The organism is Amycolatopsis anabasis (genome assembly GCF_009765355.1).
GTDB classification, from domain to species: Bacteria; Actinomycetota; Actinomycetes; order Mycobacteriales; family Pseudonocardiaceae; genus Amycolatopsis; species Amycolatopsis anabasis.
In genome coordinates this window covers 1-55,851 of record NZ_VTHK01000013.1, presented here as the reverse complement: position 1 = coordinate 55,851, position 55,851 = coordinate 1, and the positions used below count along the sequence as shown (strand labels likewise).

The 55,851-nt window shown below is 71.4% G+C and carries 59 protein-coding genes; 45 read left to right on the top strand and 14 right to left on the bottom strand.

All coding sequences use genetic code 11. The features are described 5' to 3' along the window. Nucleotides 1-67 precede the first annotated feature (67 nt). Nucleotides 68-1,132, bottom strand: a complete 1,065-nt coding sequence (locus tag FXO23_RS18665; protein ID WP_158886577.1) for a UDP-N-acetylmuramate dehydrogenase — start codon at nt 1,130-1,132, stop codon at nt 68-70. A 25-nt stretch (nt 1,133-1,157) separates the two neighbouring features. On the opposite strand from FXO23_RS18665, the gene FXO23_RS18660 reads away from it, so the two are divergent. Together FXO23_RS18660 and FXO23_RS18655 are read left to right on the top strand one after the other, a co-directional pair. Continuing rightward, a complete protein-coding gene (locus FXO23_RS18660) occupies nt 1,158-1,652 on the top strand; it encodes a DUF2505 domain-containing protein (protein ID WP_158886575.1) in 495 nt (164 codons plus the stop codon). Then, nucleotides 1,637-2,431, top strand: a complete 795-nt coding sequence (locus tag FXO23_RS18655) for a class I SAM-dependent methyltransferase (protein ID WP_158886573.1) — start codon at nt 1,637-1,639, stop codon at nt 2,429-2,431. Before FXO23_RS18660 ends, FXO23_RS18655 begins: the two co-directional genes overlap by 16 nt. Before the next feature lie 113 nt (nt 2,432-2,544). On the opposite strand, the gene FXO23_RS18650 is transcribed toward FXO23_RS18655, so the two are convergent. Beyond that, a complete protein-coding gene (locus tag FXO23_RS18650) occupies nt 2,545-3,276 on the bottom strand; it encodes an SDR family oxidoreductase (RefSeq protein WP_158886571.1) in 732 nt (243 codons plus the stop codon). 91 nt (nt 3,277-3,367) lie between these two features. On the opposite strand from FXO23_RS18650, the gene FXO23_RS18645 reads away from it, so the two are divergent. From FXO23_RS18645 to FXO23_RS18560, 18 genes are all read left to right on the top strand, one after another. Further along, nucleotides 3,368-4,531: a L,D-transpeptidase gene (locus FXO23_RS18645; protein WP_158886569.1), complete on the top strand. Its 1,164-nt coding sequence runs from the start codon at nt 3,368-3,370 to the stop codon at nt 4,529-4,531. Between the two features lie 19 nt (nt 4,532-4,550). After that, the gene (locus FXO23_RS18640) at nt 4,551-5,378 is read left to right on the top strand and encodes an alpha/beta fold hydrolase (protein WP_158886567.1); all 828 of its coding nucleotides are present in this window, start codon (nt 4,551-4,553) and stop codon (nt 5,376-5,378) included. A gap of 15 nt (nt 5,379-5,393) precedes the next feature. Continuing rightward, nucleotides 5,394-6,692: a D-inositol-3-phosphate glycosyltransferase gene (gene mshA, locus FXO23_RS18635; RefSeq protein ID WP_179956808.1), complete on the top strand. Its 1,299-nt coding sequence runs from the start codon at nt 5,394-5,396 to the stop codon at nt 6,690-6,692. Continuing rightward, entirely contained in the window at nt 6,689-7,204 is a 516-nt protein-coding gene (locus FXO23_RS18630) for a type III secretion system chaperone family protein (protein WP_158886565.1), read from the top strand. Before mshA ends, FXO23_RS18630 begins: the two co-directional genes overlap by 4 nt. 60 nt (nt 7,205-7,264) lie before the next feature. Further along, a complete protein-coding gene (locus FXO23_RS18625) occupies nt 7,265-8,119 on the top strand; it encodes a DUF4349 domain-containing protein (RefSeq protein ID WP_158886563.1) in 855 nt (284 codons plus the stop codon). A 662-nt stretch (nt 8,120-8,781) separates the two neighbouring features. Further along, nucleotides 8,782-9,531, top strand: a complete 750-nt coding sequence (locus FXO23_RS18620; protein WP_158886561.1) for a phosphoglyceromutase — start codon at nt 8,782-8,784, stop codon at nt 9,529-9,531. A gap of 267 nt (nt 9,532-9,798) precedes the next feature. Next, nucleotides 9,799-11,028 carry a sensor histidine kinase gene (locus FXO23_RS18615; protein ID WP_179956807.1) on the top strand — a complete coding sequence of 410 codons (1,230 nt, stop codon included), beginning with the start codon at nt 9,799-9,801 and terminating at the stop codon, nt 11,026-11,028. Next, nucleotides 11,025-11,714, top strand: a complete 690-nt coding sequence (locus FXO23_RS18610; RefSeq protein WP_158886559.1) for a response regulator transcription factor — start codon at nt 11,025-11,027, stop codon at nt 11,712-11,714. The genes FXO23_RS18615 and FXO23_RS18610 overlap by 4 nt, the downstream gene beginning before the upstream one ends. Before the next feature lie 47 nt (nt 11,715-11,761). Beyond that, entirely contained in the window at nt 11,762-12,796 is a 1,035-nt protein-coding gene (locus tag FXO23_RS18605) for a Ppx/GppA family phosphatase (protein WP_158886557.1), read from the top strand. Between the two features lie 38 nt (nt 12,797-12,834). Continuing rightward, on the top strand, nt 12,835-14,448 hold the full coding sequence (locus tag FXO23_RS18600) for a hypothetical protein (protein WP_246257515.1): 1,614 nt from the start codon (nt 12,835-12,837) through the stop codon (nt 14,446-14,448). A gap of 12 nt (nt 14,449-14,460) precedes the next feature. Beyond that, nucleotides 14,461-15,258, top strand: a complete 798-nt coding sequence (locus FXO23_RS18595; protein ID WP_158886553.1) for a sugar phosphate isomerase/epimerase family protein — start codon at nt 14,461-14,463, stop codon at nt 15,256-15,258. A gap of 80 nt (nt 15,259-15,338) precedes the next feature. Continuing rightward, entirely contained in the window at nt 15,339-16,265 is a 927-nt protein-coding gene (locus tag FXO23_RS18590) for a proline dehydrogenase family protein (protein WP_158886551.1), read from the top strand. After that, nucleotides 16,262-17,083 (top strand): thioesterase family protein, encoded by an 822-nt coding sequence (locus FXO23_RS18585; RefSeq protein ID WP_158886549.1) that lies wholly within the window; start codon nt 16,262-16,264, stop codon nt 17,081-17,083. Before FXO23_RS18590 ends, FXO23_RS18585 begins: the two co-directional genes overlap by 4 nt. A gap of 31 nt (nt 17,084-17,114) precedes the next feature. Further along, complete coding sequence (gene proC / locus FXO23_RS18580; protein WP_158886547.1) at nt 17,115-17,927, top strand: pyrroline-5-carboxylate reductase; 813 nt, start codon at nt 17,115-17,117, stop codon at nt 17,925-17,927. Between the two features lie 255 nt (nt 17,928-18,182). After that, nucleotides 18,183-18,398, top strand: a complete 216-nt coding sequence (locus tag FXO23_RS18575) for a helix-turn-helix domain-containing protein (protein WP_158886545.1) — start codon at nt 18,183-18,185, stop codon at nt 18,396-18,398. Between the two features lie 121 nt (nt 18,399-18,519). Beyond that, the gene (locus FXO23_RS18570) at nt 18,520-18,621 is read left to right on the top strand and encodes a 30S ribosomal protein bS22 (RefSeq protein ID WP_017986394.1); all 102 of its coding nucleotides are present in this window, start codon (nt 18,520-18,522) and stop codon (nt 18,619-18,621) included. A 261-nt stretch (nt 18,622-18,882) separates the two neighbouring features. Further along, complete coding sequence (locus tag FXO23_RS18565) at nt 18,883-19,935, top strand: NAD-dependent epimerase/dehydratase family protein (protein WP_158886543.1); 1,053 nt, start codon at nt 18,883-18,885, stop codon at nt 19,933-19,935. Beyond that, nucleotides 19,932-20,999 (top strand): lysophospholipid acyltransferase family protein, encoded by a 1,068-nt coding sequence (locus tag FXO23_RS18560; protein ID WP_158886541.1) that lies wholly within the window; start codon nt 19,932-19,934, stop codon nt 20,997-20,999. Before FXO23_RS18565 ends, FXO23_RS18560 begins: the two co-directional genes overlap by 4 nt. 27 nt (nt 21,000-21,026) lie before the next feature. On the opposite strand, the gene FXO23_RS18555 is transcribed toward FXO23_RS18560, so the two are convergent. The 3 genes from FXO23_RS18555 to FXO23_RS18545 all read right to left on the bottom strand — a co-directional run bounded on the left by FXO23_RS18555 (nt 21,027) and on the right by FXO23_RS18545 (nt 24,004). Further along, complete coding sequence (locus FXO23_RS18555; protein ID WP_425484875.1) at nt 21,027-21,980, bottom strand: HAD family hydrolase; 954 nt, start codon at nt 21,978-21,980, stop codon at nt 21,027-21,029. 62 nt (nt 21,981-22,042) lie between these two features. Further along, nucleotides 22,043-23,149: a DUF5667 domain-containing protein gene (locus FXO23_RS18550; protein ID WP_246257561.1), complete on the bottom strand. Its 1,107-nt coding sequence runs from the start codon at nt 23,147-23,149 to the stop codon at nt 22,043-22,045. Between the two features lie 144 nt (nt 23,150-23,293). Next, nucleotides 23,294-24,004, bottom strand: a complete 711-nt coding sequence (locus FXO23_RS18545) for a sigma-70 family RNA polymerase sigma factor (protein WP_158886538.1) — start codon at nt 24,002-24,004, stop codon at nt 23,294-23,296. A gap of 322 nt (nt 24,005-24,326) precedes the next feature. On the opposite strand from FXO23_RS18545, the gene FXO23_RS18540 reads away from it, so the two are divergent. The 3 genes from FXO23_RS18540 to FXO23_RS18530 are packed head-to-tail and all read left to right on the top strand — an operon-like array spanning nt 24,327 to nt 27,695. Next, entirely contained in the window at nt 24,327-25,862 is a 1,536-nt protein-coding gene (locus FXO23_RS18540; RefSeq protein ID WP_158886536.1) for a long-chain-fatty-acid--CoA ligase, read from the top strand. A gap of 5 nt (nt 25,863-25,867) precedes the next feature. Further along, complete coding sequence (locus FXO23_RS18535; RefSeq protein WP_158886534.1) at nt 25,868-26,113, top strand: glutaredoxin family protein; 246 nt, start codon at nt 25,868-25,870, stop codon at nt 26,111-26,113. 46 nt (nt 26,114-26,159) lie between these two features. Then, nucleotides 26,160-27,695, top strand: a complete 1,536-nt coding sequence (locus FXO23_RS18530) for a molybdopterin-dependent oxidoreductase (RefSeq protein WP_246257512.1) — start codon at nt 26,160-26,162, stop codon at nt 27,693-27,695. A gap of 4 nt (nt 27,696-27,699) precedes the next feature. On the opposite strand, the gene FXO23_RS18525 is transcribed toward FXO23_RS18530, so the two are convergent. After that, on the bottom strand, nt 27,700-28,257 hold the full coding sequence (locus tag FXO23_RS18525; RefSeq protein WP_246257566.1) for a hypothetical protein: 558 nt from the start codon (nt 28,255-28,257) through the stop codon (nt 27,700-27,702). Between FXO23_RS18525 and FXO23_RS18520 the strand changes: the two genes are divergently transcribed. The 16 genes from FXO23_RS18520 to FXO23_RS18445 all read left to right on the top strand — a co-directional run bounded on the left by FXO23_RS18520 (nt 28,151) and on the right by FXO23_RS18445 (nt 44,053). Continuing rightward, entirely contained in the window at nt 28,151-28,759 is a 609-nt protein-coding gene (locus tag FXO23_RS18520; RefSeq protein ID WP_246257556.1) for a fasciclin domain-containing protein, read from the top strand. The two genes, FXO23_RS18525 and FXO23_RS18520, sit on opposite strands and share 107 nt — an antisense overlap. A gap of 392 nt (nt 28,760-29,151) precedes the next feature. After that, the gene (locus tag FXO23_RS18515) at nt 29,152-29,931 is read left to right on the top strand and encodes a redox-sensing transcriptional repressor Rex (RefSeq protein WP_158886782.1); all 780 of its coding nucleotides are present in this window, start codon (nt 29,152-29,154) and stop codon (nt 29,929-29,931) included. Continuing rightward, nucleotides 29,931-31,280, top strand: coding sequence for a glutamyl-tRNA reductase (locus FXO23_RS18510; RefSeq protein ID WP_158886528.1), 1,350 nt, complete (start codon nt 29,931-29,933; stop codon nt 31,278-31,280). Before FXO23_RS18515 ends, FXO23_RS18510 begins: the two co-directional genes overlap by 1 nt. Next, entirely contained in the window at nt 31,277-32,242 is a 966-nt protein-coding gene (hemC, locus tag FXO23_RS18505) for a hydroxymethylbilane synthase (RefSeq protein ID WP_179956806.1), read from the top strand. Before FXO23_RS18510 ends, hemC begins: the two co-directional genes overlap by 4 nt. A 75-nt stretch (nt 32,243-32,317) precedes the next feature. Then, nucleotides 32,318-33,850: a bifunctional uroporphyrinogen-III C-methyltransferase/uroporphyrinogen-III synthase gene (locus tag FXO23_RS18500; RefSeq protein WP_158886526.1), complete on the top strand. Its 1,533-nt coding sequence runs from the start codon at nt 32,318-32,320 to the stop codon at nt 33,848-33,850. Nucleotides 33,851-33,981: 131 nt separating this feature from the next. Next, nucleotides 33,982-34,953, top strand: coding sequence for a porphobilinogen synthase (hemB, locus tag FXO23_RS18495; protein ID WP_158886524.1), 972 nt, complete (start codon nt 33,982-33,984; stop codon nt 34,951-34,953). A gap of 10 nt (nt 34,954-34,963) precedes the next feature. After that, a complete protein-coding gene (locus FXO23_RS18490) occupies nt 34,964-35,488 on the top strand; it encodes a hypothetical protein (RefSeq protein WP_158886522.1) in 525 nt (174 codons plus the stop codon). Further along, nucleotides 35,485-35,940: a hypothetical protein gene (locus tag FXO23_RS18485; protein WP_246257509.1), complete on the top strand. Its 456-nt coding sequence runs from the start codon at nt 35,485-35,487 to the stop codon at nt 35,938-35,940. Before FXO23_RS18490 ends, FXO23_RS18485 begins: the two co-directional genes overlap by 4 nt. A 13-nt stretch (nt 35,941-35,953) precedes the next feature. Continuing rightward, on the top strand, nt 35,954-36,346 hold the full coding sequence (locus FXO23_RS18480) for a hypothetical protein (RefSeq protein WP_158886520.1): 393 nt from the start codon (nt 35,954-35,956) through the stop codon (nt 36,344-36,346). A 48-nt stretch (nt 36,347-36,394) separates the two neighbouring features. Then, nucleotides 36,395-37,702, top strand: a complete 1,308-nt coding sequence (gene hemL, locus FXO23_RS18475; protein WP_158886518.1) for a glutamate-1-semialdehyde 2,1-aminomutase — start codon at nt 36,395-36,397, stop codon at nt 37,700-37,702. Then, nucleotides 37,699-38,325 (top strand): histidine phosphatase family protein, encoded by a 627-nt coding sequence (locus tag FXO23_RS18470; RefSeq protein ID WP_158886516.1) that lies wholly within the window; start codon nt 37,699-37,701, stop codon nt 38,323-38,325. Before hemL ends, FXO23_RS18470 begins: the two co-directional genes overlap by 4 nt. A 116-nt stretch (nt 38,326-38,441) precedes the next feature. Further along, on the top strand, nt 38,442-39,008 hold the full coding sequence (locus tag FXO23_RS18465) for a TlpA family protein disulfide reductase (protein ID WP_158886514.1): 567 nt from the start codon (nt 38,442-38,444) through the stop codon (nt 39,006-39,008). Between the two features lie 102 nt (nt 39,009-39,110). Continuing rightward, nucleotides 39,111-39,884 carry a cytochrome c biogenesis CcdA family protein gene (locus FXO23_RS18460; RefSeq protein ID WP_158886512.1) on the top strand — a complete coding sequence of 258 codons (774 nt, stop codon included), beginning with the start codon at nt 39,111-39,113 and terminating at the stop codon, nt 39,882-39,884. Then, nucleotides 39,881-41,497 (top strand): cytochrome c biogenesis protein ResB, encoded by a 1,617-nt coding sequence (gene resB / locus FXO23_RS18455; protein ID WP_425484874.1) that lies wholly within the window; start codon nt 39,881-39,883, stop codon nt 41,495-41,497. Before FXO23_RS18460 ends, resB begins: the two co-directional genes overlap by 4 nt. Before the next feature lies 1 nt (nt 41,498). Beyond that, nucleotides 41,499-42,482 carry a c-type cytochrome biogenesis protein CcsB gene (gene ccsB / locus FXO23_RS18450; RefSeq protein ID WP_158886510.1) on the top strand — a complete coding sequence of 328 codons (984 nt, stop codon included), beginning with the start codon at nt 41,499-41,501 and terminating at the stop codon, nt 42,480-42,482. Nucleotides 42,483-42,574: 92 nt separating this feature from the next. Then, nucleotides 42,575-44,053 carry a MinD/ParA family ATP-binding protein gene (locus tag FXO23_RS18445; RefSeq protein ID WP_246257506.1) on the top strand — a complete coding sequence of 493 codons (1,479 nt, stop codon included), beginning with the start codon at nt 42,575-42,577 and terminating at the stop codon, nt 44,051-44,053. Between the two features lie 9 nt (nt 44,054-44,062). Here the strand turns inward: FXO23_RS18445 and FXO23_RS18440 are convergent, their stop codons facing one another. Beyond that, nucleotides 44,063-44,248 carry a hypothetical protein gene (locus FXO23_RS18440; protein WP_158886508.1) on the bottom strand — a complete coding sequence of 62 codons (186 nt, stop codon included), beginning with the start codon at nt 44,246-44,248 and terminating at the stop codon, nt 44,063-44,065. Between the two features lie 106 nt (nt 44,249-44,354). Further along, a complete protein-coding gene (locus FXO23_RS18435) occupies nt 44,355-44,567 on the bottom strand; it encodes a BldC family transcriptional regulator (RefSeq protein WP_158886506.1) in 213 nt (70 codons plus the stop codon). A 202-nt stretch (nt 44,568-44,769) separates the two neighbouring features. Here FXO23_RS18435 and FXO23_RS18430 point away from each other — a divergent pair, with 202 nt between their 5' ends. The 3 genes from FXO23_RS18430 (at nt 44,770) to cds1 (ending at nt 46,748) form a co-directional block, all read left to right on the top strand. Next, nucleotides 44,770-45,252, top strand: a complete 483-nt coding sequence (locus FXO23_RS18430) for an Lrp/AsnC family transcriptional regulator (protein ID WP_158886504.1) — start codon at nt 44,770-44,772, stop codon at nt 45,250-45,252. A gap of 102 nt (nt 45,253-45,354) precedes the next feature. Next, entirely contained in the window at nt 45,355-45,666 is a 312-nt protein-coding gene (locus FXO23_RS18425; RefSeq protein WP_158886502.1) for a DUF4229 domain-containing protein, read from the top strand. Beyond that, nucleotides 45,663-46,748, top strand: a complete 1,086-nt coding sequence (gene cds1, locus FXO23_RS18420; protein WP_158886500.1) for an L-cysteine desulfhydrase Cds1 — start codon at nt 45,663-45,665, stop codon at nt 46,746-46,748. The genes FXO23_RS18425 and cds1 overlap by 4 nt, the downstream gene beginning before the upstream one ends. On the opposite strand, the gene FXO23_RS18415 is transcribed toward cds1, so the two are convergent. The 4 genes from FXO23_RS18415 to FXO23_RS18400 all read right to left on the bottom strand — a co-directional run bounded on the left by FXO23_RS18415 (nt 46,745) and on the right by FXO23_RS18400 (nt 50,414). Continuing rightward, nucleotides 46,745-47,617 carry a 1,4-dihydroxy-2-naphthoate polyprenyltransferase gene (locus FXO23_RS18415; protein WP_158886498.1) on the bottom strand — a complete coding sequence of 291 codons (873 nt, stop codon included), beginning with the start codon at nt 47,615-47,617 and terminating at the stop codon, nt 46,745-46,747. The two genes, cds1 and FXO23_RS18415, sit on opposite strands and share 4 nt — an antisense overlap. A gap of 118 nt (nt 47,618-47,735) precedes the next feature. After that, nucleotides 47,736-48,203, bottom strand: a complete 468-nt coding sequence (locus FXO23_RS18410) for a hypothetical protein (protein ID WP_158886496.1) — start codon at nt 48,201-48,203, stop codon at nt 47,736-47,738. A 125-nt stretch (nt 48,204-48,328) separates the two neighbouring features. Beyond that, entirely contained in the window at nt 48,329-49,483 is a 1,155-nt protein-coding gene (gene menE, locus FXO23_RS18405; RefSeq protein WP_158886494.1) for an o-succinylbenzoate--CoA ligase, read from the bottom strand. A gap of 7 nt (nt 49,484-49,490) precedes the next feature. After that, the gene (locus tag FXO23_RS18400) at nt 49,491-50,414 is read right to left on the bottom strand and encodes a 1,4-dihydroxy-2-naphthoyl-CoA synthase (RefSeq protein WP_158886492.1); all 924 of its coding nucleotides are present in this window, start codon (nt 50,412-50,414) and stop codon (nt 49,491-49,493) included. 69 nt (nt 50,415-50,483) lie between these two features. Here FXO23_RS18400 and menD point away from each other — a divergent pair, with 69 nt between their 5' ends. Then, entirely contained in the window at nt 50,484-52,157 is a 1,674-nt protein-coding gene (gene menD, locus FXO23_RS18395) for a 2-succinyl-5-enolpyruvyl-6-hydroxy-3-cyclohexene-1-carboxylic-acid synthase (RefSeq protein ID WP_158886490.1), read from the top strand. A 196-nt stretch (nt 52,158-52,353) separates the two neighbouring features. Here menD and FXO23_RS18390 read toward each other — a convergent pair whose 3' ends face one another. Continuing rightward, nucleotides 52,354-53,109 (bottom strand): LamB/YcsF family protein, encoded by a 756-nt coding sequence (locus FXO23_RS18390; protein ID WP_158886777.1) that lies wholly within the window; start codon nt 53,107-53,109, stop codon nt 52,354-52,356. A 112-nt stretch (nt 53,110-53,221) separates the two neighbouring features. Between FXO23_RS18390 and FXO23_RS18385 the strand changes: the two genes are divergently transcribed. Beyond that, nucleotides 53,222-54,745, top strand: coding sequence for a M1 family metallopeptidase (locus tag FXO23_RS18385; RefSeq protein ID WP_158886488.1), 1,524 nt, complete (start codon nt 53,222-53,224; stop codon nt 54,743-54,745). Nucleotides 54,746-54,822: 77 nt separating this feature from the next. After that, nucleotides 54,823-55,260 carry a DUF3592 domain-containing protein gene (locus FXO23_RS18380; protein WP_158886486.1) on the top strand — a complete coding sequence of 146 codons (438 nt, stop codon included), beginning with the start codon at nt 54,823-54,825 and terminating at the stop codon, nt 55,258-55,260. 203 nt (nt 55,261-55,463) lie between these two features. Here the strand turns inward: FXO23_RS18380 and FXO23_RS18375 are convergent, their stop codons facing one another. Beyond that, entirely contained in the window at nt 55,464-55,781 is a 318-nt protein-coding gene (locus tag FXO23_RS18375) for a zinc-ribbon domain-containing protein (RefSeq protein ID WP_158886484.1), read from the bottom strand. Between the last annotated feature and the right edge of the window lie 70 nt (nt 55,782-55,851).

The window sequence follows — 55,851 nt, the reverse complement described above, 5'->3', positions numbered from 1 at the left end:
CACGTCCCTCGCCGGGTGGGGCGGGCTCGGCCACCGGAACTCGGTAGGCCGAAATGGCGGACGGTGGTCACAGGGAGCAGTTGATCAGCAGCGGTTCCGGGTGCAGGGTCACGCCGAAGCGGGTGCGGACGCCGTCGCGGACTTCGCGGGCCAGGGCGAGCAGGTCCTCGGCAGCCGCGCCGCCGCGGTTGGTGAGCGCCAGCGTGTGCTTGTGCGACAAGGAAACCCGCCCACCGGGGCCCGGGTAGCCCTTGCCGAAACCGGCCCGTTCGATCAGCCAGGCCGCGGACAGCTTCACGCCCCGGGCGTCCGGGAACTGGGGCACCGCCACGTCGTCCCCGACCACCTCGGCGATCCGCGCCAGCACCCCGGCCAACTCGGCCTCGGGCACGATCGGGTTGGTGAAGAACGAGCCCGCGCTCCACGTGTCGTGGTCGGCCGGATCGAGCACCATTCCCTTGCCGCGGCGCAGTTTCAGCACCGCCTCGCGGGCGTCGGCGGCGGGCACCCGGGCGCCGATCTCGACGCCGAGGGTGCGCGCGAGTTCGGCGTAGCGGATCGGGGACGACAGGCCGTCTTCGAACAGGACCAGCCGGACGCCGAGCACCACGCCCGCGTCGGTGCCCTTGAGCACGCTCGTGCGGTAGCCGAAACCCAGCTCGTCGCGGGTCATCGTGCGCACCTCGCGGGCGCGGCGGTCGTAGCAGGTGATCGAGTGCAGCAGCTGTTCGACCTCGCAGCCGTAGGCGCCCACGTTCTGGATCGGGGTCGCGCCCACCGAACCGGGGATGCCGGACAGGCACTCGATCCCACCGAGCCCCTCGGCGATCGTCTCGGCGACGAAGTCGTCCCAGTTCTGCCCGGCGGCGACCTCGACCACGCCGCCCGCGCCGCGTTCCCAGCCGGTGGTGGCGATCCGCACCACCGTGCCGTCGAAACCCGCGTCGCCGACCACCAGGTTCGAGCCCCCGGCGAGCAGGAGCAGCGGCTCGCCCGCCTCGTCCGCCGCCCGGACCGCGGCGACCAGCTCGTCGGCGGTCTCGGCCACCGCGAACCGCCGGGCCGGGCCGCCGAGCCGCAGCGTGGTGTGGCTGGCGAGGGTCACCTGGGCTGGAGTTTCGGCAGTGCTCACGACCTTGAACGGTACTGTCCCGGTCATGGCATCCCGTATCGAGCACCGCGCCGAGTTCACCCACGGCGTCGACGAGGTGCTGGCCGCGCAGTCCGACGAGCCCGTGCTGCTGGCCCGGCTGGCGCAGCTGGGCGGCCAGCACGCCAGCCTGGACGAACACTCCCGCACCGGCGACGGCGTGCGGTTCAAGCTCACCCAGGGCATCGGCGCCGACCGGCTGCCCTCGGCGGTACGGGCACTGCACAAGGGCGATCTGATCGTGCACCGCGAGCAGACCTGGACCCGCGCGGGCGAGGGCTGGACCGGCGCCGCGAAGGCCCATGTGGACGGCGTTCCCGGCGAGGTCACCGCCCGCACCGAGCTGACCGCGAGCCCGAACGGCGCCGTGCTGCGCACCAGCGGTGAGGCCAAGGTCCGCATCCCGCTGATCGGCGGGAAGCTGGAGAGCGTGATCGCCGAGCAGGTCACCAAGCTGCTCGAGCGCGAAGCCGAATTCACCGCGAAGTGGCTGGCCGGGTAACCCCGGTCGGCGCACCCACTCGAGGAACCACCAATCCCAACCGCCTCCGGCGGATCGACCGCTGGCTGACCCGCGCGCCCGAGGTCGCGGCCGTGCTGCGGCGTGCGGCGGACCCGCTGGTGGTCGACCTCGGGTACGGCGCGTCCCCGGTGACCACGATCGAACTCGCCCGCCGCCTGCGCGCGGTCGAGCCGGGGGTCCGCGTGCTCGGGCTGGAACTGGATCCCGAGCGGGTGGCCGCCGCGCTGCCCGCGGCCGAGCCCCCGTGGCTGGAGTTCGCCCGGGGCGGGTTCGAACTGGCCGGGGCGCGGCCGGTGCTGGTGCGCGCGTTCAACGTGCTGCGCCAGTACAACGAGGACGGGGTGCCGATCGCGTGGAAGACCATGCTGGACGCGATCGTGCCGGGTGGGCTGCTGGTGGAGGGCACCTGCGACGAGATCGGCCGCCGCTGCTCGTGGATCACGCTCGACCAGGACGGCCCGCGCACGCTCACCCTGTCCTGCCGGCTGGAAAACCTGGACCGGCCGTCCACTGTGGCCGAACGGCTGCCGAAGGCGCTCATCCACCACAACGTGCCCGGTGAGCGGATCCACGATCTTCTGTCCACTATGGACTCATGCTGGCTGGCCGCCGCGCCGCACCGGTCCTTCGGCGTCCGGGCGCGGTGGGTGGAAACCGTCCGGCTGCTGCGCGAGCGGGGCTGGCCGGTGCGCGACCGCCCGGCGCGCTGGCGGCTCGGCGAGCTGACCGTCGACTACGCCGCCGTCGCGCCCGACTGAGGAGGTGCCAATGCGGCCTTGGGAACCTTCAACGCCCCGAAAGCCGCATTGGGTACCTCCAGTGCCCCGAAAGCCACATTGGGGGAACCCGGGCGGGTTACTCGGGGAGGGGGTTATTCGCGGTGTGCGCGGCTGCCGTTGTACTGGGCGCGGGGCTTGAGGACGATCTGGTCCAGGTTCACGTGCGAGGGCCGGGTCACCGCGAACGCGATCACCTCGGCGACGTCCTCGGCGGTCAGCGGGGTCAGGCCGCGGTACACGTTCGCCGCGCGTTCGGTGTCGCCGTCGAACCGGTTCGCCGAGAACTCCGTCTCCACCATGCCCGGCACGATCTCGGTGATCCGCACCGGATCGCCCAGGTGTTCCGAGCGCAACGTCCGGTGCAGCGCGGACTGCGCGTGCTTCGCCGAGGTGTAGCCCGAGCCGCCGTCGTAGACCTCGTAGCCCGCGACCGACGTGACGCTCACCACGTGCCCGTCGCCGGATTCGATGAGCTTCGGCAGCAGCGCCTTGGTCATCCGGAGGGTGCCCAGGACGTTGACTTCCCACATCCAGCGCCAGTGGTCCTCGTCGGCGTCGACGACCCGCTCGAGGCCGCGGGCACCCCCCGCGTTGTTGACCAGGACATGGCATTGTGGGATCTGCTGGACAAACGCGGCAACCGAGGAGGGGTCCGTGACGTCCAGTACGTGTGCGGTCCCGGAGACCTCGTCGGCCAGCTTCTCCAGGCGGTCGAGGCGCCGGGCGCCGAGCACCACGTGCAGGCCGGCCTTGGCGAGTGCCCGCGCGGTCGCTTCGCCGATTCCGGCGCTGGCACCGGTGATCACAGCGGTTCGCTTGCTCATGGCTCAATGCTGCCAGTAGGGGAGTGGGAGGTAACGTCGGACCGCTGACCAGCGGGCCCGGCGCTGCCTGGGTGACAACGGGAGGTTGACGGTGATCGAACGGCGCACGGTGTTCAAGGTCGCGCTCGCGACCGGCGCGTCGGTACTGGTCGCCGCCTGCTCGAGCGACGGCGGCGGTGGCAACGGGGAGCCGGGCAAGCCCGCGCCGGAGCAGCCCAAGGCGAAGATCGCCGCGGAACCGGCGGTGAACGCCAAGGACGTGCCGGTGCTGCAGCCGGTCACCGTGCGGGTCGCCGAGGGCACGCTCACCGACGTCAAGGTCACCAACCCCGAGGGCGAAGCGGTGCCGGGTGACTTCAACCCCGAGCGCACGATGTGGACCAGCAACAAACCGCTCGGCTACGGCAAAACCTACACATATGCGGCCAAAGCGTCCGGATCGGACAACAAGGAAGCGTTGCTGAACGGCACTTTCAGCACGCTCAAGCCCGCCAAGGAGATCCGCGCCACGCTGAACCCGGCCGACAACGCCGAAGTCGGTGTCGCGATGCCGATCAGCGTGAAGTTCGCCGCGGACGTGACGGACAAGGCCGCCGCGCAGAAGGCCCTGGAGGTCAAGACCTCGAAGAACGTCGAGGGCGCGTGGGCGTGGCTTTCGCCGCGCCAGGCCGACTGGCGGCCGAAGGAGTTCTGGCCCGCCAACACCGAGGTCAACGTCACCGCGAAGTTGTACGGCGTGCCCCTGGGCGGGGGCGCCTACGGCAAGGCCGACGTCACCACGAAGTTCAAGATCGGCCGCAACCAGGTGGTCAAGATCAACACCCCGGACCACGTGATGAAGGTCTACCGGGACGGCAAGGAAGTCGCCAGCTACCCGTCCAGCAACGGCAAGGACGGCGACCCGAACCTGAACACCCCGAACGGCACCGTGATCGTGATGTCCAAGGAGCCGGTCGGCGACTTCTCGAACCCGCGGTACGGCTACACGAACGTGAAGAAGAAGTGGGCCGTCCGGATCTCCAACCACGGTGAGTTCATCCACGAGAACGAGGAGAACCACGGCAACATCGGGAAGGCGAACACCTCCCACGGCTGCGTCAACCTGTTCGAGGGCGACGCCAAGAAGTACTTCGACTCCTGCCTGATCGGCGATCCGGTGGTGATCACCGGGTCGAAGGCGGATTTCCCGACCACCTCGGACGTGATGGACTGGCTGCTGGACTGGAAGACCTGGCAGTCCAAGTCCGCCATCTGACGACCGGGAGCGGGGATCGATGCTGACCGAGCTCATGGTGCCCGGTGGCGTGCGGCTGGGGCTGCGCGTCGCCGGGGCCGAGAACACTCCCGCCATCGTGTTCCTGCACGGCTGGGCCCAGTCGTCCCTGGCCTGGTCGGCGCAGCTCGCCGATCCCGAACTGGTCGAGCGGTTCCGGCTGATCGCGGTCGACCTGCGCGGCCACGGCACCTCGGACGTGCCCGCCCAGGGATACGACGACTCGCGGGCCTGGGCGAACGACCTGGCCGCGATCCTGGAGTTCGCGGGCACCCCGGCCGTCGTGGTCGGCTGGTCCTACGGCGGGCTGGTCATCGCCGACTACGTGCGCGAGTTCGGCAACGCCGGGCTGGCCGGGATCGCGCTGGTCGGCGCGATCACCGAGATCGGCCGGGGCGATCGGCCGGGTGGCCGGGTCGGCCCCGTGATGCGGGACGAGCTGCCGGACGTGCTGTCCGAGGACATCGACGTGGCGTTGCCCGCGCTGACCAGGCTGTGCGCCGGGATGGCGTCCCGGCCGGTGCCGGGCCCGCTCGCGCAGTCGCTGCTCGGCGCCAGCCTGTCCGTGCCGCCCGCGGTGCGCGGGGCGCTGTTCCGCCGCGAGGTTCCGGCCGCCGACGCGCTCGCCGCGATCGACGTGCCGACCCTGGTCCTGCACGGCGACTCCGATCGCGTGATCGATCCGGTGGCCGCCGAGTACAACGCCGGGAAGATCTCGGGGGCCCGCGCGCGTTGGTTCACCGGTGTAGGGCATCTGCCGTTCATCGAGGTCGCTTCCGAGTTCAACTCGGTGCTCCGGCAGTTCGCCGAGGAACGGCTCGCGCGCTAAGTCAGGAGTGACCAGTTGGCGATCTCGTTGCAGGGGTACCGTCGTGCGCCCCGCAGGGTAGCGGTGCTGTCGCTACACACCTCCCCGCTGGAGCAGCCCGGAACCGGTGACGCCGGGGGGATGAACGTCTACATCACCCAGACCGCGGTGGAGATGGCCCGCCGGGGCGTCCACGTGGAGGTGTTCACCCGGGCGACCTCTTCGGACCAGCCGCCGATCGCCGAGCTGGCGCCGGGCGTGCTGGTGCGGCACATCCCGGCGGGCCCGTTCGAACCGCTCGGCCGGGACGAGCTGCCCGCGCAGCTGTGCGCGTTCACCTCGGGCGTGCTGCGGGCCGAGGCGTTCCACGAGCCCGGCTACTACGACCTGATCCACTCGCACTACTGGCTGTCCGGTCAGGTGGGCTGGCTCGCCCGGGACCGCTGGGGCGTGCCGCTCGTGCACACCGCGCATACCCTGGCCAAGGTGAAGAACGCCGCGCTCGCCGAGGGGGACAAACCCGAGCCGAGGACGCGCGTGATCGGTGAGGAGCAGGTGGTCGCCGAGGCGGACCGGCTCATCGCGAACACCGCGGTCGAGGCCCGGGAGCTGATCGGCATGTACGACGCCGACCCGCGCGCGGTGCGCACGGTCTCACCCGGGGTCGATCTGGACCGGTTCTCCCCGGGATCGCAGGCGGCGGCGCGGGCCGTCCTCGGCCTGCCCGCCGACGCCGTGGTGCTGGCGTTCGCCGGGCGGATCCAGCCGCTGAAGGCGCCGGACGTGCTGCTGCGCGCCGCGGCGCTGCTCCTCGAACGCCAACCGGAGCTGGCCGAGCGGCTGGTGGTGCTGATCGTCGGCGGGCCGTCGGGCACCGGGCTGGAGCAGCCGCAGGCGCTGAAGGAACTCGCGGTGTCGCTCGGCATCGAGCGCCAGACCCGGTTCCTGCCACCGCAGAAGGGGGCCGCGCTGGTCACCGTGTACCGCGCGGCCGATCTGGTCGCGGTGCCCAGTTACAACGAATCGTTCGGGCTGGTCGCCCTGGAGGCGCAGGCGTGCGGGACGCCGGTGGTGGCCGCCGAGGTCGGCGGGCTGCCGGTCGCGGTGGCGCACGGCGTTTCCGGGATGCTGGTGCCCTCGCACGATCCCCGCGACTGGGCCACCGCGCTCGCCGGGGTGGCGTTGCGGCCGCGGCGGCGGGCCGAACTGGCCCGGAACGCGGTGCCGCACGCGCGCCGGTTCTCCTGGCGCCGCACCACCGACGCCCTGCTGGAAGCCTATGCCGAGGCGACCACGACGTTCCGGGACGCCCAGCGACTGGAGGCGGCGGTATGACCCTCGACGCGACCATTCAGTCCACTTTGGACAGCGCGGAACTGAAATACGAGAAGAAGGCGCCCGGTCGCTATTTCGTCACCTTGCCGGGTACCAAGAAACTGCAGACGAACTGCTGGCTGGTCGCCGGTGAGCACGCCTTCGCGGTGGAGGCGTTCGTGTGCCGCCGCCCCGACGAGGCGCATGCAGAGGTGTACCGCTTTCTGTTGCGCCGCAACGCGAAGTTGTACGGCGTGCACTACACCGTGGACGCGATCGGCGATATCTACCTGGTCGGCCGCCTCGGCCTGGACACGATCACCGAGACCGAACTCGACAAGATCCTGGGCCAGGTCCTGGAAGCCGCCGACGGTGATTTCAACACCCTGCTGGAAATCGGTTTCGCCACTTCCATCAAACGCGAATGGAATTGGCGGGTCTCCCGCGGCGAATCGCTGGCGAATCTCCAGGCGTTCAAGCACCTGGCGGAGCCCGCGAACGGTCACCAGCCGGGCGGCCTCGCCGATTCGTAACCGGGTGCAACCGACCTGACCGGGTCTCCCGTCTTCCCGCCACACCTGGAGGGAGACGAGATGATCAGAAGGACCCGAAGCCTGCTGCTGGCCCTCGCCGCGTTCGCGGCGCTCACGGCGTGCGGTTCGGACAAGCAGAGCGGCGAAAGCATGGCCGCCGCGCCCGCCCCGGCCCAGCAGAGCGCGCCCGACGCGAAGGCCGGTTCCGGCAAGGCCCAGCAGCCTTCGGACCCGGCCCCGGTCGGCCGGAAGCTCACCCGCGGCGCCCAGCTCGCCCTGACCACCCCCGAGGTCGGCCGGGCCGTGGACCGCGCCCGCCAGGCCGCCGTCTCCGCCGGTGGCTACACCGGCGCCGAACGCGCCGAGACCAGCACGGCGTCCCTGGATCTCGTGGTTCCCGCCGACAAGCTGGACTCCGTCCTCGCCGAGCTGGCCACCTTCGGCCAGGTCGTCAGCCGGAGCCAGTCGGCCCAGGACGTCACCGAGCAGGTCGTGGACGTCGAGTCGCGGCTGGCGACCGAGCGCAAGAGCGTGGAACGCGTGCGTGCCCTCCTCGACCGCGCCACCACCATCAGCGAGATCACCTCGCTGGAAACCGAACTCACCAAACGCGAATCCGACCTGGAGTCCCTCCAAACCCGCCACACCCAGCTGGCGGGCTCGGTCGCCACCTCGAAGATCACCCTGACCGTCACCACGCCCCCACCCGCACCCCCGGCGAAGGACTCGGGCTTCCTCCCCGGCCTCACCACCGGCTGGCACGCCTTCCTCACCTTCGGCTCTGCCACCCTCACCGCCCTAGGCGCCATCGCCCCCTTCGCCGCCCTCCTGGCCATCCCCGCGACCGCCCTCTACTGGCGCCTACGCCGCAAATCCGCCGCCGCAAAACCCACACAACACCCAGCCACGAGCTAACCCCACCCACCCGGCGACCAGAGACACCCAAAGTCCAAAAACGCGAAAGTCACTCAACGCGCGCTGGTCATCCCTCAACGCGCCCAGCGCCCGTCAGGCCGAGGAGCTCGCACCGTGGGGGTTTGGGGGGCTCGGCCCCCCAAAATACGTTGAGGGAGCCACCGGGAAAGGGAGGCCGAAGGCCCCCTGAACAGGGTTGCCCAGCCCCTCAACGGGACGGCTCGAGGGAGGGGGAGTCGCGAACTCGAGCCGCCCCGCTGACGCTCCCGCCGCTTGGTGGACCCGGTGACGAGGGGGATGCCAACGGGGCCTGGCGGGGCCGCAGCTCGGCAGGGGGGAGACGAGCTGCGGTCGTAGCCCGGACCCGGCTGGGGAGTGCGTGGAATCCAGCCGAGCGGGTCGTAAGCAAACTTGTCAGAAGCCGACCTGTAATCACAAGACTACTCGTTACTCCGTTCGAGTGAACTTGAGAGACTTCGTTAACGGAGTGCATCGTCCAGAAGTCGCGGGCAGGTGGTTACTTGCCGGTCGCGGGATACCCGATTTGCTATTGGCACACTGTGGGTAGAACGTCGTTCAAGCAGCTCAGCGGGGTTGTGGCCGGGGCGGCGAGTGGGCAGGCCCACTGCTTCGGCGGACCGGCATTCTGGCAGGCTTGGCGCATGGCCGAACTAGGGACGCTGGTGCTGCTGCGGCACGGGCAGAGCACGTGGAACGCGGAAAACCTGTTCACCGGCTGGGTGGACGTGCCCCTGTCCGAGCAGGGTGAAGCCGAGGCTCGCCGGGGCGGCGAACTGCTCGCCGACGTCCGCCTGCTGCCGGATGTCGTGCACACCTCGCTGCTGCGCCGGGCGATCGCGACCGCCAACCTGGCGCTGGACGTGGCCGACCGGCACTGGATCCCGGTGCGGCGCGACTGGCGGCTGAACGAGCGGCACTACGGCGCGTTGCAGGGCAAGAACAAGAAGCAGGTGCGGGACGAGTTCGGCGAGGAGCAGTTCATGCTCTGGCGCCGGTCGTACGACGTGCCGCCGCCGGAGATCGAGCGGGGCAGCGAGTTCAGCCAGGACACCGACCCGCGCTACGCGCCGCTCGGCGACTCCGCGCCGCTGACCGAATGCCTCAAGGACGTGGTGGCCCGGCTGATGCCGTACTGGGAGTCGGCGATCGTGCCGGACCTGCGGGCCGGGAAGACCGTCCTGGTGGCCGCGCACGGCAACTCGCTGCGGGCGCTGGTCAAGCACCTGGACGGCATCTCCGACGAGGACATCGCCGGGCTGAACATCCCGACCGGCATCCCGCTGCGGTACGACTTCACCGGCGACCTCGAACCGGTCACCCGCGGCGGCACCTACCTCGACCCGGCCGCCGCCGAAGTCGCCGCCGCCGCGGTCGCCAACCAGGGCCGCTGAGTGTCATGAGGGGACCCCTCCGGACGAAATCTGTCTGGAGGGGTCCCCTCATGACATCGGGCAAGGCAACCCGTCACCGTCAGCCCAACGGAGGGGTGGCCCGACTCGATCAGATGAGCGGGAAACGCCTGGCAGTCGACCCAGAGCAACCAGAGCGTGAACGGGGCCTGAAGCGGCGGCGAATAAATGCCCCGAAGGTGTCACGGCTGTCACGACTGGGCTGCGAAGACTAGGCCAACAGGCGGCCGGGAAGCTTACGATTCCCCCGTGACCGTGCCTGCTTCACTCGCGCTGGCCGCCGGGACCCTGGTGATCGGCGCGGTCGTCGGTTTCCTCCTCGCGCAGGCCCGGCGTCGCCAGGCGCAGCGGCGCCCCACCGGCCCGACCGTGGCCGAGCTGCTGCAACGCCTGGTCAGCTCGTCCAACAACGGCGTCCTCGTGCTCAACCGGTTCGGCGACATGGTGCTGCACAACCCGCGGGCCGAGGCGCTCGGCCTGGTGCGCGCCAACCAGGCCGACTCGCGGGCCCGCAAGGCCGCCGAGCAGGTCGTGGAGACCGACGATCCGCTGGAGATCGACGTGTCCCCGCTGGAGGCCCGCGGCCGCCAGCCCGAGGCCGTGCTCGCCGAGGTCCGGCCGCTGGGCGACGGGTTCACCGTGGTGGAGGCCGTCGACCACTCCGAGGCCGTCCGCCTGGAGGCCACCCGGCGCGACTTCGTGGCCAACGTCAGCCACGAGCTCAAGACCCCGGTCGGCGCGATCGCGCTGCTCACCGAGGCTGTGCTGGACGCCGCCGAGGACGTCGACGAGGTCCGCCGGTTCGGCAGCAAGATCCTGCACGAGTCCACCCGGCTGGGCACCCTGGTCACCGAGCTGATCGCGCTGTCCCGGCTGCAGGGCGCCGAACGGCTCCCCGATCTCAACGTCGTCGAGGTGGACGCGGTGGTCCGGGAGGCGCTCGGCCGGACCAAGCTGTCCGCGGAGTCCGCCGAGATCAACGTGACCACCGACGCGCCGAGCGGCCTGCTCGTCGACGGCGACCGCACGCTGCTGGTGACCGCGCTGTCGAACCTGCTGGAGAACGCGGTCGCGTACTCCCCGGCGGGCAGCCCGGTGTCGATCAGCCGGCGGCTGGTGGACGACGGCGTGGAGATCGCGGTGACCGACCGCGGGATCGGCATCGCCGAAGAGGACCAGCAGCGCGTCTTCGAGCGCTTCTACCGCGCGGACAAGGCGCGTTCGCGCGCCACCGGGGGCACCGGGCTGGGGCTGGCCATCGTCAAGCACGTGGCCGCGAACCACGGTGGCGAGGTGCGGCTGTGGAGCAGCCCGGGCACCGGATCCACCTTCACCCTGCGCATCCCCGCGCACCAGGGCCCGATCAACACCGAAGCCGCCAAGCCGAACGCGCCCGCGCGGGCGGACAAGAACCCCGAGCGGATATCCCGACTCGTGGCGACAGCGCAGGAAAGCGCCGATCATGGAGGAATAACGTGACCAGGGTGCTCATCGTCGAAGACGAGGAGTCGTTCGCCGACCCGCTCGCCTTCTTGCTGCGCAAGGAGGGCTTCACCGCCGCGGTGGCCGCGACCGGCCAGCAGGCGTTGGAGGAGTTCGACCGCAACGGCGCGGACATCGTGCTGCTGGACCTCATGCTCCCCGGGATGAGCGGGACCGACGTCTGCAAGCAGCTCCGGCAGCGCTCGGCCGTGCCGGTGATCATGGTGACCGCGCGGGACAGCGAGATCGACAAGGTCGTGGGCCTGGAACTGGGCGCCGACGACTACGTGACCAAGCCCTACTCGGCGCGGGAACTGATCGCCCGGGTGCGCGCGGTGCTGCGCCGGGGCGGCGAGCCCGGCACCGACGGCGAGCTCGCGCCGCTGGTGCTGGCCGCCGGCCCGGTCCGGATGGACGTCGAACGGCACGTGGTGACCGTGGACGGCGGCGAGGTGTCGCTGCCGCTCAAGGAGTTCGACCTGCTGGAGTACCTGCTGCGCAACGTGGGCCGGGTGCTCACCCGCGGCCAGCTCATCGACCGGGTGTGGGGCGCGGACTACGTCGGGGACACCAAGACCCTGGACGTCCACGTGAAGCGGTTGCGCTCGAAGATCGAACCGGATCCGGGCTCGCCGCGGCACCTGGTGACCGTGCGGGGCCTCGGCTACAAGTTCGAGACGTGAGCCCGGTGGCCGGGGGCATCGCGCACGGCCAGGTACCGTAGGCCATTGTGCGCCTTGGGGTACTCGACGTTGGTTCCAACACCGTCCACCTGCTCGTGGTGGACGCGCACCGTGGTGCACACCCGCTGCCGATGCATTCGGAGAAGACCGTGCTGCGGCTCGCCGAGCAGATCACCGAGGCCGGTGACCTGAGCAAGGCCGGGGCCGAGGAACTGGTCAACGCGGTGGAATCCGCGAAGGCCTCCGCGGCCCGGCTCGGCTGCGAGGAGGTCATGGCCTTCGCCACCTCGGCGGTCCGCGAGGCCGAGAACTCGGGCAAGGTGCTGCGCAAGGTCGCCGAGCAGACCGGCGTCGAACTGCAGGTGCTCTCCGGCCGCGACGAGGCCCGGCTCACCTTCCTCGCCGTTCGCCGGTGGTACGGCTGGTCGGCGGGCAAACTGCTGGTCCTGGACATCGGCGGCGGTTCGCTCGAGGTCGCGATGGGGATGGACGAGGAACCCGCGCTCGCCGAGTCGCTGCCGCTCGGCGCCGGGCGCATCACCCGCACCCGGTTCGCCAGCGACCCGCCGACCCGTTCGGAACTGGTCGCCACCACCGCCTGGCTGGAGGAGCAGCTCGGCGGGCTGGCGAAGAAGGTCGCGAAGCTGGGGCAGCCCGATCGGGTGGTCGCCACGTCGAAGACCTTCCGCTCGCTGGCCCGGCTGACCGGCGCGGCGCCGTCGAACGCGGGCCCCCGGGTGCGCCGGACGCTGACCGACACCGCGCTGCGGCAGCTCATCGCGTTCATCTCGCGGATGACTTCGGCCGACCTCGCCCAGCTGGAAGGCGTCAGCTCCAGCCGCGCGCACCAGCTCGCCGCGGGGACGCTGGTGGCCCAGGCCACGATGCGAGCGTTGTCACTCGAAGAACTGGAGATTTGTCCGTGGGCGCTGCGAGAGGGTGTCATCCTGCGGCGACTGGACCATTCGAACGGTAACGACCACACTGCGTCGGGAAAACGGAACAGTTCGTCGCGGAATCGGACCGGTGACAGCAGGGCACTGGACGAAGCTGACGGACAACGGGCACGGTGGAAGGGATGACTCGAGAAAGCGGAGGAGGCGAGCAGCCACAGAAGACCGTGGCTGAACTACTCGCTCAACACGGCGCGAGCGTGGACGGCGGTCGCCGTCGTCATCGGCGTGCCGCCGATGACGACGAGGCGCCGGCCCCCGGAGGCGCCCGGCGCGCACCGGACATGGGCGACACCGCTCCGCAGGCGATCATCGACCGGGTCACCGCCGAGGGCGGCGCCCCGCCACCGGCCGGCCCGCGCAACGGCGGCGCCCGCCGCCTGCCGCCGCAGCAGCAGGACTCCGCGCCGCTGCCCCGCCCGCAGCCGCGCGACTCCGGGCCGATCCGGCGTCCCAAACCGCAGGATTCCCAGCCACTGCGGAGACCGCCGCAGGATTCCGCGGCGATGCCGCGCCCGCCGCAGGACTCGGGCGCCCATCCCAGACCGCAGGACTCGGCCGCGCTGCCGAGACCGCAGGATTCCCAGCAGCTGCGCAGACCGCCGCAGGAGTCCGGGGCGCATCCGAGGCCCCAGGATTCCGCGGCGATGCCCCGGCCGCCGCAGGACTCCGGCGCCCACCCGCGCCCGCAGGATTCGGGTGCGCTGAAACGCCCGCAGGATTCCGCCGCGCTGAAGCGGCCCCCGCAGAACTCGGCCGCGCTGCCGCTGCCGGACGCACCGGGCGATCAGGGCCGCCCGCCGCGCGGCCGCCTTCGCCGCCAGCCGCCGCCACCGCCCGCGGTGAGCGTCGAGGAAACCCGGGAAGCGCTCCCGCCCGCGACCGCCCGCCCGGCGCCGGAACCGCCCGCGCCGCCACCCGGCGCGCTGGCGGCCCGCCTGGAAGGGCTCGACGCCGCCGAACCGGACGCCCCCGCCGAGCAGCCGGGCCCGATGGCGAGCGGCGCCTTCCCGGCGCCACCCGCCCCGCCCGGCCGTCCGCGCCGGCGGCCCCGCGCGGTGCCCCCGCAGCCCAAGGCCGAACCACACACCGAGCAGTTCCCCGCGGTCGACGAGGCCCCGGAACCGGCCGCCCCCGAGGTGACCGCGTTCGCCCCCGCGACCCCGGACGAACCGCCGGCCGGGCTGGCGAACTGGCGGCAGCGGCGGCGCAAGCAGCAACTGGAGGACACCGAGGTCGGCGTGATGCCGGCGGTGCCCGAACCGCTGGACGAGGAACCGCCCCCGGGCCCCGGCGGGCACCCGTCCGGTCATTTCGCCGCGCCACCGCCGTACGCCCCGGCCCGGCCCCAGATCGACGAGGACGAGCTCGAGTCCACCGGGTTCCACGATCCGTTCGCGGACGACGAGGACGAGGACCAGGCCGAGGATCTCGACGTCGCCGACGAGTTCGACTACGACGACGAACCGGCCGCGGAACTCGACGAGCTCGACGACGACGAGGAGGAGTCGGAACCGTCCCCGGGCAAGCAGTGGCTGGCCATGGCCGGCCAGCTCGCCGGGGGCGTGGTCGGCGGCGCGGCCGTCTGGCTCGGCTTCAACTGGCTGTGGGGCAAGCTCCCCGCCGCCGCGTTGATCGGCGCGCTGGTGGTGATCGTCGGCCTGGTCTGGATCGTGCGGAAGATCCGCCGCGCGGACGACATCCAGACCACCGTGCTCGCGGTCCTGGTCGGCCTGGTGGTCACCGTGTCGCCCGCCGCGCTCCTGCTGCTGTCCCGATAGGACAATGGCTGGGTGAGCGCTCGTGTCCCGGTCGGCCTGTCCACCGCCTCGGTGTGGCCGCTGCGCGCCGGTTCCGGGTTCGAGCTGGCCGCCGAACTCGGCTACGACGGCGTCGAGGTGATGGTCTGGGCCGATCCGGTCAGCCAGAGCGTGCCCCGGCTGCGCGAATGGTCCCGGCGCACCGGGATGCCGGTGCTCTCCGTGCATTCGCCGTCGTTGCTGATCACGCAGCGGGTCTGGTCGCCGGATCCGTTCGTCCGGCTGAGGCGGACCGTCGACGCGGCGACCGAACTGGGCGCGGACACCGTGGTGGTGCATCCGCCGTTCCGCTGGCAGCGCCGCTACGGCGACGGGTTCGCCGACCTGATCACCGAGCTCGAAGAGGCCAGCGGCATCCGGGTCGCGGTGGAGAACATGTTCAAGGTCCGGCCACCCGGGGGCTCGAAGAATTCGCGGGTTTCCGCGTTCCGGCCCTCGATCGATCCGACCGATGTCGGCTACCGGCACTACACGCTGGACCTCTCGCACACCGCCGCGGCGCGGATGGACGCGCTCGCGCTGGCCGAGCGCATGGGCGAGGGCCTGGTCCACGTGCACCTCGCCGACGGCGACGGCATCCCGAAGGATCAGCACCTGGTGCCCGGGCGCGGCGGCCAGCCCTGCGCCGAACTGCTGGAAGGCTTGAGCGCGAACGGGTTCGGCGGGCAGATCGTGCTCGAGGTCAACACCCGGTACGCGCGGAGCCCGGCGCAGCGGGCGGCCGATCTCGCCGAAGCGTTGCTGTTCGCCCGGTTGCACTTGGGTCAGTGAGTCCCGACCAAGATCGTTTTTGCGCCCTTCCTGGGCCGGGCGGCTGCTTTTCCGAATTGTGAACACGTAAAGTTTCCGCCGTGAACCCCCTCCGCTCGTTGATCCTGGCCGCCGCGGGAAGCGACACCATCCGCCGCGCGGTGGCCACCGCCCCCGGGACCCGGGGTGTGGTCGAGCGTTTCGTCGCCGGTGAGACGAGCGCGGACGCCGTCGCCGCGGTCCGGCGGCTGGCCGAGGACGGGCGGTACGCCACCCTCGACTACCTCGGCGAGCACACCGCGGACCGCGCCCAGGCCGAGCGCACGGTCCAGGCCTACCTCGCGCTGCTCGACCAGTTGCACGCCGAAGGGCTCTCCGCGCGCGCCGAGGTCAGCGTGAAGCTGTCGGCCGTCGGGCAGGCGCTGGACGAGAAGCTCGCCGCGGACAACGCGGTGCGCGTCTGCGCCGCCGCCGAGCAGTGCGGCACCACGGTCACCCTGGACATGGAGGACCACACCACCACCGATTCGACGCTGCGGATCCTCGGCGAGCTGCGGCGCACCTGGCCGTCGACCGGCGCCGTGCTGCAGTCCTACCTGCGCCGCACCGAGGCCGACGCGGCCGCGCTCGCCGGGCCGGGTTCGCGGGTCCGGCTCTGCAAGGGCGCCTACGCCGCACCGCACGAGGTCGCCTTCGCCGACGTGCACCAGGTGGACCTGGCCTACCTCCGCGCCGCGAACATCCTGCTCGCCGGGGACGGCTACCCGATGTTCGCCACCCACGACCCCCGGCTGCTGGAGATCCTCGGTGAGCGCGTCCGCTGGTACGGCCGCGAACCGGGCGGCTACGAGTACCAGATGCTCTACGGCGTCCGGCCGGACGAGCAGCGCAGACTGGCCGCCGACGGGGAAACCGTCCGGGTGTACGTGCCCTACGGCGAGCAGTGGTACGGATACCTGATGCGGAGACTGGCCGAGCGGCCCGCGAACACGGCCTTCTTCCTGCGAGCACTGGCCAGCCGTTCGTGAGCGCGCCGACCGATCCCGCGCCGTTCGGCGCGGCCTGCGCCGTGCGGTCGCTCGGCGACGGCACGCTGACCGCCGATCTGCGGCCCGAATGGGCGATCGGCAACCATCCGCACGGCGGCTTCCTGCTCGCGCTGCTGGCCAAGGCCGCGCTGGTGATGCTCGCCGAACGCGGTGAGCCCTCGGCCGATCCGCTCGTGGTGAGCGCCGAGTTCCTCCGCCCGCCCGCGGTCGGCCCGGTGCTGCTGCGCACGAACCTGCGCAAGGTGGGCCGCCGCGCCACGGTCGTCGAGGTGTGCCTGGAACAGCGCGGCCGCAGTTGCGTCGAGGCGCGCGTGACGGCCGGGCGGCTGCCGATGCGCCGCCCCGACTGGTCCGATCTGCCGCCGATGCCCGCCGAACCGCCCGCCGGGGCGATCCCGGTGTCCGGCGACACCGCCGAGGGCTCGTTCAACCTGGCGAAGGGCTGCGACGTGCGGCTCGATCCGGCGACCGCGGGCTACCTCGCGGGCCGCACCGGGGACGCGCCGAAGATCCGGCTGTGGGTGCGGCCCAAGCACGCCCACCCCGATCCGTACTTCGCGCTGCTGGCCAGTGACGTGAACCCGCCCGTGGTGTTCAACCTGGGCCGGTTCGGCTGGTCGCCGACCGTGCAGCTGACCGCGCTGCTGCGCACCCGTCCGGCGCCGGGCTGGCTGCGGGTGCAGGTGGAGAGCCGGTCGGTGCAGGAGTCCTGGTTCGACTCGGACGCCGTGGTGATCGACGCGGCGGGGCGGCTGGTGTGCCAGGCCCGCCAGCTCGCCCTGGCCCCCGCGCCGTAACCCCGCTCGGCCGTTTGGCAAGGTGAACGGCATGAGCACTGTGGCCTTACTCGGCGCCGGGAAGATCGGGGAAGCGCTGCTGTCCGGCCTGCTGCACGGCGGCCGGAACGCGGACGAACTGCTGTTCACCGAGCGGCACCCGGAGCGGGCGGCGGAGCTGGCCGAGCGGTACGGCATCGCGGGGGTCGAGGTCGCCGAGGCGGCCAAACGCGCCGACGTGCTGGTCGTCGCGGTCAAACCGCAGGACATCGAGCCGGTGCTCGACGAGCTCGCGCCGCTGGTCGGGCCGGGTTCGCTGGTCGTGTCGCTGTGCGCGGGCCTGCCGACCGCGCTGTACGAGCGCCGCCTGCCCGAGGGCACGCCGGTGGTGCGGGTCATGCCGAACACCCCGATGCTCGTCAACGAGGCGATGAGCGCGATCTCGCCCGGCCGGTACGCCACCGAAGCGCATCTCGCGCTGGTCGAGGAGCTGCTGAGCACCGTCGGCTCGGTGGTGCGGGTGCCCGAATCGCAGCAGGACGCGGTGACCGCGCTGTCCGGTTCCGGGCCCGCGTACTTCTTCTACCTGGTCGAAGCCATGATCGACGCGGGGATCCTGCTCGGGCTGCCGCGGGCGGTGGCGGAGAAGCTGATCATCCAGTCGGCGGTCGGCGCGGCGAAGATGCTCGCCGAATCCGACGAGCACCCGGTCATCCTGCGCGAGGCGGTCACCTCCCCGGCGGGGACCACCATCAACGCGATCCGCGAGCTGGAGAAGCACGGCGTCCGCGCGGCCCTGCTCGCCGCGATCGAAGCCGCCCGCGACCGCTCGGTCGAACTCGGCAAGGCCCACGACGAGGCCTGACCCGAAAGCGCGCTTCAGCTCACGGCCACCCGAAAGTGCGCGCACTTTCCGTGTGTGGCGAGTGGCGCTGGGTGGTCACTCCCGGTACTTTCTTGACTCGGTGCCCTGCGCGATCGTCGCTGGTAAGGGCCAATCTTCGCGGCTGGCGTCGCATCAGTCCCACCAGTCCCGCTACCCTCTCCAGAGCACGTGCGTGTCGGTACCGCCGGTGGGGAAGCCGAGCGGCGCGACACGTGTCGAAGGACACGGTGAACTATGCCGCCGAACAAGAAGGACGACGTGCCCGCGGTCGGGCAGGTCCAGTTTCTGACGGTCGCCGAGGTGGCCACGCTGATGCGTGTCTCCAAGATGACCGTCTACCGCCTGGTCCATTCGGGTGAGCTGCCGGCCGTACGGGTCGGCAAATCGTTCAGGGTCCCGGAAAAGGCCGTGCACGACTACCTCGAGGGCGCCTATTTCGACGTCGGTTAGGGGCCCGCGACCGGCAGGGCAGCGGTCACCGGTAACCTGGTAGACCGCTCGTGCCTGATGCGCTCCATCCGTTGGACGCTGCGCCGGGCAGCGTGATCGACGACCGATGTAAGGAGCACCCGTGGGCTCGGTGATCAAAAAGCGCCGCAAGCGCATGTCCAAGAAGAAGCACCGCAAGCTGTTGCGCCGCACCCGGATGCAGCGCCGCAAGCAGGGCAAGTGACACCGAGCCGGTTCACGACCGTGCGGTGACCGAAAGCGTTCGCGGCCCGTCCAGGACACCTGGGCGGGCCGCCGCCATTCGGGTGAGTCGCTATGAGCTGCGTGACTCTTTATGAGAAGTGCGTGACCAGGGTTAATAGCATGTAAGACACCGCTCGCGGGGCCTACTTGCGCGGTAACATCCAGGGTGCGTCAACGCGATCCTTACAGCTAGCAACGAGTTCGCGCACCGAGCCCACTTTCCCACGCTGCAGGGGGTCGAATGCCGTCCAACATCGTGCTCGTCACCGGGGTCGGCGGTGAGCTCGGTGGCAAACTGCTGGCCCGGCTCGGGAACAACCCGCGCTTCGAGCGGGTCATCGGCGTGGACACCACGCCGCCGCAGAAATCCGTGCTCCGGCGCCTGGGCCGCGCCGAGTTCGTCCGCGCGGACATCCGCAACCCGCTGATCGCCAAGGTGATCAGCACCGCCAAGGTGGACACCGTGGTGCACGCCTCGTGCACCGCGCATCCGGCGGGCCCGGGGCGGCGGACGGCGATCAAGGAAGTCAACGTCATCGGCACCATGCGGCTGCTCGCCGCGTGCCAGCGTTCCCCGCTCGTGCGCAAGCTGGTGGTCAAATCGACCGCCGCGGTCTACGGCGCGGGCGCGCGTTCGCAGGCGGTGTTCACCGAGGACTCCGAACTCATCCCGGCCTCGTCCAGCGGCTACGCCAAGGACGCGGTCGAGATGGAGGGGTACGTCCGCGGGCTGTCCCGGCGGCGGCCGGACATCACGGTCACCATGGCCCGGTTCTCCAACCTCATCGGTCCCGAGGTCGACACCGTGCTCGCCCGGTACTTCGCGCTGCCGGTGGTGCCCACCGTCCTCGGCTACGACGCGCGCATCCAGCTCCTGCACTCGGCGGACGCCCTGGCCGTGCTGGAACAGGCGACGCTGGAAGACAAACCGGGCGTGTTCAACGTCGGCTCGGACGGGGTACTCACCCTGTCTCAGGCGATCCGCCGCGCCGGACGGGTGGAGCTGCCGGTGCCGAGCGGCGTGGTGCCGTCGGTTTCCAAGGTGCTGCGCGGCGCGCGGGTGGTCGATTTCTCGGCCGATCAGGTGCGCCTGCTCAACTTCGGCCGGGTCGTGGACACCACCCGGCTCAAGCGGGACTTCGGCTACACGCCGAGGTGGACCACGCGGGAAGCGTTCGACGACTACGTGCAGGGCCGGGGACTGCGCCCGGTGGTCGACGGCAGGAGTCTGGCCGGACTGGCCGGGAAGATGGTGGTCGCGGCGGCGACGGGGCAGGCCGCGCGCAATCAATGAGTCGACACCTGGGGGAGGAAGGCAAGGCGGACATCGTGACGACCAGCACGTCGGCGCAGGTCATCCCCCTGCACGGACCGGGGCGGGAGAAACCCCAGCGTGATCCAGTGAACGTGCCCGAACAAGACGTGACCGAGGCCGAACGCACGGCCGATGCCCCGGTAATCGGTTTCCCCGGCACCGCGGAGCGGGTTCAGCCCGCGGACGCGGAGGAGACGCTGGCTTCCCTGCCCCCGGGAGTCCGCACCGCGCTGAACTTCCTGCGCAACCGGCTGACCGGCGACTACACCGTCGACGAATTCGGCTTCGACGCCGAGCTCACCGAAACCCTGCTGCTGCCCCCGCTGCGCGTGCTGTACGAGAAGTGGTTCCGGGTGACCGCGCACGGCGTGCACAACCTGCCGGAATCCGGCGGCGCGCTGCTGGTGTGCAACCACTCCGGCACGTTGCCGCTGGACGCGCTGATGACCGCGGTCGCCGTGCACGACGAGCACCCGGCGCACCGGTACCTGCGGGGGCTGGGCGCGGACCTGGTCTTCCAGCTGCCGCTGGTGGGCGCGCTCGCCCGGAAGTCGGGGCAGACGCTGGCCTGCAATCCGGACGCCGAACGCCTGCTGCGCACCGGCGAACTCGTCGGCGTGTGGCCGGAGGGGTTCAAGGGCATCGGCAAACCGTTCGCGTCGCGGTACAAGCTGCAACGCTTCGGCCGGGGCGGGTTCGTGGCCGCCGCACTGCGCGCGCAGGCGCCGATCATCCCGGTGTCCATCGTGGGCGCGGAGGAGATCTACCCGAAGATCGGCGACCTCAAGCCGCTGGCGCGGCTGCTCGGGTTGCCGTACTTCCCGGTGACGCCGTTCTTCCCGCTGCTCGGCCCGCTCGGCGCGATCCCGCTGCCGACCAAGTGGCACATCGAGTTCGGCGAGCCGATCCGCACCGACGAGTTCTCGGCCGAGGACAAGGACGACCCGATGCTGGTCTTCAACCTCACCGACCAGGTCCGGGAATCCATCCAGCACACCCTCTACCAGCGCCTCACCCAGCGCCGCGGCATCTTCAAGGGCTGACGGCAACCCGGCGACGAGATGCCGGTTTCAGCGGCGGCGGTAGGCGATGCCCGCGGCGACCGCGCCCGCTACGGCCCCGGCGCCCAGCACCGACGGGACGCCGATCTTGGCGGCCTTCCGGCCGGTGCGGAAGTCGCGGATTTCCCAGCCCCGCGCCCGCGCGACCTCGCGCAGCCCGGCGTCCGGGTTGATCGCGACCGCGGTGCCGACCGTGGACAGCATCGGCACGTCGTTCTGCGAGTCGGAGTACGCCGTGCACCGGCGCAGGTTCAGCCCTTCGCGGGCGGCCAGCGCGCGGACAGCGTGCGCCTTCGCGCGGCCGTGCAGCATGTCCCCGACCAGCCGCCCGGTGTACACCCCGTCCTCGCTCTCCAGCACGGTGCCCAGCGCGCCGGTGAGGCCCAGCCGCCGCGAGATGATCGCGGCCAGTTCGACCGGCGTCGCGGTGACCAGCCAGACCCGCTGCCCCGCGTCCAGGTGCATCTGGGCGAGCGCCCGGGTGCCGGCCCAGATCTTGTCCGACATCAGCTCGTCGTAGATCTGCTCGCCGACCTCGTTCATCTCCTTGACCGTGCGACCGGCCACAAAGGACAGTCCCTGCTCGCGGCTGGACTTGATGCTGTCCTTGCTCTCCCGGCCGCCGACCCGGAACTTCACCTGCTGCCAGGCGAAACCGGCCAGATCCGCGGTGGTGAAGTACTTGCGCGCGGCCAGCCCGCGGGCGAAGTGGAAGATCGACGCGCCCATCATCATGGTGTTGTCCACGTCGAAGAACGCGGCCGCGGTGAGATCCGGCGGCGCGGGCGGGGAAACCGGTGCGTCGGCGTCCTCGGTGAGCACCCCGGCAGTGGTGGTCTCCATGGCTACGGCAGCGTCGGCCGAGGCTTCGCCGGCCAGCGCGGCGAGCCGTTCCAGCTCGGGACCCTTACTTCTGCCACTCCACCGGACCACGCACACCGCCTCCGCCGATCTCGTGCTCACCCCGCGGTCGGAGCGAACGAGGTGCCATGAGCACAGCGTAGCGAGAGCGCCCGGCGCCTGTCCTAACCGATACCTACTCCCGGCACACCCGTCATCAGGGGCGGAACCGAAATAAGCGGGGGCGGCGGGGGCGGCATGGTCGGCAGCCGGGGCCCGGTGGTCGCGGCGATCGGCGGGGCCACCGTGGTCGGCGCCGCGGAACTCGTGGTCGGCGCGGAGGTCGGGGTCGGCCGAGCGCTCTCGCTCGGTTCCCCGCTGGTCGTGGCGGGCGGGGCCCAGGTCACCTGCTGCGCCGGAAGTTCGGGCCGGTCCGGCTCCCGGGTCGGGGTCGGGATCGGCGCCGGTTCCTCGGCGCCGGGTTGCAGGTCGTGCCGCGGATCGACCGGTGGCTCGCAGACGCCCTGCGCGGGCAGCGGGCCGAGGTCGTCGGATTCACCCGAGGTGATCCGGTAGCAGTTGAGCCGGTTCGTCAGTGCCACCACCCGGTCCGCCACCCGGCCGAGCAGCACCGCCGACTCCCGGTAGTCACCGTCCGCCGCGGCGGGAATGGCGGCCCGGGCACCGGCGAGTGCGCTCGCCTGCCGCTGCGCCCAGGTCCGCAAGTCGCCGAGCTGCTGCCCGCCGCTGCCGACCGAGAGCGCGGTCAACCGGGCGACGCCGGCGCGGGCGTCGCGGTCGAAGTCGTCGAGGGCGAGCGTGTAGGCCCCGTGGTCGCCGCCGGAACCGAGTTCGGCGAGCTCGTCCAGCCTGCCGTGGGCGTATTCGAGTTGCTTGAGCGCCTTGGCCTGGTCGTCGAAGGTCAGGCCGAGCGCGGCCGACTCCCCGGCCCGTTTGAGCCCGTACAGGGCGTCCCCGGGCAGCGCGTCCTTGGACAGCAGCAGGCTCAGCCCGCCGAGCGCGACCAGGAGCGTGAACGCCCCGGCCCAGACCGCGGCGACCGCGGGGCGGCGGCGCTTGCCCTCCGGCGCGGCGAGCCGGTCGGTGATCCGGGCGCGGATCCGCAGGCGTTCGGCCGTGTCCGGGCCGGTGTCCCGGGCGATCTCCCGCAACGCGGAGACCACCGACAGCTGGCGGGCGAGTTCCTCGTCGTCGAGCGGGAACCCCTCGTCCTCGACGGCCCGGGCGAACCGTTCACGTTCCGCGCGCTCGCGCGGTGACCACCCGGGCATCTTCACGGTCTCGCTCCCACTCCACGGCTGTCCACAGCGTCCACAGCCTGTCGTGGAGGAGCAACGAGTGGCCGCGCCGCGCGGTTACGGCTTCGAGGCCCAGGAGACCGAATGGGGTTGACCGGACGCGGCGGGCTGGTCCGGTCAGCGCAGTCCGCCCGGGAGCAGTTGCGCCAACCTGCGCACCGCGCGGTGCTGCAGGGCTTTGATCGCGCCCTCGTTGCGCTTCATGATGCGCGCGGTCTCGGCCACCGAAAGGCCCTGCAGGAAGCGCAGCACGATGCACTCGCGCTGGTCCTCGCCGAGGTCCGCGACGCAGCGCAGCAGCTCCGCCCGGGTGGCGCGGCTCATCACCTGCTGCTCGGGGCCCGCCGGGGATTGGGCGCCGCCGCCCGCGAACGGGGGCACGCCGGATTCGGTGATTTCGTCCGTGACAATCTCCAAGCGGAAGCGGCTCGACTTCACGTGGTCGAGCACCAGGTTCCGGGCGATCGTGATGAACCAGGCGCCGACGTCGCGGCCCTGGTAGCTGACCGTGGTGATCCGGCGCAGCGCGCGCAGGAAGGTCTCGCTCGTGACGTCCTCGGCCAGTTCCCGGTCGCCGAGCCGGAACAGGACATAGCGGAACACCACGTCGACGTAGCGGTCGTAGAGCGCGCCGAAGGCGGCCGTGTCCCCGCCCTGGGCGGCGCGGACCAGTTCCCAGGCCTCTGCCTTCGCGGCTTCGGCCGCGGCATCGGGCTCGGTTTCGGCGACCCGCTGCCGGGGCCGGTCGGCGGTCCTCGCGTCCGGGCGACGGACGCCCGGCCCGGCGAGCGCGGGCAGGCCACCGGCGGTGGCGACGTGCAGGCTCATCGTGTCGTACCTCCAGAGCCCCGGGGGTCCCCAGTGCCGACGTGCAGGTGGGCATCCCGGACCTCGAAAACCGCCTCGTGAGCAGTCAGCCAGTTCCTCACAGCGACACCCTTTCCCGTCCCCTCGTGATCAACACCACGCAGGGACGCTGAGCAGCATACGTGTTGCTACCGCGAAGTAGGTAGTGGTCTTCTGGTTGCGGATTTACGACGACTCCCGGTTCTCCCCATGACGGGGGATGGAGATGACAAACTGAGAACGCTTCGAAAAGCTCGGGAGCGCACACCGGGTGTGACGATGTGGACGCAGAGAGGGGTCGGGGTTGACCGCCGAGAGCAACGTCGCAAATGCCGTGGGTGACGAGGTCGCCGGGGAAAGCATCGCTGACCTGCTCTCCGCCGCCGCGGGCCGCCGGCCGGACTCGGTCGCGGTGATCGACACCGAATCCGGGGCGCGGTTCACCTGGGCCGAACTCGACGCCGCGGCCGACGGCCAGGCGCGCCGGTTGGTGGCCGAGGGCGTGGCGCCGGGCGACCGGGTGGTGCTGCGGCTGCCGACCTCGGCGGATTTCGTGATTACCCTTTTCGCGGTAGTGCGGGCGGGCGCGATCGCGGTGCCGCTGTCCCCGCAGGGGCCCCCGGCCGAACTGCGGTCCCTGCTCGAGCACAGCGGCGCGCGGCTGATCGTCGGCGCGGGCTCTGACGACTTGCCGGAGAGCGTCCGAGTGCTGGCACCCGGTCGGGAACCGGGCGCGAAGTTCGCGCCGAGCGGCGGCGGCGAGGACATCGCCGTGCTGTCCTACACCTCGGGCACCACCGGCCGCCCGCGCGGCGTGATGCTGTCCCACCGCGCCCTGCTGGCCAACCTCAACCAGCTCCGCGCGGTCACCCCGGCCGTGCTGGAACGCACCGACCGGGTGCTGATCGCCATTCCGCTGTTCCACGTGTACGGGCTCGGGCCGGGCCTGCTGCTGGCGACCGCGGTCGGCGCGACCGTGGTGCTCGCCCCGCGGTTCGACGCCCGCTCCGCGCTGGCCGCCTGCGCGGAGCACCGGATCACCGCGATCACCGGCGTGCCCGCGATGTACGTCGAATTCGCCGCGCTGCCCGCCGACGAACTCGGCGAGGGGCTGTCCACCGTGCGCATGCTGACCTCGGGCGCGGCCCCGCTGCACCCGAAGGTGCTGGCGGCGATCCGGCAGGCGACCGGGCTCGGCGTGTACGAGGGCTACGGGCTGACCGAGACGGCCCCGGTGCTGACCTCGACCGTGGTCACCGGGTACCCGAAACCGGGTTCGGTCGGCCGCCCGCTGCCCGGGGTGGAACTGCGGCTGGTCGAACCGGACGGCGACAGCGAACCCGTGCCGCTCGACCCGGACGATCCGGACGACGCGTTCGACGAGGGGACCGGTGGCACCGGGCTGGTCTCGGTGCGCGGCGCGAACCTGTTCTCCGGCTACTGGCCGGACGGGGCGCACGGCCCGGACGCCGAGGGCTGGTTCCGGACCGGGGACGTGGGCTACCTGGACGTGGACGGCGATCTGCACCTGGTCGACCGGGCGAACGACCTGATCATCGTGAACGGGTTCAACGTCTACCCGCACGAGGTGGAGGGGGTCATCGGCGAGCTGCCCGAGGTGGCCGAATCCGCCGTGGTGGGCGTGCTCGACGAGCGCAGCGGCGAGGCGGTGAAGGCGGTCGTGGTGCCGGTGACCGGGGCGGCGCTGTCCGAGCAGCAGATCGTGGAGCACTGCGCGACCCGGCTGGCCGGGTACAAGGTGCCGCGGACCGTCGAGTTCGCCGACGAGCTCCCGCATTCGGCGACCGGCAAACTCCGCCGCGTCCGCCTGCGAGGATAGGTTCCATGTCGCACCAGATAACCGTGATGACCCGGCGGGGCTGCGGATCCTGCGAGCAGGCCGAGCGGGTGATCGAGCGGCTCGCCGCGGAACTCGGCGTGGAATGGTCGGCGGCAGACGTGGACAGCGATCCGGAATGGCGGGCCGAATACGGCGACCGGGTGCCGGTGATCCTGCTCGACGGCGACGAGCACTCGTACTGGACGGTCGACGAGGACCGCCTCCGCCGCGACCTCTTAAGGGACTCGTAAGGCTCTCGCGCAAGCCGGACGGGCGGATGGCTCCGAAGATGGAGACGTGAGCACCGAACTGGACACCCGCCCGCGGCTGGCCGCCCGGCCCGCCGCACTGATCGGCGTGCTGGCGCTGCTGGCCGCGCTCGCCGCGGGGCACCTGGTCGCCGGGTTCGTCGGGCCGAACGCCTCGCCGTACCTCGCGGTCGGCAACAGCGCGATCGATGTCACCCCGTCCTGGCTGAAGGACTTCGCGGTGAGCACCTTCGGCACCCACGACAAGGTCGTGCTGCTGCTCGGCATGGCCGTGGTGCTGCTGGGGCTGGCGGTGCTCGCCGGGCTGCTGTCCCGCCGGAGCCACCTGCCCGGGCTGGTGCTGGTCGCGGTGTTCGGCGCGGTCGGCGTGCTGGCCGCGTACGACCGGCCCGACCTCGGCCAGATCGCGATCGTCGCGCCGCTGGCCAGCCTGCTCGTCGGCGTGGGGGTGTTCACCTGGCTGCACCGCCTCGCGTGGTCGCAGACCGTGAGTACGCCGGACCGGCGCAGGTTTCTGAAGACCGCGGTGGGGGTCGCGGCCGGGGCGGGGGTGGCCGGGCTGGCCGGTCAGCTGATCGGCTCGCGCAAGGACGCCGAGGGCTCCCGGGCCGCGGTGGGCAGGCTCGTTCCCGCGCGGCCCGCGCCCGCGATCCCGGCCGACGCCGATTTCGCCAAACTCGGCACGCCGCCGTTCCTCACCTCGAACCGCGACTTCTACCGCATCGACACCGCGCTCGTGGTGCCCCAGGTGCGCGCGGAGGACTGGCGCCTGCGCATCCACGGCATGGTCGAACGCGAGGTCACCTTCGGCTACGCCGATATCCGCGACCGGCCGCTGGTCGAACGCAGCATCACGCTGACCTGCGTGTCGAACGAGGTCGGCGGCCCGTACATCTCGACCGCGAACTTCCTCGGCGTGGAACTGCGCGACCTGCTCGACGAGGCCGGGGTGAAACCCGGCGCCGAACAGCTCTTCTCCACCAGCGCGGACGGCTGGACCTGCGGCACTCCGGTCGACGCCGTGCTGGATCCCCGCCGGGGCGCGCTGCTGGCCATCGGCATGAACGGCGAACCGCTGCCGGTGGAACACGGTTTTCCCGCGCGGATGGTCGTTCCCGGGCTCTACGGTTACGTTTCCGCGACCAAATGGGTCACCGATCTGGAAGTCACCACGTGGAAAGCCCGCCGCGCCTACTGGCTCGACCGCGGCTGGGGCGAACGCGGCCCGATCAAGACCCAGTCCCGGATCGACGCGCCGAAGGGCTTCGCGAACGTGCCCGCGGGCAAACTGATCGTGGCCGGAATCGCCTGGGCCCAGCACACCGGCATCGAAAAGGTCGAAGTACGGCTGGACAACGGGCCGTGGCAACCGGCCACACTGTCCACTGTGGTCAATGACGACACGTGGCGGATGTGGCAGGCCGAACTCCAGGTCTCCCCGGGCGGCCACCAGGTTTCCGCGCGGGCCACCGACAAGTCCGGCTACCCGCAGACCGGGGAACGGGTCGGCACGGTCCCGGACGGCGCCACCGGCTGGCACACCATCCGCTTCGACGCGAAGTAACCGGTCAGGTCAGGCAATCACGACAGCGGTTGTCGGCCCAGAGTTCGGTGTTCCCCGCGGTGGCCCGCACCGGATGCTCCGGGCCGATTTGTTCCCAGAGGCCGGGTGCCGGGCCGGTGATCCATCCCCAGCCAGCGTCCTCATGGCTGGTCTCGGGGTGGTGGTTGCAGCGATCCGGTAAGTGCGCGAGCTTGTGCGGAGAGATCAGGATTCGCTCTACGGCAAGGGTTCGTGTGCGTGCGCGGTCATGCCCGGGGCATCCCAACCCGATCAGCATGTCGCAGATTTCGCATCTTTCACCGTCCACGTCGGCATTATGTCGTGGGCAGGCAATCCGGTGGGGTCGTTGCGCCGAATTCCCGGTGGGAAAAGGAAAACCACCGCGAATGGAGTGATCGTCCGTGAACATCCGACGCATTCTCGGAATCGGCGCCGTGGCGGCGGCCGCCGTTTCGCTGGCCGCCTGCGGCGGTGCCGACAACGCGAGCTCGCCGAGTTCCGCGCCGTCGCCGAGCCAGTCCGCGCCGATGCCGGCGCCCGCGGGAGGCGGTGGGGTGACCACCGCCAAGGACGTGTTCGGGCCCGCCTGCTCGCAGGTGCCGACCTCGGGGGAAGGGTCGGTCGCCGGGATGGTCGACGATCCGGTCGCCACCGCCGCGAGCAACAACCCGCTGCTCACCAAGCTGGTCACCGCGGTCAAGGCGGTGCCGGGGCTGGCCGACACCCTGAACGGCCAGCAGGCCATCACCGTGTTCGCCCCCGCCGACCCCGCCTTCGACGAGCTCGGCGACGCGAAGTTCAAGGAACTGGCCGCGGCCCCGGACAAGCTGGCCCCGATCCTGAAGTACCACGTCGCGCCCCAGCGCTACGACGCCAAGGGCCTGGAAGCGGCCGGGACCGTCCCGAACCTGGACAGCGCCGCGGGCGGGGACCTGAAGATCGAAGGCACCGGCGACAAGCTCACCGTGAACGGCGCCCCGGTGCTGTGCGGCAACATCCCGACCAGGAACGCGACCGTGTTCGTGATCGGCAAGGTGCTCATGCCCGGCGCCAACAAGCAGTGACGTCCGACACTCGAAGGAATTAACCAGCAGCCGTCCCCGGCCCCGCTCGCACGCGGGGGCGGGGACCTGGCTTTGTGTGCCTGGTCATGCCCCCTACCAGTCACTTTGTGCCTGCGTTCACAAATGGCTACCGTAAAGCGGTACCCCCGGCGAGGCGCCCGGCATCGAACCCGACTTCGCGCCTCGGGTCAAGGGTTACTTCAGGTGAAGTGTCAGCGGTACCGACGAGGAGAGCCAGCGTGGTTGCAGAGCGCGACCGGCACCGGCGGACAGCCGGGCACGGCAATGAGCGCAGTGCAGCCCCGCCGGCGAGTGAGGCGAAGACAGAGCGGGGCCGGCGCAACGGGGCCCAAGCCGCGCACAAGCGCACTCGCTCCGCCGGCAAACCGATTCTGACCCCGGACGCGGACAACGCGCCGACCGCCGAGATGCCCGCCGTCGACGTGAACGGCGCCGAGCCCGAAGCCGTTCGCGCGCGGTCCATCCCCGAGGCCGCGGTCGCCCGGCTCGCCGTCTACCTGCGCGTGCTGTCCGCGCTCGCCGAGCAGGGCGCGACCACCGTGTCCAGCGAAGAGCTCTCCGCGGCGGCCGGGGTCAACTCGGCGAAGCTGCGCAAGGACCTGTCCTACCTCGGCTCCTACGGCACCCGGGGCGTCGGCTACGACGTCGCGGTGCTGGTCGGCCAGATCGAACGGACGCTCGGCCTGACTCGCAAGCACAAGGTCGCCGTGGTCGGCATCGGTAACCTCGGCCACGCGCTGGCCAACTACGGCGGCTTCCCGGGGCGCGGGTTCCCGGTCGAGGCGCTGTTCGACACCGACCCCGATCTGATCGGCGTGCCGGTCGGCGGGCTGCCGGTCTCGCACATCGACGACATCCCCGCGGTCTGCGCCGAACGCGAGATCTCCATCGGCGTCATCGCGACCCCGCCGACCGCGGCCCAGTCGGTGTGCGACCGGCTGGTCGCGGGCGGTGTGCAGTGCATCCTGAACTTCGCGCCGGTCGTGCTCCAGGTGCCCGACCACGTCGAGGTGCGCAAGGTCGACCTGGCGGTGGAGTTGCAGATCCTCTCCTTCCACGTGGCCCGTCGTGCGGACGGCAATCCGAAGGAGAACGGCTCGCGGCCCGGCGCCGGTAAACTCGGCCTGGGCAATGGACTGGGGGTGCGGTAATGAGCATTCTGGCGATCGGGCTGTCTCATCGCACGGCGGAACTGACCACGCTCGAGCGGGCCGCGATTCCCGCCGGTGAACTCGGCAAGGTCCTGCACGAGCTGCAGCAGACCCGGCACATCAGCGAAGTGATGGCGCTGTCGACGTGCAACCGCATCGAGGTCTACGCGGTCGTGGAGACCTTCCACGGCGGCCTCGCCGACGTCACCGAGGTGCTGGCGCGGCAGGCCGGGCTGGAACCGGCCGCGCTCTACGACAACCTCTACGTGCACTACGCGGGCGCCGCGGTCGAGCACGTGTTCTCGGTCGCCGCCGGGCTCGACTCGATGGTCGTCGGCGAGAGCCAGATCCTCGGCCAGGTCCGGTCCGCGTACGCGGTCGCGCGCGAGGCCGGGACCGTCGGCCGCACGCTGCACGAACTGGTCCAGACGACGCTGCGCGTCGGCAAGCGCGTGCACACCGAGACCGGCCTCGGCGCGCTCGGCGCGTCCGTGGTGTCCGAGGCGCTCGCCGAGGCGGACGACCTGACCGGCAAGCACGCCGTGGTCGTGGGCGCCGGATCGATGGGCGCGCTGAGCGCTTCCCAGCTGCGCAAGGCGGACATCGGCCGGATCACAGTGGTCAACCGGACCCTGGCCAACGCCGAGCGGCTCGCCGCGTCGATCGCCGAACAGGGCGTGCCCGCCCGGGCCGCCGCGATGGCCGAGCTCGCGGAGCCGATCGCGGACGCCGACGTGGTGATCTGCTGCACCGGCGCCCAGGACGTCGTGCTGCACAGCGGGCACCTGCGCCCGCGCGCCGGTCGGCCGCTGGTCATCTGCGACCTCGGGCTGCCGCGGGACGTCGACCCCGGCGTCACCGAACTCGCCGACGTCCGGGTGGTCGACCTGGAGACCGTGCGGCACCGGATGGACGCGGCCGCGGCCCAGCCGCACACCGCGCTGGCCAAGGAGATCGTCTCCGCCGAGGTGCGCGACTACCTCGCCGGGCAGCGCAGCGCGGAGGTCACGCCGACCGTGACGGCCCTGCGCAAACGGGCCGCCGAGGTCGTCGACGCCGAGCTGCTGCGGCTGGACAACCGGCTGCCCGAGCTGGACGACTCCGTGCGCGAGGAACTCGGCCGCACCGTGCGCCGGGTGGTGGACAAGCTGCTGCACGCGCCGACCGTGCGGGTCAAGCAGCTCGCCGCCGAAACCGCGGACACCGACTACGCCGGTGCGCTGCGCGAGCTGTTCGGGCTCGACCCGCAGGCTCCCGCCGCGGTGGCCAGCCCGTCGGCCGCCGGTTCGAAACACGATCAACTCGATGTCCGCAATGGACAGTCCAAAGCAGACGGTGAAGGCAAGTGACACGGACCATCAGGATCGGGACCAGGGGTAGCAAGCTGGCCCTCGCGCAGACCGGCACCATCGCCGACGCGCTGAAGCGAGTGGGCCAGCAGGTGGAGATCGTCGAGGTCTCCACCCCCGGCGACCGGTCCGGCGCGCCGATCGCCCAGATCGGCGTCGGCGTGTTCACCTCCGCGCTGCGCGAGGCCCTGGCCGAGAAGCAGATCGACGTCGCGGTGCACTCCTACAAGGACCTGCCCACCGCGCCCGAGCCCGGCCTCGTGCTGGCCGCCGTACCGCCGCGCGCCGATCCGCGCGACGCCCTGATCGCGCGGGACGGGCTCACCCTCGGCGAACTGCCGCCCGGTTCCCGCATCGGCACCGGTTCGCCCCGGCGCATCGCCCAGTTGCGCGCGCTCGGGCTGGGGTTCGAGGTGGTGCCGATCCGCGGCAACATCGACACCCGGATGCGCAAGGTCGCCGACGGCGAGCTGGACGCGGTCGTGCTGGCCCGGGCCGGGCTGGAGCGGATCGGCCGCGCCGGGGAGATCACCGAGTCGCTGGATCCGATCCAGATGCTGCCCGCGCCCGCACAGGGCGCGCTGGCGGTGGAATGCCGCGTCGACGACGTGGACATCGAACACCTACTTCAGTCCACTGTGGACGATGAAGTGACCCGGGTCGCGGTGACCGCGGAGCGCGCCCTGCTGGCCGCGCTCGAAGCCGGTTGCAGCGCGCCCGTCGGCGCCCTCGCCGAGGTGGTGGAGGACCTGGACAGCGACGGCGCGATCTCCGAACGGATCTCGCTGCGCGGGACCGCCGCCGCCGGATTCGACGCCGAAACCGAGGACACTCCCGTGATGCTGCGGGCCTCGGCCGTGGCCGACAAGAACGAACCAGAGCAGCTCGGCCGGGCCCTGGCCGCCGAACTGCTCGACCTCGGCGCCGGTGCGCTGTCCGGCCCCGGGCGCAATCCGCGTTGACGTAGCCGCGCCGAAGCTTCAGCAGCGGTGAAGTAGGGCCGAACAGCGGCCGATCGAATGAGGAGAAACGCAACAATGACCCCCGCGCGCAAGACCACTGGGCGCGTCGCCTTCGTGGGCTCGGGCCCCGGTGACGCCGGGTTGCTGACCGTCCGTGCCCAGGAACTGCTCGCCAAGGCCGAGGTCGTGGTGACCGACCCGGACGTGCCCGCGAGCGTGCTCACCTTCGCCACCGCCGAAGCCGAGGTGCGGCCCGCCGTCGGCGAGCCGGCCGAGGTCGCCAAGGACCTGACCACCGAGGCCAAGGCCGGTCGCCTGGTGCTCCGGCTGGTCGCGGGCGACCCGCTGACCCAGCCCGCGGTGGTCGCCGAGGTGCAGGCCGTCGCGCGCACCAGCGCCGTGTTCGACGTCGTGCCCGGGGTTTCGCCCGGCGCCGCGGTGCCCGCCTACGCCGGGGTCGCGCTCGGCGGCACGCACACCGAGGCCGACGTGCGCGGCGAGGTCGACTGGGGCGCGCTCGCCGCGACCCCGGGGCCGCTGGTGCTGCACGCGACCTCCAGCCACCTCGCCGAGGCCGCGTCCGCGCTGATGGAGAAGGGCCTGGCGGGGACCACCACGGTCGCGGTGACCTGCAACGGCACCATCAACACCCAGCGCACCGTGGACAGCACGCTCGCCTCGCTCGCGCAGGACGCCGGGGAACTGGTCGGCCCGCTCGTGGTGACCGTGGGCCCGGCGGCCGGCGCCCGGTCGAAGCTGTCCTGGTGGGAATCGCGCGCCCTCTACGGCTGGAAGGTGCTCGTCCCGCGGACCAAGGAGCAGGCGGGCGAGATGGCCGAGCGCCTGCGCGGCCACGGCGCCACCTCGCACGAGGTCCCCACCATCTCCGTCGAACCGCCGCGCAGCCCGGCCCAGATGGAGCGTTCGGTCAAGGGCCTGGTCGACGGCCGCTACCAGTGGATCGTCTTCACCTCCACCAACGCCGTGCGCGCGGTCTGGGAGAAGTTCGAGGAGTTCGGCCTCGACGCCCGCGCGTTCTCCGGGGTGAAGATCGCCTGCGTCGGCGAATCCACCGCGGCGAAGGTCCGCTCGTTCGGGATCATCCCGGAGCTGGTGCCGACCGGTCAGCAGTCCAGCGAGGGCCTGCTCGCGGAGTTCCCGCCGTACGACGACGTCCTCGACCCGGTGAACCGCGTGCTGCTGCCGCGCGCCGACATCGCCACCGAGACGCTTTCCGCCGGTCTCGTCGAACGCGGCTGGGAGGTCGACGACGTGACCGCCTACCGGACCGTCCGGGCCGCCCCGCCGCCCGCCGAGACCCGCGAGATGATCAAGACCGGCGGTTTCGACGCGGTGTGCTTCACCTCGTCCTCGACCGTGCGGAACCTGGTCGGTATCGCGGGCAAACCGCACACCCGGACCCTGGTGGCCTGCATCGGCCCGAAGACCGCGGAAACCGCGGTGGAGTTCGGCCTGCGGGTGGACGTCCAGCCGGAGAAGGCGGACGTCCCGAACCTGGTGGACGCCCTCGCCGAGCACGCCGCCCGGCTCCGCGCCGAAGGCGCCCTCCCGCCCCCGCGCAAAGCCAAACGAGCCCGCCGCTCGTAACCGGCGACTTCCATGAGGGGACCCCTCCGGACAAATTTCGTCTGGAGGGGTCCCCTCATGACATTGGGGAACCTCTCAGTCGGGGAGGGCGCATAGGGGAGAAAAGGTTGCCGGGGAGTACCGTCGGAAAGGTGTTCCCTGAGCATCGTCCCCGCCGGTTGCGCGGCACCGCGGCGCTGCGCCGCCTGGTCAGTGAAACCACGCTCCGGCCGCGGCAACTGATCCTGCCCATGTTCGTCGCCGAGGCCGCCGACGCGCCCCGGCCGATCGCCAGCATGCCCGGTGTCGTCCAGCACACCCGCGATTCGCTGCGCAAGGCCGCGGTCGAGGCGGTCCGCGCGGGCGTCGGCGGGCTGATGATCTTCGGCATCCCGCGCCACCACGACGCCGAGGGCTCCGGCGCGACCGACGAGAACGGCATCCTGAACGTCGCGTTGCGGGATCTGCGCGCCGAACTCGGTGACGACACCGTGCTGATGGCCGACACCTGCCTCGACGAGTTCACCGACCACGGCCACTGCGGTGTGCTGGACGAGAACGGCGGCGTCGACAACGACGCCACCCTGCGCCGCTACGCCGACATGGCGCTCGCGCAGGCCGAGGCCGGGGCGCACCTGCTCGGGCCGAGCGGGATGATGGACGGCCAGGTCGGCGTGATCCGGTCCGCGCTCGACCAGAACGGGTACACCGAGACCGGCATCCTCGCCTACTCCGCCAAGTACGCGAGCGCGTTCTACGGCCCCTTCCGGGAGGCCGTCGACTCGCAGCTCAAGGGCGACCGCAAGACCTACCAGCAGGATCCCGGCAACGCGCGGGAAGCGTTGCGGGAGATCGAACTGGACATCTCCGAGGGCGCCGACGCGATCATGATCAAGCCCGCGTTGTCCTATTTGGACATCGTGCGCGCGGCCGCGGAGAACTCGACGGTTCCGGTCGCGGCGTACAACATCTCCGGCGAGTACGCGATGGTCGAGGCGGCCGCGGCCAACGGCTGGATCGAGCGCGAGCGCACGGTGCTGGAGGTGCTCACCTCGATCCGGCGCGCCGGCGCCGACATGATCCTCACGTACTGGGCGGTAGAGGCGGCCGCCTGGCTCGACTAGGCTCCGCCGGGTGACCGCACCAGACGAATCGGACGACCAGCGTCGCGCCCGGGGGTTGCCGCCCGCGCCGAGCGTTCCGGGCGAGCAGCGGCCCTCGGTCGACCCGCCGAAACCGGTGAACATCTCGTTCGGGCTGTGGCTGGCCTCGGGCGTGGTGTCGATCATCGGCTTCGCGGTCATCCTGATCGGCAAGCAGGGCTTCATCGACGAGCTGGTCAAGGCGAACAAGGACCCGCGGATCAGCCCCGAGCAGATCGCCTCCGGGACGACCGCGCTGCTCTGGGTGCTGTTCGTCGGCGCGGTGGTGTTCGCCCTGCTGTTCGCGCTCTTCGCCTACAAGGCGCGCGAAGGGACCCGGTCCGCGCGCACGGTGCTGTTCGTGCTCACCGTGATCACGGTGATCTTCCAGGCCATGCTGTTCTTCAGCCTGGTGACGCTGCTGGCGATGCTGCTGGCCGTGGTCGCGCTGGTGCTGATGTTCCTGCCCAGCGTCAGCGACTACTTCCCCAAAGTCGGCCGCAAGCTCCCGTCGTGACCGAGCCGCCCCAGCCGTCCGAAGCGGACCTGCGGTACCGCGAGCGCGGCGCCGCGTGGACCGCGCTGCTGTGGGGGCCGCTGTTCGCGCTGCTCGGATTCCTCGCCGAACTGGCGACCGGCGGGCCGCTGCACACGATCGCCTGGGTGCTGGTCGGGCTGGGGCTGGCCGCGATGACCGCGCCCTGGGTGTACGCGCGCAAGCGGTTCCTCTCGGTCCGGCTGACCCGGGAAACCCTCTGGCAGGGCCGGGAGCCGCTGGAGGTGCGGCGGATCGCCGAGGTGACCGACGTCGGCGCGCCCGCGGGCGCGCGGGTGCTCGGCGGTGGCTGGAGCGTGCCGCGGAAGTTCGACGAGGTGCCGATCAAACTCGACGACGGCACGGTCGTGCTCGCCTGGGCCAAGGACGGCGAGGCGTTGCGCACCGCGCTGCGGGGTGTGCTCGAGTCGTGAGAAGCTCTGCGTCGTGACCGAGCAAGCCACCGAGCAGGCCATCGAATGGCCGCCGGAAGAACCCGAGTCCGGGGCGCCGCCCCGGCTGCACCGGCCGTGGCGCGCGCTCGTCGCGGCCGGTGAGCTGGTGGTGGCGGCGCTCGCCGTCTGGGCCGCGTTCCCGAGCTGGTCCGCCGCGATCAGCACGGTCTCCCTGCGGCTGACCGACGGGACCGTGCTGACCTCGACCCGCCTGTCCGGCTCGTGGATCGCCGCGGCGATCGGGTTCGGCGCGCTGGCCGCGGTGCTCGTGGTGGACGCGGTCCGGCAGCTCCTGCTCGCGGTCCGCGCCCGGCACCGCAAGCACCGGGGCAAGCCGAACAAGTCGGCGAACATCGCCGATACGTACGGCCCCGACTTCGCCTGATCCAGGCGGCTCGCAGCCGTCCGGGACGGCTTTGCGAGACTGGGACTCGTGACGCAACGGGTCGATCAGTCCAAGGCATGGTTCGAACGGGCTCGCGCGGCGACACCCGGTGGGGTGAACTCCCCGGTCCGGGCGTTCAACTCGGTCGGCGGCACCCCGCGGTTCATGGTCCGGGGTGAGGGCGCCTACCTCTGGGACGCCGACGAAAATCGCTATGTCGACCTGGTCTCCTCGTGGGGGCCGATGATTCTCGGTCACGCGCACCCGGCCGTGGTGTCCGCGGCCCGGGAGGCGGCGACCTCCGGGTTGTCCTTCGGCACGCCGACCACCGGGGAGGTCGAGCTGGCCGAGGAGATCATCGAGCGGGTGGAGCCCGTCGACCAGGTGCGGCTGGTGAATTCCGGCACCGAGGCGACGATGAGCGCCATCCGGCTGGCCCGCGGCTTCACCGGGCGGAGCAAGATCATCAAGTTCGCCGGGTGCTACCACGGGCACGTGGACGCGCTGCTCGCGCAGGCGGGCTCCGGGGTGGCCACCCTGGGGCTGCCGACCTCGCCCGGGGTGACCGGCGCGCAGGCCGCGGACACGATCGTCCTGCCGTACAACGACCGCGCGGCGGTCCGTCAGTCCTTCGCGGACAACCCGGATTCGATCGCGGCGATCATCACCGAGGCGGCGGCCGGGAACATGGGCGCGGTCGCGCCGGACGAGGACTTCAACGCGACCCTGCGGGAGATCGCGCACGCCCACGGCGCGCTGCTGATCATGGACGAGGTGATGACCGGGTTCCGGGTCTCCCGGTCGGGGTGGTTCGGCCTGGAGCGGGTGCCCGGCGACCTGTACACCTTCGGCAAGGTGATGTCCGGCGGGCTGCCCGCCGCGGCGTTCGGCGGGCGGTCGGACGTGATGGCGCGGCTGGCCCCGGGCGGGCCGGTGTACCAGGCGGGCACGCTGTCCGGGAACCCGGTCGCGGTGGCCGCCGGGCTGGCCACGTTGCGAGCCGCGGACGAGAGTGTGTACCGCGCGCTGGACGCGAACTCGCAGCGGCTCGGCGCGCTGTTCGGCGAGGCGCTGGACGCGGCGGGCGTCGCGCACACCGTGGCGTACGCGGGGAACCTGGTGAGCGTGTTCTTCACCGCGTCGCCGGTGCGGAACTACCACGACGCGAGCGGCGCGGAGACTTGGCGGTTCCCGGCGTTCTTCCACGCGCTGCTGGAACGCGGGGTGTACCCGCCGCCGAGCGCCTTCGAGGCGTGGTTCGTCAACGCGGCGATGGACGACGCCGCGTTCGAGATCATCGAGGCCGCGCTGCCCGCCGCGGCCCGCGCGGCCGCCGCCGCGGAGCGGCCCGCATGAAGACGATCGTCCACCTGCTGCGGCACGGCGAGGTGCACAACCCGGACAAGATCCTCTACGGGCGGCTGCCGGGATTCGGCCTGTCCGAGCGGGGCAGGCGGCAGGCGCTGACCGTCGCCGAAGCGGTGGCCGGGCACGACATCACGCATGTGGTGGCCTCGCCGCTGCAGCGCGCGCAGGAGACCGCGGGGCCGATCGCGGCGGCGCACCGCCTGGACGTGGCCACCGACGAGCGGCTGATCGAGGCGGCGAACGATTTCGAAGGGCAGCGGGTGGCCGTCGGCGACGGCGCGCTGCGGCAGCCGAAGGCGTGGCCGAAGCTGCGCAACCCGATCCGGCCGTCCTGGGGCGAGCCGTACCTGGAGATCGCGCACCGGATGCTCGGCGCGGTGTACCGGGCGCGGGCCGCGGCCGACGGGCACGAGGCGCTGTGCGTTTCGCACCAGCTGCCGATCTGGACGCTGCGCCGGTTCCTGGAGGGGCGGCGGCTGTGGCACGACCCGCGGCGGCGGCAGTGCTCGCTGGCCTCGCTGACCAGCCTGATCTTCGCGGACGAGGAACTCGTCGACATCGTGTACAGCGAACCGGCGGGCGCGACCGACCCCACGGTGACCGGCGCATGAGGGAGCAAGGGACCTTTACTCCGGTTCAACCGGAGCGAGGGACCTTTACTCCGGAAAAACGTGAGCGAAGGTCCCTTGCTGCAAGCGAGTACCGGCGGCGCGGGGGCCGGGGCAAGATGATCTTGGGGGCGGTGCTCGCGGCCGTCCTGGTGACCGGGTGTTCCACCGGGAAGGACGCCGTCGACCGGGGGAGCAGTTTCCAGTTCGTCGCGCCCGGCGGGAAGGTCGACATCACCTACGCCGTCCCGGAGCGCCAGGTGGTGCCGAAGCTCTCCGGTGAGGACCTGATGAACGAGGGCAAGCAGCTCTCGACCGCGGATTTCGCGGGCAAGGTCGTGGTGCTGAACCTGTGGGGCCAGTGGTGCGGTCCGTGCCGCAGCGAGGCGCCCGAGATGGAGCAGGTCCACCAGCAGACCAAGAACTCCGGCGGCCAGGTGATCGGCATCGACGTGCGCGACCCGGACCGCGACGCCGCGCAGGACTTCGTGCGGGACCGGAGCCTGACCTACCCCTCGATCTACGACCCGCCGGGCCGGTCGCTGCTGCAGCTGTCCGGGTACCCGCGCAACGCGATCCCCTCCACGATCGTGCTCGACAAGCAGCAGCGGGTCGCCGCGGTCTTCCTGCGCCCGCTGCTGGCGAGCGATCTGGTGCCCGTGGTGCGGCGCCTGGCCGCGGAGTAGCCGCCACCGCGCCGACCGCCCACGACCCCTGCCCGAGGCCGGGGTCACGCGGGCGCCGGGGCGGTCGGTTTCACCGGGACCACATTCCCTACCCTCAACAGGGTGAACTCCGTGACCGAGCTGGCGACCTCCGGTCCGCTGCTGCTCGCCGCCGGGGTCGCCCTGCTCGCCGGGGCCATCTCCTTCGCCTCGCCGTGCGTGGTGCCGCTCGTCCCCGGCTACCTGGCCTACCTCGCCGCACTGGTCGGCGCGGACGCCCCCGCGGTCAAGGCCGACGAGGAACGCAAGCGGGGCCGGTACGCCGTCCTCGGCGCCGCCGGGCTGTTCGTGCTCGGTTTCACCGTGGTGTTCACCGCGACCCTGGGCAGCCTGGTCTGGCTCGCCGACGCGCTGGCCACCAACCAGGAGTGGCTGCAGCGCATCGGCGGCGTGCTCACCATCGCCATGGCGCTGGTGTTCCTCGGCCTGATCCCCGCGCTGCAGAAGGACGTCCGCTCGCACAAGGTGCCGCGGGGCGGCCTGCTCGGCGCGCCCCTGCTCGGCGCGATCTTCGGACTGGGCTGGACGCCGTGCATCGGCCCGACCCTGGCCGGGGTGCTGTCCATGGCCAGCGCGACCGGCGGCTCGGCGGCCCGCGGGTTCGTGCTGGTGCTCGTCTACTGCGCCGGGCTCGGCCTGCCGTTCCTGCTCATCGCGCTCGGCGCCCGCTGGGCGGTCCGCGCGACCGACTGGCTCCGCCGCAACGGCCGCCGCGTGCAGCTCACCGGCGGGGTCCTGCTGCTGGCGGTCGGCATCCTGCTGGTCACCGGGGTCTGGGGCGATCTGGTCGCCTGGATCCGCGACGCGTTCGTCTCCGACGTGGTGTTGCCGCTGTGACGGTCACCGAAACCCCGGCCGAGCCGGAGAAGAAGCCCTACCGCCCGTCCGCGGTCACGCGGATCCTCGGCTTCGCGCGCAACACCTGGCGCGGGCTGACCTCGATGCGCACCGCGCTGGTCCTGCTCTTCCTGCTCTCGCTCGCCGCGCTGCCCGGCGCCCTGCTGCCCCAGCGCGCGCTCAACTCGGCCAAGACCGACGAGTACATCGCCGCGCACGGCTGGTGGGGCGAGCTGCTGGACCGCCTGCAGTTCTTCGGCGTCTACTCCAGCGTCTGGTTCTCCGCGATCTACCTGCTGCTCATGGTGTCGCTGGTCGGCTGCCTCGCGCCGCGCAGCGTCGAGTACGTCCGGTCGATGCGGGCCCAGCCGGTGCTCACCCCGCGCAACCTGAGCCGGATGCCGCACCACCACCGCGTCGAGGTCAGCGCCTCGCCCGAGGACGTGCTCGCCGCCGCGCACACCCGCCTCAAGGGCTGGCGCAAGGTCGAACGCGAGGAAGCGAACGGCGTCCGCAGCATCAGCGCGGAACGCGGCTACCTGCGCGAGACCGGGAACCTGGTCTTCCACTTCGGCATGCTCGGCCTGGTGGTCTTCTTCGCGCTGGGCAAGTTGTTCAGCTACGAGGGCCAGGTCATCGTGCAGGCCAACGGCAGCCAGCCGTTCTGCAACTCCGGCATCTACGCCTACGACTCGTTCCACCCGGGCCTCCGCGTGGACGGCACCAAGCTGAGCCCGTTCTGCCTCAAGGTCAACGACTTCGCGGCCCGGTACACCCCGGCCGGGCAGCCCGAGCACTACGAGTCCTCGATCGAGTACCAGACCGGCGAGGACCTGAACACCGGCGCCTGGCGGCCGTACCACCTCGAGGTCAACGATCCGCTGCGCATCGCGGGCGACCGGATCTACCTGCTGAACCACGGTTTCGCCCCGAAGTTCACGGTGACCTTCCCGGACGGGACCAGCCGCACCCAGGCGATCCAGTGGCGGCCGGTGGACGTGCAGACCTACCTGTCCGAGGGCGCCACCAAGTTCGACCGGCCCGGGGTGACCGATTCCGAGCAGCGCCGCAAGCAGCAGCTCGCGATCACCGGGCTGTTCGCGCCGACCGCGTTCCTGCACGGCAACGTGCTGACTTCCAGCTTCCCCGAGCTGCGGAACCCGGCGGTCGCGGTGGACGTGCTGCGCGGTGACCTCGGCACCGATTCCGGCCGCGGCCAGTCGATCTTCGAGGTCGACCAGTCCCAGGTGGACAAGGGGGCGCTGAAGAAGGTGGCGCGCCAGAACCTGGAACTGGGCCAGGAACTCACCCTCGACGACGGCACGAAGATCAAGTTCGACGGCGTGGAGCAGTGGGTGGCGTTGCAGGTCTCGCACGATCCGACGCAGGGCTTCGTGCTCGGCTTCGCCATCGCGATGTTCGCCGGCCTGATCGGTTCGCTGCTGGTGAAGCGGCGCCGGCTGTGGGTCCGGGTGACCCCGGTGACGACCGGTGATGACTTACGACGTACTGTAGTAGAAGTGGGCGGGCTGGCCCGCACCGATCAGGCTGGTTACGGCGAGGAGTTCAACCGGATAGCGGTGGAGATACCGCGGGCCGGGAGGAAGGACTGAGATGCCGATCAACGAGACGTTGTCGCGGTTCAGCGACTGGTCCTACACCACCACGGTCGCGATCTACGTGCTCGCGCTGCTGTTCTTCCTGATCGAGCAGTCCTTCGGCGTCAAGGGCCGCAACGCCGCCCAGCGCACCCGCGAACGCGCCAAGGAACTCGTCGGCGCGGGCGCGCCGGTGGTCACCGAGTCGACCGTCCCGCCGACCGCGGTCACCCCGGACCGGGTCGGCCGCGCCGAGCGGATCGGCCGGATGGGCATGGCGCTCACCGTGCTCGGAGTGCTGCTGCACCTGTCGGCCCTGGTCCTGCGCGGCCTGGCGACCAGCCGGGTGCCCTGGGGCAACATGTACGAGTACGTCATGGCGGTCACCTTCATCGGCGTGGTGACCTGGCTCGTGATGGCCCGCCGGTTCCCGGTCCGGCACCTGTCCGGGTTCGTCCTGCTGCCGATCGTGATCCTGATGTTCATCGGCGGCACCATGCTCTACGCGGTCGCCGCGCCGGTGCAGCCCGCGCTGCAGTCGTACTGGATGGTCATCCACGTGTCGGCGGCCATCATCGGCTCCGGGGTGTTCCTGGTGCCGGGCGTGGCCAGCGTGCTCTACCTGATGCGCTCGGCGCACGAGAAGAACCCGAAGAAGTTCGCGCGGTTCGCCGACCGGATCCCCGCCGCGGACATCCTGGACCGGATCACCTACCGCACCACGGTGTTCGCCTTCCCGGTGTTCACCTTCGGCGTGCTGTGCGGCGCCATCTGGGCCGAATCCGCCTGGGGCCGGTTCTGGGGCTGGGACCCGAAGGAGACCGTGGCCTTCGTGGCCTGGGTGGTTTACGCCGCGTACCTGCACTCCCGCGCCACCGCGGGCTGGCGCGGCCAGCGGGCCGCCATCATCAACGTGATCGGCTTCGCGCTGACCGTGTTCAACCTGTTCTTCGTGAACCTGGTCTCCGTCGGCCTGCACTCCTATGCCGGGGTCGGCTGAGTAAGCGGCGAAATCGCCGACTACCGTCGTATCCTGCGCGCAGGGGGGCGTTTGGAGAGCACAGCGCGACGACGTTCAGGAGGATTTCGCCGGTGACCGGACCCAACGACCAGTCGGCTCCTGGCCACCCGGAACCCCAGGAAGGTCTGGCCGCCGAAGCTCCCACCCAGTGGCAGGCCCCGCCCGCGGAGGCCCAGCAGGCGCCACCGGCGCCACCGGCCCAGCCGGCTCAGCCGGCTCAGCCCGCGCCACCGGCCCCGCCGCAGCCCGAGCAGCCGGAGCCCGCGCAGCAGGCCGCGCCCAACCTGTTCTCCGAGGACCGGACCGATTCGACCCCGCATCCCGGCAGCACGTCCGGCCCGCATCCGGTGAACCCGGCGACCTCCGGTCCGCACCAGGTGAACCCGGCCACCTCGGGCCCGTACCCGGTGCCGGGGGCGCAGACCCAGCAGTACTACACCGATCCGACGCCGTCCGGTCCGCAGCAGCAGCCGCAGTACTCCGCGCCCTACGACCCGCAGTTGCCGCCGCTGCACCCGCAGTACACCGACCAGGGCCAGTACACCGACCAGACCGGGTACCACCCCGAGCACTACCCGCCGCAGCCCCCGCTCCCGCAGCCGCAACAGCAGCACGGGCGGCACGCGCTGCACGGCGGCGAGGACCTCTCGTCGGCGCAGCTGGTCCGGCAGGTCAAGCGGCGCCCGCAGTCCGGCTGGCGCAAGGCGGTGTTCGTCGCCAGCGGCAAGCTGATCAACCCGGGGGAGAGCCCGGCCGACCGGCGGCGCCGGGAGCTGATCGCGCGGGTCAACCAGCCGCTGCGCGGGTGCTACAAGATCGCGATGCTGAGCCTGAAGGGCGGTGTGGGCAAGACCACCACGACCACCACGCTCGGTTCGACCTTCGCTTCCCTGCGCGGGGACCGCGTGGTCGCCGTGGACGCCAACCCCGACCGCGGCACGCTGTCGCAGAAGATCCCGATCGAAACCACCGCGACCGTCCGGCACCTGCTGCGCGACGCGGACAAGATCACTCGCTACAGCGATGTCCGCTCGTACACCTCGCAGGGTTCGAGCCGGTTGGAAATCCTTGCCAGCGAACAGGACCCGGCGGTCTCCGAGGCGTTCTCCGAGGACGACTACCGGCGCACGGTGAACCTGCTCGAGCACTTCTACAACATCGTGCTCACCGACTGCGGGACCGGGCTGATGCACTCGGCGATGAAGGGCGTCCTCGACGTCGCCGACGCGCTGGTGATCGTGTCCTCGGGTTCGGTCGACGGCGCGCGCAGCGCCTCGGCCACCCTGGACTGGCTGGAGGCGCACGGCTACGGCGACCTGGTGAAACGCTCGGTCGCGGTGATCAACTCGGTGCGTCCGAAGGGCGGCTCGGTCGATCTCGACAAACTGGCCGCGCACTTCGGCGCCCGGGTTCGCGCGGTGTGCCGGATCCCGTTCGATCCGCACCTGGAAGAAGGTGCGGAGATCGAACTGGACCGGCTGCAGGCGGAGACGCGGCTCAGCCTGCTGGAACTCGCCGCGACGGTCGCCGACGCGTTCCCGCGGAAGTAGAACCGACGGTTACTTCCCGTCCTCCTCGTCGCGCGGCCGGCGCTGCTGCTCGCCCAGCTTGCGGAGGAAGTCCGGGTCGTCGTCGGGGGCGAGCGGGGCCCGGCGGGTCGGCACGCCGACCCGCTCGGCGCCGAACGCGCGCCACAGCAGTACGGCGATGGTGAGCGCGCCGATCGCCGCGAGCAGGTAGATCATGCTCGCTCCCTTCCGGAGTGCGCGTGTAGGTCTGCTCCCCCGAGGTTAACCCTTTTGTCGGGATTCGGGGCGTGCCGACCCACCCGTTCACAGCTTCCGGAAGTGGTTACAGCTTGCGCGTCGGCTCGTTCGCGTCCGTGGTCAGCTCGGCCAGCAGCTCGTTGACCTCGGACTCGCGGAACCGGCGGTGCCCTCCGGGGGTCCGGATCGAACCGATGCGCCCCGCGGTCGCCCAGCGGGTCACGGTCTTGGGATCCACTCGGAACAGCGCGGCAACCTCGCCGGGGGTGAGCAGTCGTCCTCCCATGGTCGCGGTCATTTTCCGCCTCCTTCACGACCTCACTGCTATACCGGAGTGGGCGGGCCGAGCCGGAAAGGTTCAGTCGTCGCTCCGGGTATCCAACACCGCAATCGTTGCATCTCACCCGCCAGGTACTCGAACGGTTGTCCTTGGGTAAAGAGCCCTTAAAGGACAAAGCGCCCCCAATCGGACATGGCGAGTTCGTGGCTAGGGTGACCCGGTGGACCAAGTCGATCGCAAGCTCATCGCCGCGTTGCGGGCCAACGGGCGGGCCACCTACGCCGAGCTCGGGCGCACCGTGGGGCTGTCCGCCTCCTCGGTGCACGAGCGCGTCGGCAAGCTCGAGGCGGCCGGGGTCATCACCGGGTACCACGCGGTCGTCGACCCGAGTTCGGTCGGGCTCGGGGTGACCGCGCTGGTCGGCATCCAGCCCAGCGACACCGCCGCCGACGAGGACGTGGCCGAGGCGCTCGGCGGCCTCGACGAGGTGGAGAGCTGCTACGCGGTGGCCGGGGACGAGGCGTTCGTGGTGAAGGTCCGGGTGGCCACGGTCGACCAGCTGGAGCGCACGCTCGGCCGCCTGCGGCGCATCGACGGGGTCGCCCGCACGCGCACCACGGTCGTGCTGTCCACCCGGTTCGAGGGCCGCCCCAGCCACGCCGGTCTTGACCTGCCGGAAAGCGAGCCGGGCGGCGACGCGTAACCTGAGTGCGGGCGGGAGCAAGCCGTAGCAACCGCACCCGAGGCCGCCAGCAGTGCGGGGCGAGCGCCCTGCACGCGGAGCGAAGCGAGGCAGATCAACACAGTGAGCAGCGAGACGCAGGAAGAGCAGCGCACCGGCGCCGAGCATCTCGGCCGGGACGTGACGCTGTACGTGCTGGCCCGGTTCGGGCTGGTCGCGGTCATCGCCGTCGTGCTGATCCTGGTCAAGGTGCCGCTGCTCGTCGCGCTCGCGGTCGGCATCGTCGCCGGGCTGCCGATCGGGCTGCTCGCCTTCCGCGGCCTGAACGCCCGGGTCACCGCCGGGCTCGCGGTGCGCAACGAGAAGCGGGCCCGCGAACGCGCGAAGCTGCGTGCCCAGCTGCGCGGCGAGGACCCCGAGGAACCCCGAGAGTGAATCGGCCGCACAGCCGGGCTTGGGTGCGTGAGGCCGTCCGGATCATCGAGGCGGACGCCAACCGCAGCGCGGACACGCATCTGCACGTGTTCCCGCTCCCGCCGGAATGGGGCATCGACCTTTACCTCAAGGACGAATCGGTGCACCCGACCGGTTCGCTCAAGCACCGGCTGGCCCGTTCGCTGCTCCTGTACGGCCTGGTCAACGGCCAGATCGGCCCGGAAACCACGCTCATCGAGGCGTCCAGCGGGTCGACCGCGGTCTCCGAGGCGTACTTCGCGCGGATGCTCGGCCTGGACTTCGTCACCGTCGTCCCGCGCAAGACCAGCCGCGAGAAGGTCGAGCTGATCGAGTTCTACGGCGGCCGGTGCCACTACGTGGACGTGCCGATCGCGATGTACTCCGAGGCCGAACGGCTCGCCGCGGAATGCGGCGGGCACTACCTGGACCAGTTCACCTACGCCGAGCGCGCCACCGACTGGCGCGGCAACAACAACATCGCCGAATCGGTGTTCGAGCAGATGCGGTCGGAACGGCATCCGGTGCCGTCCTGGATCGTGGTCGGCGCGGGCACCGGCGGCACCAGCGCGACCTTCGGCCGGTACGTCCGCTACCGGCGCTACACCACCAGGATCGCCGTGGTGGACCCGGAGAACTCGTCGTTCTACGGCGCCTGGCAGACCGGCGCGCTGGACTACGCGACCGGGATGCCGTCGCGGATCGAGGGCATCGGGCGGCCGCGCTGCGAGCCGTCGTTCGTGCCGGGCGTGATCGACGAGATGTTCCAGATCCCCGACGCGGGGTCGCTGGCCGCGATCCGGCTGCTGCGCGAGCGCACCGGGCACTGGGCGGGCGGATCGACCGGCACGAACCTCTACGGCGCCTTCCACCTGATCTCGCGGATGCTCGCCGACGGGCAGACCGGCAGCGTGGTGACCCTGCTCTGCGACGGCGGCGAGCGCTACGCGCACACCTATTACCGCGATGAATGGGTCGCCAAGCAGGGCCTCGACCTCGCCCCGCACCGCGCCGCGCTGGACGAGTTCTTCGCCACCGGCAAATTCCTGCCGCCGAGCGCTTAGCCCGCGATCAGGCCGATGCCGGTGAGCACGGCCCAGGCCAGCATGGCCATGCCGGTGTCCCGCAGCACCGGGATCAGCCCGGGCCCGGTCTTCCCGCCGAGCACCGCACGCGTCGGCACGATCAGCAGCCCGGCCGCGAGCAAACCGAGCAGCAGCAAGGGTTTCGTGATCCCGAACGCCACGGTCACCACGAACGGCACAAGCACCAGGCCCAGGTAGAGCCGCCGCGTCCCGGCGTCACCGAGCCGCACCGCGAGGGTGCGCTTGCCGGATTCGGTGTCCGTCGGGATGTCCCGCAGGTTGTTCGCGGTCAGCACGCCCGTCGACAGGCAGCCGATGGCGACCGCGCAGCCCAGCGCGTACCAGCTGATCCGCCCGGCCTGCACGTACACCGTGCCGAGCACCGCGGCGAGCCCGAAGAAGCAGAACACCGCGATCTCGCCGAAACCAGCGTAGCCGTACGGGCGCTTGCCGCCGGTGTAGAACCACGCCCCGACGATGCACACCGCGCCCACCGCGAGCAGCCACCAGCGGCCGCTCGCGGCGACCAGCCCGAGCCCGAGCACCCCGGCGGCGCCGAGCGAGACCAGGGCCGCGGTGAGCACGGCCTTCGGCTTCGCGACGCCGGAACCGACCAGCCGCAGCGGCCCGACCCGGTGCTCGTCGGTGCCGCGGATGCCGTCGGAGTAGTCGTTGGCGAAGTTCACGCCGATGATCAGGGCGAGCGCGACCAGGAGCGCGAGCAGCGACTGCCACCAGGTGAACGCGTCGAGTTCGACCGTCGCCGCCACGCCCGCCAGCACCGGCGCGATGGCGTTGGGCAAAGTCCGCGGGCGCGCCCCCTCGATCCACTCCGAAACCGTTGCCATGGCGATCATTCTTCGCCGACCGTTCACCCACCCGTGCACCGCCCCCCGCGCATCCCGCGCGCCGAATGCCACATCGGCCGCGCCGCACGCGCCGAATGTGGCATTCGGGGAGGTGCGGCTACGAGGTCTGCCAGGCGGTGAGGTCGATCTCGCGGACCTCCGGCGACGCGCCGTCGTGGGACCTGGTGACCAGCAGCCGGGTCTGCACCGACTGGGTGCTCCGCGGCAGCACCGCGAACTCGTCGGCGGTGATCGGCGCCCACTCCGTCCAGGTGCCCTCGGCGGTCAGGCCGCGGACCTCGACGGCCGTCGTGGAGCCCGCGGGGACCGTCGCGTCCGTGTCGGCCCACACCGCGTTGACCCCGCGCTCGAGCTGATGCGGTTCGAACTCGACGACCTCGACCGGCTGCACGGCCGGTTTGATGGACCAGGTGAGGGTGCCGCTCGCCGGAAGCCCCGGGTCCGCGTTCGCCGGGGCGGCGGTCACCGCCAGCGCGGCCGCACCCGCGAACAAGGCCGCGAGCGCTCGCCCGGCGCGGGCGACCGGACGTGGACGGCGGATCTTCCCGAATTCGGCAGGGGTCATCTTCGGTTCTCCTCGCTTCCCCGTGAGCTTGGCATCGAGCCAAAACCGGCGAGTAGCGAACTGTCAACCGGCTCCGGGTATTAGCTCGCGAAATGCAGACGAAAGTAGCTGCCGATGGCGCAACGTCACTGCTCCGGACGGGCGAAGACCCCGCGTACCGCCGCGCGGTCGACCTTGCCCGGGCCCCGCAGCGGGAGCGTGTCGACGAACTCGAGGAGTTTCGGCACCGCGGCGGCACCGGCCGCCTCGCGCACCGCGGCCCGCAGTTCCGCTTCCGGCGGGGCGGCTCCGCCGGGCACGACCGCCGCCGCGACGACCTCGCCCCATTCGCGATCGGGCAGCCCGACGACACAGGCTTCGCGCACGCCGGGGCACGCGGCGAGCGCGCGTTCCACGGCGGCCGCGGCGACCTTCACCCCGCCGGTGTTGATCACGTCGTCGATCCGGCCGAGCACTTCGAGCCTGCCGTCGGCGGTGAACCGGCCCTGGTCGCCGGTGGTGAACCAGCCGCCGCCGAAGGCTTCCCCGGTCAGGTCCGGCCGCAGCCGGTAGCCGTGTGCCAGCACCGGCCCGCCGATCCGGATCCGGCCGCCGGCGTCCAGTTCGACCCGCACCCCGTCCAGCGGCAGGCCGTCGTAGACGCAGCCGCTCGCGGTCTCGCTCATGCCGTAGGCGGGCCGGATCGTCACCCCCGCCTCGGCGGCCCGGGTGCGCAGGTCCGCGGGGGTGGCGGCGGCCCCGATGATGATCGCGTCGAACGCGCGGGCCGCGGCCAGGCCGGCGCCGCCCGCGTCGAGCAGGCGGACCAGCTGGGTGGGCACCATCGCGGTGTAGCGGGGGCCGTCCCCGGCGAGCAGATCGGCGGTGGCCTCGGCGAACGCGTCCGGCCGGAACGGGCCGGGCGGCAGCGCGGCGGGCCGGGCGTCCGCGAGCAGGGAACGCACCAGGACCTGCAGCCCGCCGATGAACTGCGCCGGGGTGGCCAGCAGCCAGCGGCCGGGCCCGCCGAGCCGTTCGTGCGTGGCCGTCGCCGACGCGAGCAGCGCGGCGGCGGACAGCAGCACGCCCTTCGGGGCCCCGGTCGACCCGGAGGTGGCGATGAGCACCGCGGTGCCCGCTTCGACCGGGACCTCCGGCGCCATCGCGTCCCGCAGCGCGGTGGCGGACGCGTCGCGGGCGTTCAGCGGCAGGACCGCCGGGCCGCCCTCGAGGGCGTCGGCGAGCGCCCCGCGCAGCTCGTCGATCGACTCCCGGCTCCCGTCGAGCCACACCTCGCGCATGACGGCCCTAGTAGTAGTACGGGAACGCGGACCAGTCCGGGGCCCGCTTCTCCAGGAAGGAGTCGCGGCCCTCGACGGCCTCCTCCTGCATGTAGGCCAACCGGGTGGTTTCCCCGGCGAACAGCTGCTGCCCGACGAGCCCGTCGTCGATGAGGTTGAACGCGTACTTGAGCATCCGCTGCGCGGTCGGCGACTTGCCGTTGATCTCCCAGGCCCAGCGCAGCGCCTCGGCTTCCAGCTCGGCGTGCGGCACCACGGCGTTCACCGCGCCCATCCGCTGCATCTCCTCGGCCGTGTAGGACCGGCCGAGGAAGAAGATCTCCCGCGCGAACTTCTGCCCGACCTGGCGGGCGAGGTAGGCCGAGCCGAAACCGCCGTCGAACGAGCCCACGTCCGCGTCGGTCTGCTTGAACCGCGCGTGCTCGGCCGAGGCGAGGGTGAGATCGCACACCACGTGCAGCGAGTGCCCGCCGCCCGCGGCCCAGCCGTTGACGACCGCGATCACCGGCTTGGGCATGAAGCGGATCAGCCGCTGAACCTCCAGAATGTGCAGGCGACCGGCGGTGGCCGGATCCACAGTGTCCGAGGTCTCCCCGGCCGCGTACTGATAGCCGGAGCGTCCGCGAATACGCTGGTCACCACCGGAGCAGAACGCCCAGCCGCCGTCCTTGGCCGAAGGCCCGTTGCCGGTGAGGAGGATGCAGCCGACGTCCGAGCTGCGCCGCGCGTGGTCGAACGCGTGGAGGAGCTCGTCGACGGTGTGTGGACGGAAGGCGTTGCGGACCTCCGGGCGGTGGAACGCGATCCGCGCGACGCGTTTGCCGGACCGGCTCTCGGACGAGCGGTGGTAGGTGATGTCGGTGAACTCGAACCCCGGGACCTCGGTCCACGCGGTCGGGTCGAACAGCTCGGAAACCTGGGCGTCATGCACGTTTGGGAGAATAGGACGTGTGCCCGTGAACAGCCGCGCCAGGATTGCCGCCGGACCAGGAGTCCGCCGGTGAATCCGTCCACCGCGCAGGCCCGGGTCATTGTGGACGAACTGGTCCGCAACACCGTCTCCCACGTCGTGTTGTGCCCGGGGTCGCGCAACGCTCCACTTTCGATCGCGCTGTACGAGGCCGCGGCCGCCGGGAAGCTCCGGCTGCACGTGCGGATCGACGAGCGGGGCGCCGCGTTCCTCGCACTCGGCATCGCCGCGCGCACCGGCCGCCCGGTCGCGGTGCTGTGCACTTCGGGCACCGCGGCGGCGAACTTCCACCCGGCCGTGCTGGAGGCCGATCGCGCCGGGGTGCCGCTGATCGTGCTCACCGCGGACCGGCCGCCGGAACTGCGGTCCGCGGGCGCGAGCCAGGTGATCGACCAGCACCAGCTCTACGGCGACGCGGTCCGCTACTTCGACGAACTGGCCGTCGCCGAGCGCCGCGCGGGCCAGAACTCCTACTGGCGCAGCCAGATCTGCCGGGCGTGGAACGCCGCCTACGGCGAATGGCGTTGCGGCCCGGTGCACCTGAACATCCCGTTCCGCGAACCGCTGGTACCGGATATCGACGGCGACGAAGACTGGTACGAGTCCCTGGAGGGGCGGCCCGGCGGGGAACGCTGGACCGAGCTGCCGGATTTCGGGGCGCTGCCCGCGTTCGTGGTGCCCTCGGCGCGGTGCGGCCTGGTGATCGCCTGCGACACCGGGGTGCGGGCGGCCAGCGAATGGGCCGAACAGCACGGCTGGCCGGTGGTGTCCGAGACCGGCGGGCTCGGCCTCGCCGGTTCGACCGCGATCGGGTCCGGGGCGTGGCTGCTGGGCGTCGAGGAGTTCATCGCGGCGCACAAACCCGAGCAGGTGCTGTGCCTCGGGCGGCCGACCGTGTTCCGGCAGGTCCAGTCGCTGCTGTCGGACGCGGACGTCGAGGTGCTGCTGGTGCGGCCCGATTCGGACTGGCCCGCCCCCGCGCACAACGTCCGCCAGGTCGGCCAGTGGTTCGCCGAACCGACCAAACCCGCCGATCCGGACTGGCTGGCCCACTGGCAGCGGGCGGACGCGGCGGCGAAGGCGGCGGTGACCACGGCGCTGGCCGACGAACCGTGGCCGAGCGGGCTGCGGCTCGCCGCCGAACTGGTGGACGCCCTGCCCCCGGACGCGCTGCTGGTGGTGGGCTCGTCCAACCCGACCCGGGACGTGGCTTTGGCGGGGGGAATCCGGCCGGATGTGCTGGTGCACCGCAACCGCGGGGTGGCCGGGATCGACGGCACGGTGTCCACCGCGATCGGCGCGGCGACCGTGCACCGGGGCCACTCCTACGCGCTGATCGGCGACCTGACCTTCCTGCACGACGCGAACGGCCTGCTCACCGGGCCCGCCGAGGCGCGCCCGGACCTGACGATCGTGGTGCTCAACGACGACGGCGGCGGCATCTTCACCCTGCTCGAACAGGGCGCGCCGGAGCACAACGACAGCTTCGAGCGGGTGTTCGGCACTCCGCACGGCGCCGACCTCGGCGCGCTGTGCGCGGGGTACCACGTGCCGCACGTGGTGGCCGAGACGCTCACCGAGTTCCGCGCCGCCCTGCGCCCGGCGCCCGGCCTGCGGGTCGTCGAGGTGCGGGTGGACCGGTCCCGCCACCGCGACCTGCACGCCCGCCTCCGCGCGGCCGTCTCGGCGGCCGTTTCTTCCTGATCCGAGAAACAGGAGGACTTCCGGCTGGGAGGCGTTCCCAGTACCCGGTGCCCTCCCGTGTGCCCGGGAACCCGCCGTGGCGGGGAAGTACCGCCGCGACGCGGCCCGAAAGTGCGCGCGCTTTCGACGCGACCGCGCGAGGCGACCCACCCGAATTCTCATCCCGCAGCGGGCGCCCCTCCGGGGGCAGCGATGACTAACCGGGCGCGAACGGGCGCAGCGCGATGTCGGCGGCGAGCAGTGCGGCCCGCACTTCGCGGGCGATCTCGACCGCGCCCGGGGTGTCGCCGTGCACGCAGATCGACCGGGCGTCGACGGGCAGCGCGGTGCCGTCGATCGCGATCACCCGGCGGTGCACCGCCATGTCCACGCAGCGCGCCACGATCTCCCGCACGTCGTGTAGCACCGCCCCCGGTTCCCGCCGCGACACCAGATGTCCCCGCGGGGTGTAGGCGCGGTCGGCGAACGCCTCGGGCACGGTGACCAGGCCCGCCGCGTCGGCGGCCGCCAGGAGTTCGGAACCGGGGAGCCCGAGGATCGGCAGCTCGGGGGAGTAGCGGCGCACGCCCTCGACCACCCCCGCGGCCTGCGCGGCGTCGGTGACCACCGCGTTGTACAGCGCGCCGTGCGGTTTCACGTAGCTGACCCGGCTCCCGGCCGCGCGGGCGAACGCGTCGAGCGCGCCGATCTGGTAGGTCACCTCGTCGGCGAGTTCCCCCGGCGCCACGTCGATCCGGCGCCGGCCGAAACCGGCGAGGTCGCGGTAGGACACCTGCGCGCCGATGGCCACCCCGTTCGCGGCGGCCCGTTCGCAGGTGACCCGCATGATCGACGGATCGCCGGCGTGGAAGCCGCACGCGACGTTCGCGCTCGAGACGATCCCGAGGAGCGCCTCGTCGTCCCCGAGCGTCCAGACCCCGAATCCTTCACCGAGATCACTGTTGAGATCCATGGTCAACGTCGCGCTCGCCTCGTTCTCAGATTTCAAGACCCTCCTTCCGGCCGTTACCGGCGATCGTTTTTCCGGTTACGTTCTTCGCGCTCGTTGCAAAAGGAGGGTATACATGCGTCTGCGAACTCGCGCGGGCCTGGGGGCCGTGGCCGCCGGTGTCGTGACAGTCCTGCTGGGCGGCACGGCCGGTGCCGCGCCCGCGGCAGGTGCGCCCGGCGTCGGGGATTCCTACTACCCGGGCGCGGGAAACGGCGGTTACGACGTATCCCATTACGACATTCGGCTCACTTATCAACCCACTACCGACCAGTTGTCCGGTACTACCACCATTCTTGCCACCACCACCCAGGAATTGTCCAGTTTCAACCTGGACTTCGGGCTCAAGGTGAATTCGGTACGGGTGAACAACGCGCCCGCGAAGTTCGCCAACGATCCGGAGGATCCGAGCGAACTGGTCGTCACCCCGGCTCGGCCGCTCGCCGCGCGGCAGCCGATCACCGTGGTGGTCAACTACGCGGACACGCCCTCGAAGGTCGTGATCGACGGGGTCACCGCGTGGAAGAAGACGCCGGACGGCGCGCTCGCGGTGGACGAGCCGCAGAGCGCGGAGTGGTGGTACCCGTCCAACGACCACCCCACGGACAAGGCCACCTTCGACGTTTCGGTGGAGGTGCCGGACAACGTGTCGGCGCTGTCCAACGGCACGCTGGTGCGCAAGACCAAGAACCGCGCGGGGTGGACCCGCTGGAACTGGCGGAGCACCCAGCCGCAGGCCACCTACCTGACCTCGCTGGAGGTCGGCGCCTTCGAGATCTTCCAGTCGACCACGCCGAACGGCCAGCCGTTCATCACCGCCTACGACCCGTCGCTCGGCGAGGCGGTCCCGGCGGCCAAGGCGAGCATCGAGCGGACCCCGGAGGTCAACGAGTTCCTGGCCACCCGGTTCGGGCCCTACCCGTTCGAGGCGCAGGGCGGCGTGGCGTCCAACGGGCTCAGCTTCGCGCTGGAGAACCAGACGCGGCCGGTGTACGGGCGGGGCTTCTGGCGTTCGGGCACCAACACCTCGGTGGTGGCGCACGAGAACGCGCACCAGTGGTTCGGCGATTCGGTCGCGGTCGGCTCGTGGAGCGACATCTGGCTCAACGAGGGCTTCGCGACCTACGCGGAGTACCTGTGGTCCGAGCACGAGGGCGAGGGCACGGCCGACGAACTGGCCGAGTACACCTACGACTCGTACCCGGCCGACAGCCCGTTCTGGCAGGTCGTGGTCGCCAACCCGGGCGCCGACAAGCAGTTCGACGGCGCGGTCTACGACCGGGGCGCGCTCGCCGTGCACGCCCTGCGCAAGGCCGTCGGCGATGAGGCGTTCTTCACGATCCTGAAGACCTGGCAGGCGCGGAAGAAGGGTGGCACCGCGCGGATCCCGGAGTTCATCGCGCTCGCCGAGAAGATCTCCGGCAAGCCGCTGTTCGAGCTGTTCCAGACCTGGATCTACGCGAAGGGCAAGCCTTCGGTCAGCCCGAACGGCCAGCCCGCCGCGGCGGCCCGCACCGCGAGCGGCCCGCCGGTGGCGCCGAAGTCGTACCCGGCGATCCAGCTCACGCACGCCGAACTCGCCGCGCACCACCGGCACTGACCGGCACTGATCGGTCCGGCCGATCCGGGGCCGCCACCCGTCCACGCGGGTGGCGGCCCCGGCTCTATGCTCGGCTCGTGACGGCGAAACGGGAGCGGCTGCAGCGCATCTGGTGGCGCGTGGCCCTCGCGGTCGCCGTGTTGATCACGGTGCTGTGCGTGTCCCTGGTGTTCGCCGCCATCCGCAACGACCGGGCGATCGCGAACCACCTCGGCACCGCGAACGCCCAGGTCGACTCGGTGTCCTTCGACCGCACGATCATCCGCTTCGACACCCCGGACGGCATCCAGCACGTCCCGTCGACCGGTGTGCTCTACCCCGAAGGACTGCGTGCCGGTGACCTGGTGCGGATCGAGTACGACACCAGCGACCCGGAAATCGCCCGGGTCGCCGGCCGGTCCGCCGCGAACACCCTGCTGCCCCTGGGCACCACCGTGCTGTTCACCTGGCTGGTCGCGGGCCCCCTGCTGTGGTGGCTGCGCCACCGTTCCCGCCGCGCCGCCCCGGTCGCCTGACCGGCTCGCGCCGCGTTCCCCGGACGGCGGGCCACCCCCTCGGTTCCCGGCCGACGAACTCGCGGTCCCGAACGTGCAGTTCGCGTGCCTGAGCGTGCGACTCGCGGTCCCGAGCGTGCAGTTCGCGTGCGTGAGCGTGCAACTCGCGTGCCCGAGCGTGTAGTTCGGGTGCCCGGGCGTGCGGCTCGCGGGATCGGAGCGGGTCAGGGTTGGTGGGGGTGCTGGTACTGCGGGTGGGGTTGCGGCTGCTGGGGCGCGGGCTGGTGCGCGGCTTGGTCTTGGGCGGGCTGGGCGGTGGCGAGGACCTGCTGGGCTTGGTCCTTGGTCAGCCGGTTGGTCGCGCCGCAGAACGTGCACTGGGTGAAGTACTTCGAGTGGATCGGGAACAGCGGGATGAAGAACAGGGTGAACTTCGTGACGGCTCGCCGCAGGGCGTGGGCGGTCGGATTGCCGCAGGTTCCGCAGAGGAAAGTCGCCATGGCGAGGTGCAGGACCTTCTGCCGGTAACCCCAGATGAGCATGTGATCGCGCTCCTAGATGACCTATTCCAAGGTCAGTGGTCGTAGGCGGTGAGGGATCGGTGGACCTGGG

What these genes read in the sequence shown, in the direction of transcription:
- FXO23_RS18660 (WP_158886575.1), top strand. Translation starts at nt 1,158, where the DNA reads ATGGCATCCCGTATCGAGCACCGCGCCGAGTTCACCCACGGCGTCGAC.
- FXO23_RS18650 (WP_158886571.1), bottom strand. Translation starts at nt 3,276, where the DNA reads ATGAGCAAGCGAACCGCTGTGATCACCGGTGCCAGCGCCGGAATCGGC.
- FXO23_RS18640 (WP_158886567.1), top strand. Translation starts at nt 4,551, where the DNA reads ATGCTGACCGAGCTCATGGTGCCCGGTGGCGTGCGGCTGGGGCTGCGC.
- FXO23_RS18630 (WP_158886565.1), top strand. Translation starts at nt 6,689, where the DNA reads ATGACCCTCGACGCGACCATTCAGTCCACTTTGGACAGCGCGGAACTG.
- FXO23_RS18625 (WP_158886563.1), top strand. Translation starts at nt 7,265, where the DNA reads ATGATCAGAAGGACCCGAAGCCTGCTGCTGGCCCTCGCCGCGTTCGCG.
- FXO23_RS18620 (WP_158886561.1), top strand. Translation starts at nt 8,782, where the DNA reads ATGGCCGAACTAGGGACGCTGGTGCTGCTGCGGCACGGGCAGAGCACG.
- proC (WP_158886547.1), top strand. Translation starts at nt 17,115, where the DNA reads ATGAGCACTGTGGCCTTACTCGGCGCCGGGAAGATCGGGGAAGCGCTG.
- FXO23_RS18575 (WP_158886545.1), top strand. Translation starts at nt 18,183, where the DNA reads ATGCCGCCGAACAAGAAGGACGACGTGCCCGCGGTCGGGCAGGTCCAG.
- FXO23_RS18565 (WP_158886543.1), top strand. Translation starts at nt 18,883, where the DNA reads ATGCCGTCCAACATCGTGCTCGTCACCGGGGTCGGCGGTGAGCTCGGT.
- FXO23_RS18560 (WP_158886541.1), top strand. Translation starts at nt 19,932, where the DNA reads ATGAGTCGACACCTGGGGGAGGAAGGCAAGGCGGACATCGTGACGACC.
- FXO23_RS18550 (WP_246257561.1), bottom strand. Translation starts at nt 23,149, where the DNA reads ATGCCCGGGTGGTCACCGCGCGAGCGCGCGGAACGTGAACGGTTCGCC.
- FXO23_RS18545 (WP_158886538.1), bottom strand. Translation starts at nt 24,004, where the DNA reads ATGAGCCTGCACGTCGCCACCGCCGGTGGCCTGCCCGCGCTCGCCGGG.
- FXO23_RS18535 (WP_158886534.1), top strand. Translation starts at nt 25,868, where the DNA reads ATGTCGCACCAGATAACCGTGATGACCCGGCGGGGCTGCGGATCCTGC.
- FXO23_RS18510 (WP_158886528.1), top strand. Translation starts at nt 29,931, where the DNA reads ATGAGCATTCTGGCGATCGGGCTGTCTCATCGCACGGCGGAACTGACC.
- FXO23_RS18500 (WP_158886526.1), top strand. Translation starts at nt 32,318, where the DNA reads ATGACCCCCGCGCGCAAGACCACTGGGCGCGTCGCCTTCGTGGGCTCG.
- FXO23_RS18470 (WP_158886516.1), top strand. Translation starts at nt 37,699, where the DNA reads ATGAAGACGATCGTCCACCTGCTGCGGCACGGCGAGGTGCACAACCCG.
- FXO23_RS18465 (WP_158886514.1), top strand. Translation starts at nt 38,442, where the DNA reads ATGATCTTGGGGGCGGTGCTCGCGGCCGTCCTGGTGACCGGGTGTTCC.
- ccsB (WP_158886510.1), top strand. Translation starts at nt 41,499, where the DNA reads ATGCCGATCAACGAGACGTTGTCGCGGTTCAGCGACTGGTCCTACACC.
- FXO23_RS18440 (WP_158886508.1), bottom strand. Translation starts at nt 44,248, where the DNA reads ATGATCTACCTGCTCGCGGCGATCGGCGCGCTCACCATCGCCGTACTG.
- FXO23_RS18435 (WP_158886506.1), bottom strand. Translation starts at nt 44,567, where the DNA reads ATGACCGCGACCATGGGAGGACGACTGCTCACCCCCGGCGAGGTTGCC.
- FXO23_RS18415 (WP_158886498.1), bottom strand. Translation starts at nt 47,617, where the DNA reads ATGGCAACGGTTTCGGAGTGGATCGAGGGGGCGCGCCCGCGGACTTTG.
- FXO23_RS18410 (WP_158886496.1), bottom strand. Translation starts at nt 48,203, where the DNA reads ATGACCCCTGCCGAATTCGGGAAGATCCGCCGTCCACGTCCGGTCGCC.
- menE (WP_158886494.1), bottom strand. Translation starts at nt 49,483, where the DNA reads ATGCGCGAGGTGTGGCTCGACGGGAGCCGGGAGTCGATCGACGAGCTG.
- FXO23_RS18390 (WP_158886777.1), bottom strand. Translation starts at nt 53,109, where the DNA reads ATGGATCTCAACAGTGATCTCGGTGAAGGATTCGGGGTCTGGACGCTC.
- FXO23_RS18385 (WP_158886488.1), top strand. Translation starts at nt 53,222, where the DNA reads ATGCGTCTGCGAACTCGCGCGGGCCTGGGGGCCGTGGCCGCCGGTGTC.
- FXO23_RS18375 (WP_158886484.1), bottom strand. Translation starts at nt 55,781, where the DNA reads ATGCTCATCTGGGGTTACCGGCAGAAGGTCCTGCACCTCGCCATGGCG.